The sequence below is a fragment of the Dactylosporangium sp. NBC_01737 genome (genome assembly GCF_035963215.1).
Lineage (GTDB): Bacteria > Actinomycetota > Actinomycetes > Mycobacteriales > Micromonosporaceae > Dactylosporangium.
The window spans coordinates 8490449-8548119 of record NZ_CP109153.1; the positions used below are offsets into that span (position 1 = coordinate 8490449).

A 57671-nucleotide genomic window follows, 5' to 3' on the forward strand; every position below is an offset into this window, starting at 1 on the left:
CGACATCCGGCAGCCGCTAGGTCAGATCTAGCGGCCGCGCGCCCGTTCCGGCAGCAGCGCCACCGCAACGCCCGCCGCCGCCAGCCGATCCGCCAGGACCGACATCTCCGCCGGCGTGCCGGTGAGCCCGTCTCCGGCGAAGTCCGCGTACGCGCGGGCGGTCTCGGCGATCGTCACGCCCCGCTTGCGGAACACGGTGAGCGCCCGCAGCCGCGGCCGGCCGGGCCGCCGCCGCGTTTCGGGCGGCGGCGGACGGCGTGACGGGGTATCCGCAGGACGGCAACCGGCCCGGGTGAGGCCGCCCGATGCGCGGACCTTTCCTAAACCCTGGCGACCTGGACGCGCTGGATCTCGTCGCCGAGCGCTTCGACGGCGGATCGCAGCACCTCGGGACCGGCCAGGTTCATCAGCTTGAGCCCGAGCGCGAGCGACTTCTGCCGGTCGCTCATCGGACTCTGCACCAGCGAGTTGATGTCCTCGGCGAGGGCCTGCTGGTCGTCCGGGTCGAGATTCTGCAGCAGGGCGAGGCACAGCGTCGGCAACGCGATGCTCGCGGCCATGAAGTCGACGTTCTTCATCAGGTCGACGACCTCCTTGGAGCGGCTCGCCGCGCGCTTGCGGTCCACCGACCGGTCGGCGGCGTTGAGCAGCGTGGTCAGCACCGAGCTCGGCCCGATGCCGACGTCGGCGTCGCCCACCCGCACGATGAACAGGCTCGTGCGCAGGAACGCGATCGCGCCGAGGCTGGCGACCAGCAGCTGGACCGTTTCGGCGCTCGCCCCCTGCGCACCGAAGGTCACGTTGAAGGTGCGGGCCATCCAGAGCGCGCAAACTCCCGCCACACCGTTCAGGGCGAGATACACGAACGCCCCGGGCGTCTTGAGCGCGGCGACCGGCCGGTCCCGGTATCGCGAGATGACCTCGCCCAGCGAGACGAGGCCACCGAGTGCGAAGCTAATCAGGTAACTCCGCACCAGGCTCATCAAGGCCGCCCGGTCTCGCCGCGACCGAGACTGTTGAGAAACACATTGAACGCGCCCGTGGTGACGGGGCCGGAAACGATTTCCGGCGTGATCGGCCGTTCCTCGGAAATGGTGACGGCCGGCTTTTCCGTCTGCAACATCCCGGAGATCTCGGTCAGCAGCGCCGGGTCATTCTGCAGCATCCTGCGGATCTGCAGCCGCAATGCGGCCAGGACATCCTCGTCGCCGGGAAATTCGGCCACGTCAAGGATCGAGACCTCGAGGGCGGCCCGGGTCTCCGGCGCCTGCAGGAGAGCCTGGAGGATGCGGCTCCCGAGCTTGACGGACTCATCTGCCTGGTCGGGTGCACCCTCGAGCACCCGCTCGACGACTGCCGACCCATATGCGCCCGTTGTCGCCGCGATGTACGGCGACGCCGCGGCGACCACCGAAACTTCGTCCATCAGCTGACCTTGCTCCTCGGTTCACGAAGCGATGACTGGTGACAGGACGCGCCATGCTACCACCGGACGATGTTCGATGGATCTCGCCGTGAGATCGGGATACCACCGATGTATGAGGCCCGAAGCGGTCTCTGGAGCGTCCTGAGTGGCGCCAATTGCCCGAGTTGGCCGCCATTCATCCGATGAAAGTGTTGACAACCCGGCAGGCTCCTTGCAACAGTCGTCGTCACAGTAGGTGCGTCGGCGCGCTCCTCCAGCGATGTGAAGGAGTCCGCCGATGCCCGGGCGTCGCTTGCGTTCGCCGCCGGCCGCCTCGCCGTCCGTGTGACGCCGTGTTGTCCCGCCACCATTGCCGTTCGCCCATCGGCGCGGTCCTGGTCCGCAATCCCTGACCGACCGTCACCGCCACGACGGTCGGCGACCTCGGCCGCCTCCCACCCCCTCCGCCGCACGTCACCGGACCGTCCAGGTCCGGGAAGGAGCGCCGCATGCCCGCCGTGGACCAGTCCCCGAGACATCGAAGAATGTCCAGAAATCGATGGATATACGCCACCGTGCTGCCGTTGGTCGGGTGGGCGGCGACCGTTGTGGTCAACGCGCCGCCGGCCGGGGCGCACACCGCCATCAACGCGGCCGACTGGCAGCAGGTCGAGCTGGCGCGCGGCGTCGCCGAGGTCGGCGAACCCATGACGCTCGCGGTGCTGCCCGACCGCTCGGTGCTGCACACGGCCCGCAACGGCACGCTGCGCCGTACCGACGTCAACGGCACCACGTCGGTCGTCGCGAACATCCCGGTGTACACGCACGACGAGGAGGGGTTGCAGGGCGTCGCCGTCGACCCCAACTTCGCCAGCAACCGGTACGTCTACCTGTACTACGCCCCGCCGCTGTCGACCCCGGGCGGCGACGCGCCGGCCACCGGCACCGCCGCGACCTGGAACACCTGGCGCGGCGTCAACCGGCTGTCCCGGTTCACCTTGAGCACCAGCTGGGCGCTCAGCGGTGAGGCGATGATCATCGAGGTGGCGACGGACCGGGGCATGTGCTGCCACGTCGGTGGTGACATCGACTTCGACGCGGCCGGCAACCTGTTCCTGACGACCGGCGACGACACGAACCCGTTCGACTCCGCCGGGTACGCGCCGATCGACGAGCGGACCGACCGCAACCCGGCGTACGACGCGCAGCGCTCCGCCGGCAACACCAACGACCTGCGCGGCAAGATCCTGCGGATCAAGCCGAACGCGACCGGTGGCGGGTACACCGTGCCGGCCGGCAACCTGTTCGCGCCCGGCACGGCCAACACCCGGCCGGAGATCTACGCGATGGGCTTCCGCAACCCGTTCCGGATGAACGTCGACAAGGCCACCGGCGTCGTCTACGTCGGTGACTACGGGCCGGACGCCGGCAGCACCAGCGCCACCCGTGGCCCGAGCGGCCAGGTCGAGTTCGACCGGGTGCCGTCGCCCGGCAACTACGGCTGGCCGTACTGCACCGGCACGAACACCACCAACGAGACCTACAACGAGTGGAACTTCGCCACCAACGCCACCGGGGCGAAGTACAACTGCACGGGCGGGCCGACCAACAACTCGTTCCGCAACACCGGCCTGCAGACGCTGCCGGCCGCCCGCACGTCGTGGATCCGCTACGCCGGTGACGCCGGTTCGCCGCCGGAGTTCGGCAGCGGGTCCGAGTCGCCGATGGGCGGGCCGGTGTACCGGTACGACGCCGCGAACCCGTCGACGGTGAAGTTCCCCGCCGACTTCGACGGGCACTACTTCGCCGGTGAGTTCGGCCGGCGCTGGATCAAGACCGTGCACGTCAACGGCGACGGTTCGCCGGGCAGCATCATCGGCTTCCCGTGGACCGGAACCCAGGTGATGGACATGGCGTTCGGGCCCGACGGCGCGCTGTACGTGCTGGACTACGGCACCGGCTTCGGCAGCCCCGACTCGTTCTCGGCGCTGTACCGCATCGAGTACATCGGCCAGGGCAGCAACCGTGCGCCGATCGCCCGCGCGGCGGGGAATCCGACGTCCGGCCCCGCGCCGCTGACGGTCAACTTCTCCTCCTCCGAATCCAGCGACCCGGACGGCAACCCGATCACGTTCTCGTGGGCGTTCGGCGACGGCACGACGTCGACGGCGGCCAACCCGACGAAGACGTACAGCACCGCCGGCACCTACACGGCGACGCTGACCGTCCGGGACAACGCCAGCCCACCGGCGTCGGCGACGGCGAGCGTGCAGATCAGCGTCGGCAACACGGCGCCGACGGTCACCATCGTCACCCCGGTCAACGGCCAGCTGTTCAGCTTCGGCGACACCGTGCCGTACCAGATCCAGGTCACCGACCCCGAGGACGGCACGATCAACTGCAGCCGGGTCCGGATGACGTACCTGCTCGGCCATGACAGCCACGCGCACCAGATCACCTCGCAGACCGGCTGCTCGGGCACGATCACGGTGCCGGTCGACGGTGAGCACGACGCCGCCGCGAACGTGTTCGGGGTGTGGGACGCCGAGTACACCGACAACGGCGGCATCACCACGCACAAGCAGAGCATCACCCAGCCGCGGCACCGCCAGGCCGAGCACTACGGTGCGATGTCCGGCGTCGGGCTGTTCAACAAGACCACCGCCGAGGGCGGGCGGACCGTCGGCGACATCCAGAACGGCGAGTGGATCAGCTTCACGCCGTACGCGCTGAGCGGCGCGACCTCGTTCACCGCGCGCGTCTCGTCGGGCGGTCCGGGCGGCACCCTGTCGCTGCGCGCCGGCTCGGCGACGGGCACGCTGCTCGGCAGCGCGGCCGTACCGAACACCGGCAGCTTCGAGACGTTCACCAACGTCACCGGCAACCTGTCCAACCTGCCGTCCGGCACCACCACGCTGTTCCTGGTCTTCACCGGCGGCTCCGGCGCACTGTTCGACGTGGACGCGTTCACCATCAACAGCGGCGGCCCGCCGCCGACGAACCTGGCGCTGAACAAGCCGGCGACCGCGGACAGCCAGTGCGCCTCGACGGAGGCACCGGCGAAGGCGGTCAACGGCACGGTCAACGGTGGCAACGCCGACAAGTGGTGCTCCGTGGGTGCCAGCAAGTGGCTGCAGGTCGACCTGGGCAGCAGCCAGCCGGTCAGCCGGGTCGTCGTCCGGCACTCCGGGGCCGGCGGGGAGAACGCCGCGTGGAACACCCGCGACTTCGACATCCAGGTGAGCACCAACGGCACCACCTGGACGACCGTCGCCTCGCCGCGCGGCAACACCGCCAACGTCACCACCCACACGTTCGCGACGACGAACGCCAGGTACGTCCGGATGAACGTCCTGGTGCCGACCAGCAACACCGACGCCGCCGCCCGGATCTACGAGTTCGAGGCATACGCCGGCTGAGGCTCCCGGTGGGCGGGGCTCCGGCTCCGCCCACCGGCCCGCGGAGGACGCTCGTTCCCAACGTCAACGGGACAGCGGGGATCGGCGCGGTTGCCGACCGGCTCCATGTCAGGCCGGGCCGTCAGCCCGACCATGACCATGTGCTGACGCCGGTCCGGCCGCCGCCGCGAGCAGGATCTTGCGCATCGCGTCGGGGACCGGTCGTTTGCCGGAGCCGTCGGGTGCGACCGTGACGTACACGATCTTCGCGGCGCAGGTCTCGTGGCCCGTGCGGCGGACCGAGAAGTGGATGTCGAAGCTGGTGGTGCCGATCCGGCCGGGGCGGACCGCGATCTGCACCGCCTCGCCCCAGCGGACCCCGGAGCGCCAGTCGATCTCCGAACGGACCAGCTGGAAGTCGATGCCCTCACGGTCCAGCGCCTCGGCGTCCAGCCCGTGGTGGATGAGGAAGCCCGACATGGCCTCGTCGAACCACGTCAGGTACCAGGCGTTGAACACGACGCCCTGCTGATCGACCTCGAAGTAGCGTGCCTTCCACGGCATGACGAACTCGTTCGCGTCCAGCACGTGCCGGTTCCCTTCGTCGCGATCAGGTGTTCAGCTGCCCGGCGGTGGTGGCCAGGCGAGGGCCCGCAGCGCCGCCGGGCCGCCGTTGACGACGTCGCGGTCGTGGCTGTGCCGGCGGTCCGGGTCGCCGGGCTGGTACTGCCAGAGCGCGAACGTGCTCCACCCGGCGGGCAGCTTCGGGCTCTTCGCGGTGTACCCGGCGATGTCGAGAGGATAGCCGCCGAACGACGCGTCGTTGCCGGTGCACGGGTTCCACCAGTTGGTGTTCGTGTAGATCATCGGCCTGCGGCCGATGCCGGTCTCGATGCGGCCGATGAACGCGCGGATCCAGGTGCGCATCTCGGCGGGGGTGAGGTCGTAGCAGTCGTCGGTGCGCACGCCGGCGTACGGCCACTCCAGGTCGACGAACGGCACCAGGGTTCGTGCGTCGCGGGTGAAGCGGGCGTGCCGCAGGAAGTGCTCGGCCTGGCCGACGGGGTCGCCGCGGTCAGGCCGTGCGTACACGTAGGCGCCGACGTACCGCCCGGCCCGGCGCGCCGCCGTGTAGTCCGCGGCGAAGTGCGGGTTGACGTACGTGGTGCCCTCGGTGGCCTTGACGTACACGAACTCGCTGCCGGCGGCGACCTCGGTCGGCCAGTGGATCCCGAAGCGCCGGTGGTCGTGACTGGACACGTCGATCCCGCCGATCGGATACCCTGCCGGGCGCTGCGCCGCGATCACGGCCACGGCCTCCAGCACCGGCGGTTCGACGGGCACGGTCACCTCCGGCGGTACCGCGGACGCCACACCCCACACCGGGGTCGTCACGATCAGCAACCCGAACGCGACCGTCCGTCGCTGCCCGGTGGTGAGGTCGGCGGCGACCCGCCGCGTCCACCGCGCCGCCGCCACCAGGCCGGCGGCGACGTCACGGGCCCGACGCCACGCCGTCACCGCAGGCCTCGACACCAGTCCAGTGTGCCCCGCCACCGCCCAACCGGCACGTCGCGGGCGAAGCTGTCGGGTTTCGGCCGGACACCGCTGGATCAACGGCGACAGCCAGCTGCTCGTCCTGTCGCCGCCTGACCGGCATCACGCACGGCGGACCCGGCTGTGCGACGCGTGGGTCGGTGCGGCAACCAGTTACAGGCGGTCGACCCGTCAGCGCCAGAACCACTTCTGGTTGTCCTGGCCGTTGCACCAGTACAGCTTCACGGCGCTGCCGTTGGTGGTGCGCTGGTCGATGACGTCGGCGCACTTGTCGGCGTTGACGCTGACGAGGTCGTTGGAGGTGTTGAGGCGCCACTGCTGGGCCCGGTTGCCGGAGCAGTAGGCGACCTGCACGACGGTGAAGACGTCGGTGCCGGCCCAGGCGGCGTCCATGCACAGGCCGACGGAGCGGATCGTGCCGTCGGACAGGGCCTCCCAGTGCTGGACGGCGGAGCCGTTGCAGGTGGCGATGACGAGGGCGACGCCGTCCTTGCCGGCGGCGGCGCTGAGGCACAGGCGGGACTGGACGCCGACGATCGCGCGGCCGGGGATCATCGGTGCGGCGGCCTTCGCGGTGGTCTTGACCGGCGCCGGGGGCGCCACCGCCGCGGTCGTGCCACCGCCCGCGGGCGCGGTCACACCGGAGCCACCAGACCCCGCCGCACCACCCGCCGAGCCACCCGAGCCGCCGGTCGCGGCATTCCGGGGCGCCGGCCACCGCGGAGCCCGCGCCGCCGGGGACGGCCGACGCCGAGGAGCCGGACGGAGCCGGTGTGGGGCTGGAGGTCGGGGAAGGCGCGGCGGAGGTCACCGCCGCGGGGCGCGGGGCGCCGGCGGGGTCCGTCGCGGCGGTCCGGTCGGCGTCCGCCGGTGAGGCCGCGGGCAGGACGAACGGCAGGACGGCAGCCGCCAGGACGACACCCAGCACCACGAACACGCGGGGCGCCGGCATGAACCCGCGGCGGGGCACGGCGGGGCGCCGGGTGAAGGCGTCGGCGAACGGGGACATGGCTGCTCCAGTCGGCTATCGGGTGGGGAGGTCTTCGGGGGCGAGCAGGACGAGGTCGTCGCCGGTCGCGTCGGGCAGTTCGGCGACGCGCTGGGCCTGCCGTTCGGTCATCTCCTGGAAGACCTGGCGGGCGAGCCGGCCGTTGCCGAACCCTTCGCCGCGGGGCAGGGCGGTGAAGTAGTCGACGAGGCCGGCGCGGGAGACGTCGGTGAGTTCGTACCGGTGACCGGCGGCCTGGTGCTCGACGATGGACACCAGCTCGGCGGTGTCGTAGTCGTCGAAGTGCAGGGTCCGGGTGAAGCGGGAGGCGAGGCCGGGGTTGGCGCCGATGAACCGATCCATCTCGCCCGGGTAGCCGGCGACGATGATGACGACGTCGTCGCGGTGGTCCTCCATCATCTTGACAAGGGTGGCGATGGCCTCCTGACCGAAGTCGTTGCCGCCGAAGCGGGGCACCAGGGAGTAGGCCTCGTCGATGAACAGGACACCGCCGAGGGCGCTGGTGACGGCGGCGGCGGTCTTCGGCCCGGTGTGGCCGACGTACTCGCCGACCAGCGCGCTGCGGTCGACCTCGACGAGGTGGCCGCGGCGCAGCAGCCCGAGCGCCTTGAGCAGCCTGCCGTACAGGCGGGCGACGGTCGTCTTGCCGGTGCCGGGGTTGCCGGCGAAGACCAGGTGCCGGCTCAGCGGCGGGGCGGGCAGGCCGGCCTCCTCGCGGCGGCGGACGGTCTGCATGAGCTTGACCAGGGTGCTGACGTCGCGTTTGACCCGGTCCAGGCCGACGAGCTCGGCGAGCTCGCCGAGGAGGTCGTCGAGCGACTCGTCGGGGATGTCCACCCCATCGACGGCGCCGGGAGACGGCAGGGCCGGCGAGAGCAGGGCGTCGCCGATGGTGCACTGCGAGAACGTGGCCCGGGAGCCGGGTTCGGTGCTGGTGTCCGGGATGCGGCAGTGCTCGAAGGTGGGGTCGGCGTCGGCGCCGACGTGCAGGCCGGCGAACTTCGTGCCGGTCACGTCGCAGCGGGTGTACTGCCCGCCGGCGCCGGGCGCGACGTAGATGCCGTTCTTCGCGACCCCGTCCACGCGCAGGCCCTCCACCTGAGGCCGGGCGCCGGTCCACGCCACGAGGCCGGAGCCGGCGCCGCCGGTGATGTCGGTGGCGCTCACCCGTACCGCGGCCGCCGTGTCGATGACGATGCCCGCCGCCGCGGCGTCGGTGACGCGACCGCCGGCCAGGGTGAGCGCGCCGCCGGTGACGACCTCGACGCCGACCTCCCTGGGCCGCAGCACGGCGCACCGCCGCACCTCGGCGGGCTCGGACGAGGCGACCCTGATGCCGGTGGCGACGTCGGTGATCGTGCAGCCGTCGGCGGTGAGGGTGGCGCGGTCGCCGGCGTGCACGCCGGTCATGGTGAGGTCGCGCAGGTCGCAGTCGGTGAGCGTGACCCGGGACTGCTCGACGGCGTGGACGCCGTGCTCGGCGCCGCGCAGGACCCGGCAGCCGGTGAGGTGGACCTCGGCGGTGCCGGCGGTGTGCACGGCGCTGAACCCGGCGGCGGTGAGCAGGCAGCCGTCCAGCACGGCGTGGGCGGCGCCGACGGCGAGCAGCGCGTTGGCGGCGGTGTCGCGCACGGTGCAGCCGGTCGCGGTGAGCTCGGCGTCGTCGGCGACGACGAGGCCGCTGGCGCAGGGTCCGGTGATCCGGCAGTCGGTGAGCCGGACCCGGGCGGCGCCGGAGGCCTGGACGGCGGCGGCGCCGGACGTGTCGATGCGGGTCTCCTCGGCGACCGCGGCGGCGGCGTCCTCGACGAGGAGACCGTTGCGGCCGGCCCGGTCGATCCGGCAGTCGATGAGGGTGAGCCGGGCGGTGCCACGGACCCGGATCCCGGAGCCGTCGGTGGCGCGGACGAGCAGCCGGACCGCGGCGAGCTGGGCGGCGCCGGACAGCACGATCCCGACCCCGGCGACGGTGTCGAGGCGCACGTCGAACGCTTCGGCCTTCACGTCGCCGGCGAGGTGCAGGGCGGTGCCGGCGGCACCGTGCACGGCGACGTCGCGCAGGACCACGGCGGCGACGGCGTCGACGGCGCGGGCCTCGATCCGTCCGTTGTGGACCTCGACGTGGTCCAGGACGACGCCGGCGCCGTCGAGGACCGACACCGCGGGCCGGGACGGGTCCAGGCCGCGCACGACGAGCCCGGTGACGGTGGCCGCCGCCGCGGTGACCACCAGCGCCGCGGTGAGCTCGACGCTGCCGGTGCCGTGCTCGGGGCGCAGGTGCACGTCCTTGTCGAGGCGGACCTCCTCGGCGTAGCGGCCCGGGGCGATCGTGACGGTGTCGCCGGGCGCGGCGGCGCGCACCGCCTCGGCGATGGTGCGGTGGGTGCCGCGGCCGCGCGCCCCGCCGACGGTGAGGGCCCTGGTCATTTGGTGTAGTACCAGGGGTTGTCGTGCATGCGGAACTCCTTGAGGAGCTGTGACGTGACCGTCTTCTCGATGATCTTCCAGGGCAGCTGGAACGCGAACTCGGCGAGGCCCTGGCGGTGGAACGCCCGGCCGCCGAGCCCGGAGTTGAACAGCGTCTTGGCGATGCTGGTGGTGACGGCGCCGGTGACGCCGGCCGCGGCGGACAGCAACCCGTCGAAGGCGGCGGCGCCGCCGATGAGGTAGACGGTCTCGCCGTTGGCGTTGGTGATGCCGAAGACGGCGGCGTTCATGCTGCCGTTGACGAACCCGGTGAGCCCTGCGACCGGCACGTTGAACGCGAAGTCGTAGGTGCCGCCGCGCCAGCGGGTCGCGGTCTCGTTGCCGGCCCACTCGTTGGACCAGTGCTTGTCGTGGTTGAGCGGCTTGCGGTGCCAGCCCTTGCCGCCGTCGATGTTGGCCAGGCCCGCCTTCCAGTCGCCGGAGCGTTGCATGGCGCCGAACTTGTTGTCGTGCACCAGCGAGCCGACGGCCTGTTTGACGGACGCGCCGACCGCGGCGTTCGCGAACGCCTTGAGCACGTCCTTGCCGTTGAACTGGGTGCCGGCGATCGCGTCGACGATGCCGTTGACGGCGATGTTCGCGGCGAACTCCAGCAGGAACTCCTGCGTGAACTCCAGCGCGGCCTTCTGCAGGGCGAGCTTCCAGTACGGTTCGTACAGCGCCTCGGTGTGGGTGCCGAGGCGCAGTTCGCCGCCCCATTCCATGCGGTTGGCCTCGCGGATGCGCCGGTTCCAGCCGCGGACCTCGGTGACGCCGCCGCGGTAGTCCAGTTCGCGGCCGACCCGCTCCCAGGCGCCGTTGGCGCGTTCGAAGACGTAACCGTCGTCGGTGCGGCGGGCGATGGTGAGGCCGGCGTTGTCGTACTGGCGCCACTGTCCGCGCCAGGCGTCGCGTTCGAGGAACCCGCCGGTGATCTGCGAGCGTTCCCGGACGGTGGCGCCCATGTCGAACTCGCGCCACGCGCCGGGGGTGGTGAGGTTGTATTCGCGGATCCGGCCGATCTCCGCGCCGGCCGGGATCTCCCGGACGGTGACGGCCGCGCCGGCGCCGTCGGTGACCTCGTCGCGGAAGCGGGTGGCGCCGCCGAACCAGTCGGCGACCCAGCCACCGGCACCGTTGTTCGCGTTGGTGTCCCACCAGCGGCGCAGCGGGTTCGCGCCGGGCGCGGCGGCGACGTTGCCGTACCTGTCGATCTTCCGCCAGTGCCACTCGTGGCCGCCGCCGGGCAGGTCGACCCGCCACGAGTCGACGTAGCCGCCGCTGTCGAGCATGCGCCGTTCGCGGATGAGGACCTGGTGGCCGTCGGCGCCGCGGATGGTGTCGCGGAACGAGTCGTCGTAGGTGGCGTGCGGGCCGTTGAAGCCGCGCCCGTACTCGCGGGTGCCGGTCTGCCCGGCGCCGTCACGCCACTGCCAGGTGCGGCTGTCGCTGCGGGCGTCGTAGCCGGACCAGCTCCACTTCCCGGGGCCGTCCGGGGCGTTGGCCTCGATGCGGTGGACACCGCCGGCCGGGTCGGGCCAGTCGTCGGCGCGGCCGACGATGACGCCGTGCGGGTCCTTGCGCACCCAGACGCCGGTGCCTTCGTGGGCGGCGCCGCGGCCGGCGATGCCGCCGTCGGCGGCGCCGGGCGCGGGCGGGCGGTGGAACTCCTTGATCGAGCCGTCGGCGTAGCCGGCCCGAGCCACGGAGTGCTGCTGGCCGCCGAACTCGTACCAGTTGCCGTGCTGCTGCCCGGCGACGAACCGGTCCTCCCAGATCCGGCCGTCGGGGTGCGGGCCGACGTTGACGCGGTGCCCGGAGAGCTTGCCGTTGCCCTCGCTCCACGGGATGCGGTTGGCGTCGCGGACCGCGGTCGGCGGGAGGTCGACGACGTCGTGGCCGACCTTGAGGGTGTTGCCGTGGTCGAGCTTGGCGCTGGAGCGCACGAACCGGCCGGTGTTGGTGAAGTCGTAGGTGCTGTCGTTCATGCTCACGAACCGGAAGCCCTGCGTCTGCAGGTTGCCGTGCTGGTCGAGGCGGCGCCACTCGAAGAGCTGGAAGCGGGTGTCGGTGCGCAGGTGCGGGTTGGCGCGGAACACGTCGGAGTCGACGCCGGCAAGGAACGTGCGGGCCCACTGCGGCGGCCGCTGCTCCGACCAGCGGCGGGTCTCGAGGCGGTCGCCGGTCGGCAGTGTCTCGAGTTTGCCGGCGTCCTTGCCGTGCGGGGACTGCGCCTGCCAGGTGTCGCGGCGCACGCCGCCGGCGCCGAGGTCGAACTGCTGGTACATGCCGGCGTTGGCGGGTGCGTGGGCGGTGCCCCACTGCCGTTGCACGACGGGGCCCGGGTTGCCGCCGGCCGGTGGGAGGCGGTCGGTCCAGCCGCCGTCGCGGTCCATGGTGCGGGGGCCGTGACCGAGCCGGTTGCCGGCGGTGTCGAAGCGGTGCCAGGTCCAGTCGCCGAGCGGGCCGCGCAGCCCGGCGACGTCGCCGCCGCCGATGCCCTGGCGGAACTCGTGGACGAGCCGGCCGTTGTGGTTGACGTCGCGCCACCCGACGGCGTTGGTGTCGAAGCGCCGCACGCCGTGATCGACGACCCGGCCGTCGGCGGTGAGCTGTACCCACTGCGGGCGTTGCGAGGTGCGGCCGAAGTCGCCGTCGATGCGGCGGAACACGTCGAGGCTGGTGCCGCCGGGGATGGGGCGCCGGTCGAAGACCTCGGCGCCGGCCCGGTTGAGCAGCCGCACCCGGCCGGTGCCGGCGGCGGCCGCGTCGAGGGTCCCGGTGTGGAACGCGCCGGCGGCCGGCAGCGGCAGGCCGTTGTCGGTGAGGCGCCAGGTGCGGCCCGCGGCGTCGACGACGAGCTGCCGGGTCGTGGCGGCCGCGTCGCGCAGCACGTTGAAGGACTGTTCGAGGAGGTTGCCGGCGGCGTCGTACCGCCGGAACTCCCCGGTGTGCAGGCCGAGCTGGTCGGTGATGCGGTAGCCGGTGCCGTCGGCGGCGACCTGCCAGCCGTGGATCCGCACGCCGGTGAGGCTCTCCACGTGCCCGGCACCGCCGGCGGCCGGGTTGACCACGACCCGGTCGGCCTGCCCGGCGAGGTTGCGCACCGGCGTTCCGGTCTGGATGTGCGCGCCGGTACCGTCGAAGCGCTGGAACGCGTTGCCCGCGGCGGTGTCCGTGACCTGGGTCCCGCCGCCGTGCGGAGCGACGGCGTAGCGCGCGTCGGTCACCTCGATCGCGCCGCCGGCGCCGTGCGCGTCGGTGACGAAGAACCGGTTGCCGAGGACCCCGCCGCCCGCGTCGGTCAGCGGGCGCCCGGTCGCGGTGAGGGTCCCGGCGTTGTCGAAGCGCTGGAACGCCTGGTGCGCAACGGTGTCGGTGACCTGGAACCCGCCTGCGCCGTGCGGCGCGACCGTGTAGCGGGGGTCGGTCACCTCGATGCGACTGCCCGCGCCGGTGACGAAGAAGCGGTCGCCGAGCACGCCGCCGCCCGCGTCGCGCAGCGGCCGTCCCGTCTCGGTCAGCGCCCCGGTGTTGTCGAAGCGCTGGAACGCGTTGTGCGCGGCGGTGTCGGTGATCTGGAACCCGGCGCCGTGGACCGCCACCGTGAACCTGGCGTCGGTCACCTCGATGCGGGCGGGGGCGCCGCCCGTCGGCGTGACCACGAACCGGTCGCCGAGCACCCCGCCGCCGGCATCGCGCAGCGGGCGTCCGGTCTCCGTCAGCGTGCCGGTGTTGTCGAAGCGCTGGAACGCGTTGTGCGCCGCGGTGTCGGTGACCTGGAACCCTCCGCCGTGCGCGACCACGGTGAACCGGGGGTCGGCGACCTCGACGACGGTGCCGCCCGCGCCGTGGGTGACGACGAACTGCCCGCCGATCGGGGCGCCGGTCGCGTCCCGCAGCGGGCGGCCGGTGGCGGTCGCGGTGCCGGTGGCGTCGAACCGGTGGAACCCGGCGCCGTCGGCGACCTGGAACCCGGTGCCGTGCTGGGTGATCGCGTGCCCGCCGGTGCTCTCGATCCGGACGCCGCCGGCCGCGTACCCGCCGGTGGGCTCCACGACGAACCGGCCGTCGAGGTTGTGCCCGTCCAGTCCTCGCAGGACCGTGCCGATCTCGGTGAGGTCGCCGTCGGCGTCGAAGCGCTGGAACCCGGCGCCGTCGCCGACCTGGTAGCCGCCGTCGTGCTCGGTGACGGTGCGGTTGACGACCACGGCGCCGTCGTCGTCCAGCAGGCGCAGCTGCACCGCGCCGGCCGCGTCGACGTGCTCCTCGACCCGCAGGCCGAGGCCGCCGCCGTCGGCGCCGCGCAGCAGCACGTGCCCCTCGATCGGGGCGCCGGCCCACAGGTCGTGCAGCATCGCCGACACCGTCTGGCCGCCGCCGGGCAGCCGCGGCCGGTCCCGCAGCGACCGGGCGGTCAGCTCCGAGATCCGGGCGTCCATGGCGGCCGGGTTGACACCGAGCCCGCGCAGGTCGGCCTCCAGCCGGGTCACCTTCGCCAGCGCCGCCTGGTGGGTGCGTTCGGCGTGCACGTGGGCGAGGCCCGGGCCGCTGGAGGACTGGCCGGGCCGGGCCCGGATGTCGTCCCACATCGCCTCGACCCGGCCGAGCTCGGTGCGGGCGCCGGCGTACGCGCCCCACGCGTCGAGGCGTTGCCGGCGCAGCGGGTCGTCGAGGGCACCGAACAGCCCGGCGATGCGGTCGCTGTCGCGCTGCCAGGCGGCGTCGAGCTGGGCGCCGGTCGGCCGTCCGCTCGCCGGCGGTGGTGGTGTGGCGGCGACGTCGCGGACCGCGGCGCCGCCGGCGTGCGGGGCGCCCCGGCTGATCTGGGTCTGCAGCAGGCCGAGCGCGAGGGTCACGGTGACCGGGTCGACCCCGGCACCGGCCGCACCGCCGGGTGGCGGGGTGGCGCCGGCGTCGGTGTCGTCGCCGGCGCGACCGACCGGTCCCGGTGCCGGCGTGGGCGCGGCGCGGCGGGCGGTGTCGGCGAGACTCGTGTGGTCGGCGACCCGCGCGCCCGAGCCGCTGAGGGACCGGGTATCGGGCATGTGCACGGTGATCGGCGCGAGCAGCTCGTCGGGCATGGGGTTGCGTGGGGTACCGAGGTGCGTGCCGGCCGTCGCACCCCCACCGCCCGGGGAGCCGGCGAGATGCGCCGGGTTGGTGGAGACGCCCGGCGGTTGCATCGCGGCGCCCGGCCCGCCCGGCGGGGTGTCGAGGCCGCGGCCCAGCGGTCCGCCCGCGCCGGTGAGACCGGTCGGCTCCGGTGCACCCCGCCGTGCGGCATCGGGGTCGGGGTCGCGTGCAGGGCCTGGCCGGTGGCGCCGTGCAGGGCCGGCGGGGCGCCGGCGAGGTGGGCGGGCGTCGCCCCGGGTCCGGTCGGCCCGCGTGGGCGGAGACGCCGTCGAGGCGGGTGACGACGAGCTGCGACACCGGTGGGGTGTCGACGTTGCGGCCCAGGGCGCCGAGATCCTGGGTCACGTGCTGGGCGCCGACCGCGAGGCCGGCGTGGTCGCCGATGCGGGCCCCGGCGCCGTTGACCGCGCCGCCCGGGGTGCCGATCAGCGTGTGGGCCGCCGGCGCCGCACCCGGGTGCTGGGCGAGCAGGTCCATCGCCCCGGTGTGCACCGACGGCGGCGGCGTGCCGAGGTGCGTCGCCGTGGTGAATCCATTGTGGACGGCGGGCGGGGCGGCATGGGTCAGCGTGCCGGACGTGACGGCGTCACCGAGAGCGACCGGTGCCGGAGCGCCGTGGTGCAGGCCCACCGGCGAGGCACCCACATGGGTCGCCGCGGTCGGCGGGGGCACGGCGTTGGCCAGGACGCTCGCCGGCGGGACTGCGGCGTGCGTGACGGCACCCGGCGGCGTCAGGTGGACCGCGCCGGCCATCGAGCCGGTCTCGCCCAGATGGACCCCGCCGAGCAGCGCGCCCGGCGGCGGGGCGGTGACCGCGGAGACGGCCGGCAGGTGCAGGTTGCTCCCGGCGCCCGCGTGCTGGGCGGGGGACACCGGCTGCAGGTGCACGCCCGCGCTGACGCCGGTGCCCGCGTCGACGGTGTGCAGGACCGGCGCGCCGTTCGTCAGGCCTTCCAGGCGCAGCCGGGACAGCGTGTCGATCGGCGACAGCATGATGGCGTCGATGCTGCGCACGGCGTCGGCGCTGAAGTGGATGCCGTCGCCGATGGTGGAGTGCAGCTGCAGCGTCGGCGGGGTCGGGGTGATCCGGCCGGCGCCCTCGAACGAGCCGACGTTGACGTGCTCGATCCGCGGCGGGACGGCGAGGTTGCCGGTGCGCACGTCGTTGAGGTCGAGGTGCACGCCGCCGCCACCGCCCTCGGGGAGGAAGACGTGCGGGCGGGGCAGGCCGTACAGGTGATGGCCCATGATGCCGCGGTCCACGACGGCGAGCTTCATCGCCTTCCACACCCCGAGGTGCAGCTCGTCGGCCTCGGCGGGCAGGAACAGCCGCAGCCAGCGGTTGCCGCCGAACTCGGTCTTCAGGAACTGCCAGGTGCTGCTGCCGAACTTCGCGACCATCGACGGGATGCCGGTGGCGAACGCCTGGATGCCCTTGACCCCGTTGACGATGAACAGGCCGGTCTTGGACAGGGCGATGCCGGTCAGCGCGGGCAGGTCGGTGATGCCGGTGCGCAACCAGAGGGCGCCGTTGCGGATCCAGGTGCCGGCCACGGTCGCGATGTCGTGCAGGCCGGGGAAGATGACGAACGGGTGGCTGATGATGCCGCGCAACGCGTTGCCGAAGAACTTGAACACGGCGAACGCGCCCGCCTTGAGCCCGTTCCAGGCGAACTTCGCGCCGGCCGCGAGCAGCTGGAAGATCGGCACGGCCCGGGTGGTCGGGGCGAGGATGCCCAGGGCGGAGAGGAAGAACTCCAGGGCACTGGCCTTGCCGTGGGCGAAGTCGACCGCGGTCTTGATGAACAGCGCCAGGTTGACGCCGATGGCCACCAGCGCGATCGGGCCGCCGAAGACCAGCGCCGGCAGGATCAGTGCGATCGCGATCCACTTGAAGATCTCCCAGAACTCCTCGCAGCCGGACACGGGCTGCTTGATGTTCTGGTACGCCTCGACGATCCGGTTCGACGCGCTGTCGGCCGTGGTGCGCTGGCTCTCCCCGGCGGTGCGGGCGGTGTCGGTGAGCGCCTGCCGGCCCGGGTCGTCCTCGGCCATGCCGCGCGCCTGGGTGAGCGCCTGGTCGGCGCGCCACTGCTCGTCGCGCATCACCGCCACGTACGTGGTGAGCGCCGTCGTGGACCACTCGAACGCCTCGGCGAGGCTCTGCACGAACCCGCGCAGCCGGCCGCTGATCTTCTCCCGGAGCGCCTCGGCGGTCTTGCCGGCGAACGCCTCGGGTCCGGCGGTGTCCAGGACGGCGGCGAGCGCGGTGTCGACCTCCCGGGCGACGGTGCCGAGATTGCGCAGCGAGGTGATGACCTCGTCGATGCGGGCCGGGTCGCCGGGGGTCGGGTCGGCGCCGAGGCCGACCTTGTCCCAGTCGGTGGGTCGTGGCACGCGGACAACCCCCTCTCGACGGATCTGCATGACCACGTGTGAACCTGCCGGACGGTTCACACGTGGTCGAGGCGGAACCACGAGAGGAGGCCGCGTTGCCCGACTTCGCCATCGACTACGGACTGCTGCACGAGGCCAAGAAGGACCTGCACGATCTGGCCGACCGGATCGGGCCGAAGCTCGGCGACACGGCGTTCTCGCAGGTCGGCAGCATCGAGTACGAGGACTCCGACGCCGTGTTCGGCAACGACGGGCTGGCTGGGTCGTTCCGCAGCCTGTACCGGATGGCCCAGCACCCGATGAGCAAGGCCGAGTCCGACCTGCGGGAGCTCGGCGACATCTTCGGCGCGGTGGCCGACGGCTACTTCGACGTCGACGCCCAGATCGCCAACGGGATGGGCATGATGGGCGCCAGCCTGGACCTGGACCAGTGGAAGGACGACAAGGCCGCCTGGGACTACCTGCAGGCGCACCGGGGCGACTGCGTGCCCGGCCCGGACGGGGCGATGCCCGGGTTCTGCTCCGCGACCGACCCCGGGCCGCCGCCGACGGACCTGACGATCACCACCGACACCGGGTCGGTGCACACCCACCTCACGCTCGACGAGAACAACAACGTGGTCAAGGAGGAGACCACGGTCGTCAACGGCGACCAGCGGTACACCTCGACGACGACGTACACGCCGGATCACACGTCGTACACGACGGATACGATCTACAGCGACGGCAGTACGACACACTCGGTGACGACGACGGGGGAGCACGGCTCGTCGGTGACCGACACGACGTCCGGCGACGGCTCGACCACGCACACGGTGATCGCCCTGAACGAGGGCGGCGGCGGCACCATGACCGTGACCGAGAGCGATGGCACGGTGACGAAGTACACGCGCGGGGACCAGTACGCGCGGTGGGACGAGGTCGAGAAGACCACCCCCCAGGACGACACGGATTACTCCAGCTACCCGACCGCCGTCTGACCTCCGACTGCTGACCTGACTGAAGGAGCCCGCGATGCCCAACATCTCACTCGACTACGACAAGATCGAGGCGACCTCGACCCGCCTTGACGGCGCCGTCCGCGACATCCTGCCGATGCTGGAGTCGCTGCGCAGCGACGTGGCCAACCTCCTCGAGGACGGCCTGGTGTTCCAGCAGTCCAGCCCGGCGATGAAGGAGTCGTACGAGAAGTTCAACACCAGCCTGCTGGCCGCGATGAAAGGCATCAACGACTTCGCGAAGCAGTTCCGCGACATCCGCACCTCCATGGAGGAGATGGACGTCGACATGGCCGGCAAGATCCGCTCCGCCGGCTCCTGACCCGCCGCACCCGGCCCCCGTCCTGGTCCTGCATGACCAGCCAGAACCCTTCCTCGCTGAACCACGCGCTCGACCCTGATGCGGATTTTGTGCGGGGGCACGGGCAACCGATCGCTGCGATGGCGCCGCCCTATAGGGGAAGGAGGCGCCATGCCGAGTGTTGAGGACTCCAGCGCGGGGGAGTTCGAGGAGTACTTCGTCGCCCGCCGGGACGCTGTCCGCCGCGCCGCGTACCTGCTGTGCGGCGACTGGTACTGGGCCGATGATCTCACCCAGACAGCGTTCGTCCGGCTGGCCTCCGGCTGGCATCGCGTACGGGACAGGGCGGCGCTGGACGCGTTCGTGCGCACCTGCCTCGTGCGTGCGTACCTGGACGAGACCCGGCGCGTGTGGCGGCGCCGCGAACGCACCCAGGCCGAGCTGCCTGACGTGGCCGCGGCGGACGACAACGCGGAAACCACCACGCGCCGGGTCATGTTCGCCGCGGCGCTGCGCCAGCTTGCCCCGCGCCAGCGGGCCGTGCTCGTCTGCCGCTTCTACCAGGGGCTCGACGTCGCCGAGGCCGCTGAGGCGCTCGGCTGCTCGGCGGGAACGGTCAAGAGCCAGACCGCGAAGGCCCTGGCCAGGATGCGGGCGCTGCTGGACGACCCGCTCCACGAGTCCGGGATGCGCCCACTCATCGCGCTGGAGGGAACGCCGTGACCGACATGTCCGAAGTGCTGGATGAACTCGCCCGGACTCCCGCGCCGCCGAGCCGCCTGCGGCCCGCGGACATCTACAGCCAGGGCCGGCGGCGGCACCGCAGGCTGGTCACCGCGGCGCTGACATCCGCGAGCGCGGTCGTGGTCACGCTGGTCGCCGGTGTCGCGCTCGCCACCGCCGGCGGCCACGGGGACCCGGCACGGCCCGAACCGCAGTCCGGCCAGACGAGCCGGCCCGTCCAGCCCAGCCCGGTGGTGCGGTCGTACGACGGGACGGTCGCCGCCACGGCGTCCGGTGACGCCAAGCACCTGTACGCGGTCGTCCTGGACTGCGCGACACCGACCACGGACTGGTACGAATGCACGCGGGACCTGGTCCGCTCCGACGACGCGGGCCGGACCTGGCAGATGCGCAGCCGTGACATCGGCTCCTTCGACTCGATCCGGCTGACCGCGCTGACCACCGACATCCTCGTGGCGCACGCCGAGAAGCTGATCTCGCCGGGGGCGCTCAATGAGTCCGGTTACTATGTCAGCCTCGACGGCGGGCGGACCTGGAAGCCGGTCGAGCAGCAGAACACGCCGACGCCGGCGGTGACCGCCGAAGGGTGGATCGAATGGATGTATCTGCCGGACGGCGGCGGGCTGCGGGCCGGTGACCCGCGGCTCGCGCGATCCGCACCGTTGGCGAATCCGCCGGCGCTCAAGGACGCCCAGCCGTTCCTGCGGACCGCGACGGGCAGCCTGTGGATCGCCGGCAACGACCCCGGGACCGGCCTGCCGGCCGTGGCCGTCAGCAACGACGCCGGGCGGAGCTGGTCGACCCACGTGTTCACCGACATTCCGGTCTCTGCCACCTCGGGCTACAGCGAGGGGACGGCGACCTTCGACGGTCACACGGGATACATGGTCTCGGTGACCGGCCACGGCATCGACGGCGGCGGGAAGGTGTGGGTGCACCGCACCACCGACGGCGGACAGACCTGGCAGCAGGTCGATCCCGGCGGCACCGCACCCTGGTCGTACGGCGGCGGCGCCTCGTACGTCACACCGGACGGCGCGCACGTGATCCTGGACCAGGGCCGCGACGACAAACAGTCGTTCTGGATCAGCCGGGACGGCGGCGCCCGCTACACGAAGGTGACCCTCACCGGCCTGCCGGAGGACCGCATCGGTATGGGCATGCCGAGGGCGATCCCCGGCGGCGGCTACCTCGCCAACGCCGACGACGCGGTCTACGTCTCCACCGACGGCCTGCAGTGGCGCCGCGCCGTGCCGCAGGTGTCCTAGTCGCGCAGCACCGTCAGGGGTACCTGCACCGCGAGCGCCGTGCCGGCCGGGCCGGACGTGTAGGCCCGGCCGACCGGCGCGGCGCCGCGGACCTGGCTGGACGTGAGGCGGGCGCCGATCGCGTCGCCCTCCGTGACGGACCGGGGGGCGAGCAGCAGGCCCCGGCGGGCCCGGCGGGCCGCGGTGAGCCAGGCGCCGAGGCCGATCGACAGGGCGTCGGCCGCGCCGGCGTAGACGACGCTCTGCCCGTGGTCGCGGCCGGACGTCGCCACGGCCCGCAGCACTTTGTCGGCGGCGGGGGTGGTGAGCAGGTCGGCGTCGTCGACCAGCACCACCGCCGGGCCCCGCAGCTCGGCGAGCGCCTCCTGCACGGCGTCGTTGCCCGGGTCCGGGTCGGTGAACAGCCGGACCTGGGCATGCCGGGCGAGGGCCCGCAGCGGTGACTCCCGAGGGGTGAACACGACCAGGCCGGTGCCGCCGGCGAGCAGCGACACGGCGAGGGTGGCCAGGACGTTGCTGCGGCCGGTGCCGGGCGGGCCGCCGACGTAGAACGCCGACGTGGTGGCGAGGTCGACGCCGACCGCGGTGCCGTCGTCGCCGCCGACGCCGAGCAGCCCCCACATCGGGCGGCGCAGCGCCGCCGGGACCTGCTCGTAGGCGTCGGTGAACGCGACGCTCGACGGCAGCCCGGCGACCGTGAACGGCCCGCCGTCGGCGGAGGCCGGGGAGGCGGCGGTGCCGATCCTGCGCAGGGCGGCGGCCTGGGCCTGGCCGCTGTCGTCGGGGTCCAGGAGCGCGACCTGCGTCTCGGTGCGCGACAGTACGTGCCAGCCGCGGCCGGCCGCGATCGTCGCCGGGACCTTGCTCGGCAGGATGCCGACGAGCTGGTAGTCGTTGCGGTCGGCCTGGCGCAGCAGCAGCTTGTGGTCGTTGTGCGCGGCGAGCCGCCCGCCGAGCAGGGCCCGCTCGGAGGTGGCGATCACGTGGATGCCGGCGGCGGCGCCCTCCCGCACGATGCGGGTGATGTCGCCGAGCAGGCGGCCCTGGTCGTGCTCGTCGAGGACCGGGGCGAGGGCGTCCCAGCCGTCGACGAACAGCAGGATGTGCGGTGGCCGCTGCGCCGCGGGTACCCGGCGGCGCAGCTCGACGAGCCCGGCGCAGCTGAGCGCGGCGCAGCGTTCCTGCCGGTCGGTCAGCTCGCGGCCGAGCCGGCGCAGGAGCCGTTCGAGGCGTTCCATGTCGTGCCGGGACACGACCCCGCCGCAGTGCGGCAACGCCTCCAGGGCGGTGAGGCCACCGCCGGCGGCGTCGATGCCGTACAGGTGGACGTCGCGGACCTTGGTGCGCTGCGCGGCGGCACCGGCGATGGTGCGCAGGACCTGGGTGCGGCCGGAGCGCGGCGCCCCGATCACGTACAGGTGGCCGAACGTGCCGAGGTCGACGGTCGCGACGCGGCGCTGCTGCAGCTGCGGGACGTCCTCCAGGGCGTACGGGATCAGCGGCGGCACGCTCTCGTGCACCGGGCCTTCCCGTTGCACCGTCAGTTCGGGCAGCAGCACCCGGTCCTGCAGCGCCGGCAGCCACGGGCTCGGCTGCGCGGCGAGGTCGGCGAGGCCGCCGGCGGCGGCGACCACCGCGGCGACGAACACCTGCAGGTCCGTCGGCACGATCGCGGCCGGGGCGTGCGGGTCGATGTCGGGGGAGGGCAGGTCGACGGGGCGGCCGAGGCGCTGCCAGGACAGCTCGGCGCTGCGCAGCGGCGCGGCCGCGGCGGGTGCGCCGTCGTCGGGGTGCCGCCCGGCGCCGACCCAGGCCGCCTGGAACGGCACGGTCGTGCGGTGCCCGGCGCGGACCAGGGCGCGGCCCGGGTTGCCGGGGGAGATGGTGACGGCCTCGCCGGTGTCGATGATGTCCTGGCTCTCCACGGTGTCGGTGACCCGCAACGCGATCCGCAGGTTGGTGTTGGCCTTGATGTCGGGGGTGACCGCCCCGGCGGGCCGCTGCGTGGCGAGGATCAGGTGGATGCCGAGGGACCGGCCGCGCTGCGCGATGCCGATCAGGCCGGGCACGAAGTCCGGGACCTCCCGCACGAGGGTGGCGAACTCGTCGATGACCAGCAGCAGCCGCGGCAGCCGCGGCAGCGACGGGTCCACGGCCCGCTTCGCGCGGTACGCGGGCAGGTCCTTGCTCTGCGCGTCGGCCAGGATCCGTTCCCGGCGGCGCAGTTCGGCGCCGAGGGACTCCATCGCCCGCCGGACCAGGTGCGCGTCGAGGTCGGTGACCATGCCGAGGGTGTGCGGCAGCTCGGCGCACTCCCGGAACGCGCTGCCGCCCTTGTAGTCGACCAGGACGAACGTCAGCTCGTCGGGGCGGTTCGCGGCGGCGAGCGACGCCACGAACGCCTGCAACAGCTCCGACTTGCCCGAACCCGTGGTGCCGGCGACCAGCCCGTGCGGGCCGTCCCGGACCAGATCCAGGGCCAGGGGGCCGTCGTAGCCGCGGCCGAGCATGAACGTGGTGCTCGCCGGGCGCCGCTCCCACCGCCGCAGCAGCTCCGCCGGGTCGGGTGGCTCCAGGTCCAGCAGGTCCAGCAGCCGCACCTCGCGGGGCAGCCCCGCGTCGTGCTCGGGGCTGACGTCCCGCAGCGGGGCGAGCGCGCGGGCCAGCCACTCGCACCAGTCGACGGCGACGAGGTCGGCGCGGATGCCGGTGAGGTCGGCGTTGCCGGTGCGGCGCAGCGTCACCGTCGCCGCGGCCGCCACCACGACCGCGGTGCACTCCTCCGGCAGCAGCCGCTCCTGCTCGTCGAGGCAGATGCTGAACAGCCGTACCCGCGGCCCGTCGGTGAGCAGCTGCACCACCCCCGGCACGTCCCGCAGCTGCCGCGCGCCGTCGAGGATGACCAGCACGTCCGGGTCGGTGAACATGGCCTTGCCCAGCGACGAGCCGAGCGCCCGCTGCCGCGCCTGCAACTGGGCGACCAGCTCCGCGACGCGGTTGGCGACGCTTTCGGGGTCGTTGCCGACACTGACCATCGGCCCGCCCCCGCCGCCGGCCGGGCGCAGGTGCGGCAGCCACCGGACCCAGCCCCAGCCGTCGCTGCGCTGCGGTTCGGTGAGCACCACGACCCGCAGGTCCCGGGGGCTGTGCAGCACGGCGCTCTGCGCGACGAACCACCGCGCCAGGGCCTGCACCGGCGCGGTCGGGCCGGCGACACCGACGACGCCGTACTCGGCGAGCTCGAGGCCGACCGGTACGTCACGGATGTTCCAGCGCACCGACCGGTGGTTCTCGTCGCGGCCCGGGTCGTCGATCTCCTTCACCGACGGCAGGTCCGCGGTGCCGAGCCGCACCAGCAGGTGGTCGGGGTCGCGGCGGCGCCGCTCCCACAGCCGCACCCCGGGCCCGGTCGCGACGAGGCCGAGGGTCGCCGGGTCGGGCCCGGTCACGCACCGCACGTGCCGCTCCTGCCGCACCGCGTCGTGGACCTCGCGCTGCAGGGAGTCCATCCGCAGCCGGTACCGCCGCCACTGCTCCTCGTGCTGTTTGCGGTTGCCGCGCCGCCCCACCATCCAGTTGGTGATCGCCATGACCGGGGTGAACAGGATGAACACCAGGTAGAAGTAGGACTTGAACACCCCGACGAGGACGAGGCCGAGCACGATGGGCGCGACGAGCATCAGCGCCGGGAACGGTTGCCGCGGCGGCCGGGTCGGCGGGTTCGGCAGCCGCACCCGCTCCGCGTCCAGGTGCGGCGCGATCCGCGGCGGCCGATTGTAGTCCAGCCCGATCCCGTCGGCCGCGTCCGTGACCGCCGCGTCGGCGACCACGGGCTCGGCGAGCCGCAGCAGCACCGGACCGACGGCCAGGTCCGTGCCCGGCTCCCAGCGCCTGCCGTGCTCGTCGTCGTCCTGCGCATCCGGTACGGGTGGCCGCTCGGCACCCTCCAGGGTCAACCCGGTGTCGGGGTCGAACGCGTACGGCCGCTCGACGACGGCGGGGCGGACGTCGCCCTCCCCGCCGGGATCCTGGTGCCAGGTCGTGGTGCCCCGGGTCGACACGGTCACCCAGAGCCCACCGGCCGGGGCGTCGGGCCCGTCGACGCGGATCGCGCAGTGCCCGGCGGTGCCGACCTCCCAGCTGCCCGCGGTCAGCAGGAAGCTGCGCCCGGACGCCGGGCCGGACACGACGTGGACCTCGGCGAGGACGGGCCCGGCGTCGGGTGACGCGACCCGGACCCGGTCCCCGCGCCGGATGGGCCGGCCGAGGCCGAGGACCGCCCCGGACCTGATGCCGGAGCCGTGCACGGCGGCGGTGAGCGGCACCTCGGCGCCGTCGAGGTACACCTTCCTCGCGGGACCGGCACCGGCAAGGAACCTGCCGGGCCCGCCGTCGTCGGCGGGCCGGTCGAGCGCGGCGCCGAGCTCGGCGACGGTGCACCCGCCGGGCAGGTCGACGAGATGGTCCCGGCGGGTGCCGTCGATCCCGTCGACGGTGCTGAGGGTGAGGTTCACGACGGCTCGCCTCTCGTGCCGGCCGGGGTGGTCTCCCGGGCACCGGCGGAAACCCCGAGCGCGGCGGGTTCCGGCTCGTCGAACTCGTCCTCGCCGCGCCCGCCGGCCGGTGGCGCACCTGCGTGGGCGGCTTCGGTGGCCGTTGCCGACGTGGCCGTTGCAGATGTGGCCGTTGCCGGGATCGGTGCCGTTGCCGGGATCGGGGCCGGCGCCGGCGCGGCGGTCGGCGCTGTGGCCGTCGTGGTCGGAGGCGCGGGCGTGGCGGGAGCGGTGGCGGCCCGGCGGGGTGGCAGGTCGTCGAGCGAGGCGACGAAGGCGTCCTCGTCGAGGGCCGGACCGGTGGCCGGCAGGCGGGGCGCCGGCGGGATCGTGCCCAGGGTGCGGGCAACCGACCGCGGCAGCGGCGTGACGTCGAGGACGAGCGGGGTGCCGAGCGGGCGCACGAGACCCGTGCGGTCCGCGACGAGCAGCCTGGCGTGGCCGCGGGCGCCACCCAGCTGGACGGTGCGCAGATCCGGGCGGGCGGCGTCCGGTACACCGGCGCAGATGAGGAACTCGGTGGCCGCCGTCATCGTCGCGCCCTCGAACCGGGGATGGACGCCGGGGCCGATGGTGACCGTGCCGTCCGGCTGGCGGGCCTCGAGCTGGGCGGCGACGGACTGCACGAGGGCGAGGGCGGTGCGTTCGTCACCGGTGGTGGCGTGGGTCGCGGGCCCCGCGGCCAGGTCGAGGAAGACGGCACCGCCGCGGGCGTCCTCCACGCCGGCCGCGACGAGCACCGCGCCGGCGCCACCGGCCGCCGCCGGGTCGGACGGCGTCCACCACAGCAGCGGATCGTCCTCGTCGACCGTCCAGGCCGGGTCGTCCGGCGCCGCGCCCGGCGTGCCGGTCAGGTACACGCCGACCGAAGCACCCGCGACGATCGCCGCGTAGGGCTGCCGGCCGGGTGCCGGGACCGCACGCATCGCGGTCTCGACCGCCGCCCAGGTCCGCGGGTCGGCGAGGAGGCGGCGCAGGAGCCGGAGCCGCCGGCGGTACCGCCACCACCTGCGCACCGGACGGGCGAACGCCGCCGCGGTCTGGCGGACCTCACGGGCGAAGCGGCGTCGCACGACCCGCCAGCCACCGACGCGGCGCACCGAGCGCTGCAGCAGTACCAGGGCGAGCACCAGCAGGCCGAGACCGCCGAGCAGCGCGCTGATCGGGCCGCGGTGCGCGGCGAGGAACGACATCATGCGGCCTCCCCGAGCGCGACGCGCATGGCCCGCAGGGCGTGATGGGTGCGGGACTTCACGGTGCCGCGGGGGATGCCGAGGGCGTGCGCGGTGTCGTCGCCGCCACGCCCGAGCAGGTGGACGTGGAACAGCACCTCCCGGTGCTGCGCAGGCAGCTGCCGCAGGCCTTGGAGCAGCAGGTGCCGGTCGGCGACGGCCTCGGCCAGGTCGCTGCGGTCGGCGCGCTCGGGGAACAGGTCGGCGGCGATGCCGATCGGCACGCTGCGGTCCTTGCGCCACGCGTCCACGACGAGGTTGCGCGCGATCCGGAACAGCCACTGCCGGATCGGGCGCTCGGCCCAGTCGAGCTGGTCGGCGTGCTGCCACGCGCGCAGCAGGGTCTCCTGGACGATGTCCTCGGCCTGGTGCAGGTCGGGGGCGACGAGCCGGATCACGTAACGGTGCAGGGCGGCGCGCTGGTCGCCGAGGTCGCGGGCGGCATCGGCAGAGCTCACGTTGTGCGCAGCCTCTCGGGTGCATCGTGCGGAACACCCGGTCGTCGTTCCGTGGGCGCTCCCGCGCCTCACACTGGCAGCGCTGGGTTGCCTGCAGGTAGCGCACGGTGAACACAGCATGTCCGTTCACCAACTGAGAGGGCGGTTTGCGGGGCTTTCGCGGATCGTCGCCGCTCGATGCCGTGACCCGGGGCGGCGCGGCGCCGGTGGTCCCGGCCGCCGCTGGATCGCGGTCGATCCGGGTCGCCGCGCCGCCGACCTCGGCGGCGTCGACGTCGCGTCGGCGCAGGCAGGCCTCGACGAGCTCGTCCACGCCGGCCTGCGCCCACCACCCGACGCCACCGGCCGGCACCGGTTCGACGACCTCGTGCGGATCTACGCGACGACCTCGACGCCGATCGGCGCGCCGCTGTCCAGGTAGCTGCGGGCGGCACGCGGCGGCCGCAGGATGCGATGGGCGGCCTTCACGCGGTACATGTCGGCGTCGGCGGCGCGCAGGAGGTCGTCCAGATCGCCGTCGCGTGCGGTGGCCGCCCCGATGCTCGCGTCGATCCGGATGGTCCGCGGCGGCTGGTCCTCGCCGGCCGCGAGTGCGATCGGGGCCGTCAGCGCGGCGCGGAGCCGCTCGGCGGTCTGGTGGGCCGTGCGCGCGTCGGTGCCGTGCAGCATCACCACGAACTCGTCGCCGCCGAGCCGGGCGACCAGGTTGCGGTCGCCGGTGTGGGCGAGCAACCGGCGGGCGACCACGCGCAGCAGCTCGTCGCCGGCGGCGTGCCCGAGCGAGTCGTTGACGGCCTTGAAGCCGTCGAGGTCCAGCACCAGCACCGACACCGTCTCGCCGGCCCCCAACCGGCCGCGGGCGTGCTCGTGCAGCAGGTTGCGGTTGCCCAGACCGGTGAGCGGGTCGTGCAGGGCCTGCCGCCGCAGCATCTCCCGGGCGGTGGCCAGCTGGCCGAGATGGTTGCGGTGCGCCAGGGACAGCAGCCCGGTCAGCAGGGCGACCAGCAGCTCCAGGCTCGGCGCGACCGTGACCAGGTCACGGCCCACCTGGCGGCCGGCTATGAGCCGCCCCTGCCAGTACAGCAGGACCCCGGCGGCGCTGGTCGCGAGCCAGGTCAGCAGCGCGCCGGTGAGCTGGTGCCGGTAGGCGGCCACGATGATCGGGATGATGAGCAGCGGCCAGAGCACCAGCTCGGGGGCCGGAGCTGCTGGCGTAGACGATCGCGATGATGGTGGCGGTGTCCGCGGCGACCAGGGTCGCGCTCAGCCTCGGATAGCGACGGTTGGCCACGTTGCGCAGCGCGTACACGGCCACCACGTTGATCAGCACCTCGGGCAGCGCCATCGCGGCGCCCAGGAGCCACTTCGGGCCGGGCAGCGCCAGGCCGGCCGCCCGGGGCAGGGCCAGGAACGAGGTGAGGATCCACACGACGGCGACGGACCGGCTGATCAGGCCGGCCCGTTCGATGTTCCGGCGCATGCGCAGCAGCGCCTCGTCTACGACCACGGCTGTGAGTTCGGCAGGGGCGTCCCCGGCTTGAGGGGGAGCGTCGCCGCGGTGACGCGGGTCGCGCCGGGTCCGGCAGGTGCCCGGAACCCGGCGCGACCGGTCGGTCAGCTGCAGGCCGCGCCGTTGAGCGTGAAGCCGCTCGGCGCGCCGGTGTTGCCGCTGTGGTTGGCCTGGAAGCCGATCGTCGTCGAGGCGCCCGGTGGCAGGGAGCCGTTGTAGCTGGCGTTGGTCGCGGTCACCTGGCCGCTGCTCGGCGAGTACGTGGCGTTCCAGCCGGAGGTGATCGTCTGCCCGGAGGCGAGGTTGAAGCGCAGCGACCAGCCGTTGATGGCCGTCGTGCCGGTGTTCTTGATGGTGATGTTGTCCGTGAGCCCGGTGTTCCAGGGGTTGACGGTGTTGGTCACCTGGCACGCGGACGTGCCGCCGTTCGGCGGCGGGCTCGACACGCCCGGCGAGCTGGGCCGCGGCGACGACGACGTGGGCCCGACGACCGGGCCCTCGCTGACCGTGATGCTGGAGCTGCCGCTGCTCTGGTAGCCCTCGGTGGCCATGACCTGGTAGTCGTGCGAGCCGAGGTTCAGCCCGAGGCTCGCCCAGGCGTTGAAGTGGTTGGCGGTGGTGATGGTGCCGCCGGTCCGCTTCTGCTGCCGGACGCTCCAGTACTGGTAGAACGTCGCGTTGCCGATGATGGAGGGCTGGTTGACGCGCTGGGTGCGGTAGATGTCGTACGTGCTGCCGTCGGTGTTCACCGAACCCAGCCGCTGCGCGCTGGTGCTGGGGTTGTAGCTGCCGAAATTCTCCACCACGTAGTACTCGATGAGCGGGTTGGTGGTCCAGCCGTACAGCGCCAGGTAGCCGTTGCCGTTGACGTTGAACGTGCCGGAGTAGTTCACGGTGTGGTTGGAGCCGGGCTTCCAGCCCTTGCCGACGACGGTGTTGTTGGTGCCGCTGGCCCACTGGACGCTGTACGAGCCGCCGGCGCCCAGCGTCATGGTGACGTTGCCGTTGTCCTTCCAGTACGTGAAGAAGTAGCCGTTGTGCGTGCCGGTCGTGTTCGACGTGATGGTCCGGTCGGCCTCGGCATTGGCGGTGCCGGTCAGCGCGACCACCGACGCCGCGGCGGCGACGACGGCGCACGCGGCGCCGATGAGCAGCCTCCCGCGGTGGCGGCCGCGGCCCGTGGAATGTGTTGCAACGTTGTTCATGCGAACTTCCCTTCACGAAGTCAGGCCAACTTTCGGGCATGACGGCAGAGTGATCCGCGCGTTGCAGCGTCCAATTTTTTCGAAACTGGGCAAGCGTACTGACCAGGGAATTCGTGCGGAATGCCCGACGTGGTTCACCGGCACCCGCGGCACAGCCGTGAAACTTTCGCCGTTGTGAGAATTCCGCGTGCCGGGCCGGACGGTCCGGGCTACCAGGTCGCGGCGGGCAGGCGCAGCTGCTGGCGCGTCGTGTCCGCACTCGACCGCAGCGTGCGGATCGCGGCGGCGGTGGCCGGGGTGTCCCGGTGGACGCTGTGACCGGGTCGCTGCAACGGCTGGTCCCGGTTCACGCCGTACACGGCATCCGGCCAGCTTGAACCGAGTTCCCGTGCACTGCCGTTCCTGGCCGCCTCCGCACCCGCGAGGTAGCCGTTCCAGGAGAAGCTTGAACATGTCATTGATCCCGCAAAGCACGGCCTTCATCCGCGCGAAGTTCCCTGGAGCGTGATGACGAACATGGAAGCATCGACTGATCGGGGCGGTGACCTGCCCCGCCCCCTGACTCCACTCGAGCGCCAGGTCATCGAGGCGGTCCTGACCGACGACTGTCCAGGTTCGACCCGAACCGGGCGGCATGCAGGTTCGACTCCTGTCAGGGGTACGCAGTCGGGTCGTGGCGCAGCTGAGTCAACACGCTTCGTCGGGACCGAACCAGGGTTATCCCTCTGTCGACGACGCCTTTACGGCTCGCACAATGATTACGACGACGATTGCGCCGTCGCGTGCAGCCGGGGACAAATCGGAGGCGTTTCATGCCCGCCAGTGATGATCACCATGCCGCGATCGATCGACAGACGGGGCCCTTCGACACACTGACCGGGGCGCTCGGGGGCATGTTTGTCGGGCACTGTCTGGCCTCCGTGGCCAGGTTCAGCGTCGCCGACGCACTCGACGACACGCCGCGGACGGCCGAGGAGCTGGCCGAAGCCACCGGGGCGAATCCCGGGGCCCTCGGCCGTGTGCTTCGCCTCCTCGCTGCCCATGGCGTCTTCGCGGCCAGCGACGACCGCTTCACCCACACCGGCGCGTCGCGAATGCTCCGTTCCGACCATCCCCAGTCTTGGCGTGACTTCGTGGCAACATTCGGAACCGAACGTACTGCAAAGCAACTGGGTTACTTCGACTACTCACTCCAGACTGGACTCCCGGCCGCGAACAAGCTGAATCCGGACGGGTTCTTCGCCATCATTCAGAGTGATCCCGAGGTGGGCCGGGTCTTCGACGCCGCGATGGTCTCAAAGGCGCGTATCCAGGTCGCGAGTGCCCTGGCCGCCTACGACTTCTCGGACTGCGGAACGATCGCCGACATCGGCGGCGGCCGAGGACACCTACTGCAGGCGGTGGTGGACGCGGCCGAGCGAACCACGGGCATCCTTTTCGACCTGCCCCCGGTGATCGAGCGTGCCGCGGAGATCGCCTCCGATCGGCTCACGCTGCAAGCTGGCGACTTCTTCAAGGACCCGCTGCCGGTCTGCGACACCTACATGCTCATGGACGTGATCCACGACTGGGACGTCGAGCGGGCCACGGCGATCCTGGCCGCCGTACGGAAGGCCGCTCCGCCACATGCGCGGCTGTTGTTGGTGGAGAGCGTCATCCCCGACGACCCTGGGCCCGACTGGTCCAAAGCCATGGACATCGTGATGCTCATCCACACCGGGGGCAGGCAACGCACCCGCAGCGAACACGAGTCGCTGTTGCAGACCTGCGGTTTCCGGCTCGAGCGGGTCGTTGCGACGGCATCAGATGTGTCGATCCTCGAGGCGGTGTGTGCCTGACCGGGCACTGATTTCGGGTCCGCGTCGAGCGGGATCTCGGCCGATCCCTTGGGAGGGTCGAAAACAGCCAGATCGGGGTGTTCCTCGGCTACGCCTGCGCGGCCGGTCGGGCGCTGCTGGATGTCCGGTGCGGCGGCGCGACGACCGGCGACATCCTCAACGCCGGCAAGGGAACGCTCGGGCTGCCCGTGCCGGCCCAGGTCAGTGCGGTAACCGCCGCGACGGCGCTGGTCACGATCGGCATCGGCGGCAACGACATCGGCTTCTCCGGCATCGTGTCCGCGTGCGCGCAGGACGGGCTCGGCAACCCCTTCGGCACGCCGTGCCGGGACCGGTACACCGCCGGCGGCACCGACCAACTGCAGGCGCGGATCACCGCGACCGCCCCGAAGGTCGCCGCCGTCGTGCAGGCCGTGCGGGCTGCCGCGCCGAACGCCCGCATCGTCGTGGTCGGCTACCCGGTGATCGTGCCGGACAGCGGCTACGGCTGCTGGCCGGTGGTGCCGTTCGCGTACGGCGACGTGCCGTACCTGCGCACGGTGGCGAAGTCGCTCAACGGGATGCTCGCCCGGACCGCGACGGCGAACGGCGCCGAATACGCCGACGTGTACACGCCGTCGATCGGGCACGACGTGTGCCGGAGCAGGAGCGTGCGCTGGGTCGAGGGGGTCGTGCCGGAGAACACGGCCGCGCCGTTCCACCCGAACGCGGCGGGGGAGCAGGGCATGGCCACGGCCGTGACCGCCCGGCTCGCCGCCTGAACGGGCCTACTCGGACAGGGTGATCCGCAGCAGCACCCGCGGCTTCCGGCGGCGGGCGACGAGCCGCTCGACGAGCATCGTCACGCGGTACTCCAGGCCGTACTTGCGCCGGATGAGCTGCGTCATCCTGGCCGTCTCGGCGGGGTCGGTGACGATCTCCGCCTTGCCCTCCACCGGCCGTTCACCGTCGCGGATTCTGCCGGTACGGCCACACGGCACCAGCCGCACGCGCGCATCCCGCCGGAGGCGTTTGACCTTGTAGCTCCCGGCCGGCGTGGTGACGAGCAGGGCGTCACCGTCCCGCATGACCCACACCGGCGTGGCGACCGGGGAGCCGTCCTGCTTGAACGTGGTGAGCGAGACGAACCGTTGCGCACCGAGCGCGACGGTCGCCGTCGTTTGAGCGTGAGTCATGATCGCGTCGTACCCACGCCGCCCCGGTCGATGCGAATCGACGCAACCGCCCCGGCGCCGAACAAGCTCTCCGAGCGGGTGATCTCCATGCTGGCGGAAGACCTCGCGGGCCAGACATCGCATGTTTCGCTGGAGGGCTGCGGCTGCGTGTCTGCGGTATCGCCTGCTACCAACGGTTCGCTCCGGTCCCTGGACAAGCCAGCGGTGACGGGAGTACAAATACATCAGATGTCTGCGGCCCACCCCTTGCCGTAGCGTCGTTCGACGTTGCCTGCCTGGGTGCTGCCGTGCGGCGCCTCGAACCCCCTCCAGGAGCATCGGTGACCGAGTGTGTCTCGTCCGTGGACACCTGCCCGCTCGACGCGGGCCGGTGCCGCCGGCGCGGTGCAGCGGTCCGGTCCTGGACGTCTGATGTTCGGTTCGGACCGGCCGGTGTGCCGGCATGACCAGCGGGCCCGCCGGCCGCCGGGCCTGCGGCGTCCCGCTACGAGCCGCCGGCGACCGGCGGGGACAGCACCGTGCGCAGCCACGCCTCGGAGGTGTTGACGTGCAGCAGTGCGCTGGCATGGGCGAGCAGCTGGTCCCGCGAACGCAGCGCCAGGTAGATCGCGTGGTGTTCCTCGATCGTCTTGTGGGCCGAGTTGCCCTCGATGAGGCCGCGCCACACCCGGGCCCGCAGGGTGCGGCTGGACAGGCCGTCCAGCAGCGACGTGAGCGTCTCGTTGCCGGTCGCCGCGACCACGGTGCGATGGAACGCCGTGTCGAACCCGATCAGCTTCTCCGCGTCGTCGGCGGCCGAGCGCATGTCGTCGAGGATCCTTGCGAGCTCGTCGAGGGCGTCGTCGGACATGCGCAGCGCCGCCATGCCGGTCGCCACCGGCTCCAGCATGCGGCGCACCTCCATGACCTCCATCAGGGTGTCGTCGCGCAGCAGCTCGACCGCGACGCCGAGGCCCTCCAGCAGCAGCCGGGGCGCCAGGCTCGTCACGTAGGTGCCGTCGCCGCGGCGCACGTCGAGGACGCGGGCCGACTCGAGCACCTTCACCGCTTCCCGCACGCCGCTGCGCGACAGCCCCATCTGCACGGCGAGCTGCTGCTCCGGTGGCAGCCTCGAACCTGGCGGCAGCTCACCGCTCTGGATCATGGCGCGGATCCTGGTGATCGCTTCGTCGGTCAGTGCCACCGAGTCTCCTCCGTACCAGTTCTGGTCCCGCCGTCACAGGGATGTGTCCCGGCGGACCTCCAACTATAGATACATCAGATGTTTGACGCCGTCCTGGCCTCTGCCATGTCGCGGTGCGAACAAAGCTGCACGGACAAAGCTGCACGGACAAAGCTGCGCGGACAAAGCTGTGCGGACAACGAGGAGGACCCGTGACCCCCAGTGCCAGATACGTGGGTGACCGCACGTTCGTCGTGGAGGACACCGACACGGTGCCGCCCGGACCGGGGGAGGTGCGCATCGACGTCGCGTACACCGGCATCTGCGGCACCGATCTGCACATCCTGCACGGCGCGATGGACCACCGGGTGCACCTGCCGGCGGTCATCGGGCACGAGATGTCCGGCCGGATCGCAGCCCTCGGCGACGGCGTCACCGGGCACGCCGTCGGCGATCCGGTGACGGTCATGCCACTGAACTGGTGCGGGGAATGCCCCGCCTGCGCCGCCGGGCACACCCACATCTGCCACCGGCTCGACTTCGTCGGTATCGACTCGGCCGGGTCGATGCAACGCAGCTGGACCGTCCCCGCCCGGATCCTCGTGCCGCTGCCGGCGGACCTGCCGCTGCGGCATGCCGCGCTGATCGAGCCGACCGCGGTGGCCGTGCACGACGTGCGGCGGTCCAGGCTCCGCGCGCACGAGCACGCGGTCGTCATCGGCGCCGGCCCGGTCGGCCTGCTCATCGCGAAGGTCGCCCAGACCACCGGCGCCGCGGTCACCGTCATCGAGCTCGACCCGCACCGCCGCGCCGTTGCCGCGGATCTCGGCCTGACGACCGTGGACCCTGTGCAGCTCGACCCAGCGGCGCACGTGCGGGACCACACCGGCGGTGCCGGCGCCGACGTGGTGTTCGAGGTCTCCGGCTCGGCGGCCGGCGTGCGGACGGCCACCGACCTGCTCGCCGTGCGGGGTCGCCTCGTCGTGGTGGCGATCCATCCCGCCCCGCGCGAGGTCGACCTGCACCGCGTCTTCTGGCGGGAGCTGGAGATGATCGGTGTGCGGGTGTACCAGCGCGACGACTACGACGAAGCCGTCCGCCTGATGTGGCGGTTCTTCGCCCCCGACCTGCGCAGACGCCTGTCCGACCTGCAGTCGGCCGCGAGCGTCGCCGAGCGCGTCCGCGCCGCCCTGCACGAGACCCTCCCGGCCGGTGATCCGTCCATGACCGCCGTGACAGCGCATCTGGCCGTCAGCCCCCGCACCCTGCAACGACAGCTGCGCCTGGAGGGCACCACCTTCCAGGCGGTCCTCGCCGGCACCCGCGAGGACCTGGCCCGTCACTACCTGGGTCACAGCACCATGCGCACCGCCGAGATCGCCTACCTGCTCGGCTACGACGACACCAACTCCTTCTACCGGGCGTTCCGGAGCTGGACCGGAACCACCCCGGAGTCGCTGCGCGGCACCGCCGTCAGCACCGGCTGAGCCGGCGGGTCAGCCGGCCGCCGCCGCGGCGGTCACGGCCGCCCACTCGGGTCCGTCCGGAAAGCGGAACGCGGCCAGGGACGCGTCCACGATCTGCGCGCTCATGCCGGGCGCCGTGGGGGCCAGGTACCGCCCGGCGCGGATGCGGACCGGGTCGGCGAAGTGCTCGTGGAGGTGGTCGACGTATTCGATGGCGCGGTCCGCGGACGTGCCGCTGACGGCCACGAAGTCGAACATCGCCAGGTGCTGCACCAGCTCGCACAGGCCCACGCCGCCGGCGTGCGGGCACACCGGCACGCCGAACTTGGCCGCCAGCAACAGGATCGCGAGGTTCTCGTTGACGCCGCCGACCCGGCACGCGTCGATCTGGACCACGTCCACGGCGCCGGCCTGCAGCAGCTGCTTGAACATGACGGCGTTGTGCACGTGCTCGCCCGTCGCCACCTTGATCGGCGCGAGGGCCTGACGGACCGCGGCGTGGCCGAGGACGTCGTCGGGGGAGGTCGGCTCCTCGATCCAGTACGGGTCGAACTCGCTGAGCTCCCGCATCCAGGCGATCGCGTCTGGCACGCCCCAGATCTGGTTGGCGTCCACGGCGATGCGGGTCTGCGGTCCGACCGCCTGCCGGGCGATCCTCATCCTGCGCACGTCGTCGGCGAGGTTGCCGCCGACCTTGAGCTTGATGAGGTCGTAGCCGTCCTGGACGGCCTCCCTGCACAGGCGGTCGAGCTTCTCGTCGTCGTACCCCAGCCAGCCGGGCGTGGTGGTGTAGGCCGGGTAGCCCTCGGCGAGCAGCAGCCGCTCCCGCTCGGCCCGGCCGGCCGACACGGAGCGCAACAGGGCGAGGGCCTCGTCCTCGGTGAGCGCGTCGCGCAGGTAGCGGAAGTCGACCTGGGCGACGATCTGCTCCGGGGTCAGCTCGGCGAGCAGCTGCCACAGCGGCTTGCCGCGGCGGCGGGCGGCGAGGTCCCACACCGCGTTGACCAGTCCGCCGGCGGCCATGTGCACGACGCCCTTCTCGGGGCCCAGCCAGCGGATCTGGCTGTCGCCGATCATGCGCCGGGCGAGGGCGCCGGGGTCGGCCAGCAGCTCCTCGACCGGCAGCCCCACGACCATCCCGGCCAGCGACCGCATCGCGGCGACCTCGATCTCGGTGCCGCGGCCGACGGTGAAGACGAGACCGTGTCCTTCGGCGCCGGCGGTGGTGCGCAGCACCACGTAGGCGGCGGAGTAGTCCGGAAACGGGTTCATCGCGTCGGAGCCGTCGCGGTGGCGGGACGTGGGGAACCGCACGTCGCAGGTGTCCACGGACGAGATGCGTTCAGTCACCGGTGCTCCTGGGGGTCTGGTCGGCGCCGCTCGGCTTCCCGGCGAACATCTGATGTATTTGTACGCTCGCCTCTGCGCTTCGTCCAGAGCCGCTCCGGGAATACCTGCAAGACAGGCATTCTACGCGTTGGGCCAAGCGTTGATCACCTCTCATGGGCCGCAGAAGTCAGATGTCTGCGCGACTGTGCCCCATGCGGAACCTTGTTGCCAGGTTGTTCCACATCGCGTCAGCTATTGTCAAGTCTGTCCGGCGGGGACGAGGGCCGCATCAATTGATCTGATGTCTGACGCGCCCATATCTGGGAGCGGCGCAATAGAAAAGTGGACAAAAGCCGATATAAAAACCACATCCAGTGCCAGTTCTTGACGACGGCCCCGGGCGCGGGTATCAAGACATCTCATCACTTCCATGCAAGTTCTGTCAGCGGCATCCGCCAGGACGAAGGAGGGGCCGATGACGCTCGGCATCAGACAACCGGACGCCGCCGTGACCGGGCCGTCACCCGGCAGGCGCCCCGGCGGTCCGCGGCTCGCCCTCCGCCTCATCAGGACGGGGCCGGTGTTCATGCTGGTCCTGATCGTCGTGGCGGCGAGCGTGCTGTCGCCCGTGTTCTTCACGACCCGCAACCTGGGCAACGTGCTCGCCCAGACCGCGGTCATCGCGGTCCTGGCGATCGCCCAGCTGCTGGTCATCGTCACGCGCGGCATCGACCTGTCGGTCGGCTCGACGGTCGCCCTCGCGGCGGTGGTCGGTGCGCTGGTGTTCGAGGCGGTGCCGTCCGCGACGGTCGTCGTGCTCGCCATGCTGGGCACCGGCCTGGCCGTCGGGGCCGTCAACGGCGTGGCCCTGGTGTGGGGACGGCTGCCGCACCCGTTCATCGTCACCCTCGCGACGCTGAGCGTCGCGCACGGCCTGGCGCTGTGGCTGGCGGGCGGGCAGCCGCACCGCGGGATGCCCGGCGTCATCCAGGTGCTCGGCGGCGAGTCGATCGGCTGGCTGCCGTACTCGACGCTGCTGGTCGCGGCGCTGGCCCTGCTCGTGCTGCTGCTGACCACGCGCCTGGTGTGGGGGCGCTGGATCTACGCCGTGGGCGGCAATCCCGACGCCGCCCGCCGGGCCGCCATCCCGGTCAACGCGGTGCTCGTCTCCGTGTACGTCATGAGCGGGCTCGCGGCCGGCATCGCCGCGTTCATCACCGCCGGGCGGCTCAACGCGGGTTCCCCGACCTTCGGCGAACTGGCCGAACTCGACGCGATCGCCGCCGTCGTCATCGGCGGTGCGAGCTTCCTCGGCGGCCGCGGCACCGTCACGAACGCACTCGTCGGAGCGCTGATGATCGGCGTCATCCGCAACGCCATGAACCTGCTCAACGTGGACGCGTTCATCCAGCCGATCGTCATCGGCGTGGTGATCCTGATCGCCGTGGAGCTCGACGTCATCCGCGGCGCACTGGAGCGCCGCTTCCAGGTGATGCAGGCGGTGACGGCATGACCGGGCCTGCCCGCGAACCAGGCAACGTCAACGGCGGGGCGCCGGACCGGGTGCCGGCCCTGCGGATCACCGGCGCCACCAAACGGTTCGGCGCCGTGGTCGCCCTGGACTCGGTCGACGTCGCCGTCTCCCACGGCGAGGTGCTCGCGCTGCTCGGCGACAACGGCGCCGGCAAGTCGACGCTGATCAAATGCATCAGCGGCGTGCACCGCTTCGACGCCGGCACCGTCGAGCTCGACGGCACCGTCGTGGAGCTCGGCTCGCCGGCCGCCGCCCGGGCCGCCGGGATCGAGACGGTCTACCAGGACCTGGCGCTGTTCGACAACCTCGACCCCGCGGCGAATTTCTACGCCGGCCGCGAGGACGCCGGACCCGCCTGGCTGCCGCGCGGCCTGCGGTTCCTGCGCCGCCGCGCGATGGCCGACGCGACCACCGAGGTCCTCGGCCGGTTGCAGGTGGGGCTGCCCGACCAGCGCGCCGGCGTCGGGCTGCTCTCCGGCGGGCAGCGCCAGGCCATCGCCGTCGCCCGCGCCGCGGCGTTCGCGTCGAGCATCGTCATCCTCGACGAGCCGACCGCCGCGCTGGGACTGCGCGAGTCGCGGCAGGTGCTCGACCTCATCCTGCGCCTGCGCGACGAGGGCCGCGCGGTCATCGTCGTCTCGCACGCCATGGACCACGTCATGGAGATCGCCGACCGTGCCGTCATCATGCGCCGCGGCCGGAAGGTCGGCGAGGTCGTGCCGACGCCGGAGCACCAGCAGACGATCGTCTCCCTGATCATCGGCGGGGCCTGACCCCGGCGCCTCGTCACCGTTCGCGCAACCCGCACACCCCCGTACACCCAATCCCACGTCCAGCGAAGGGACGAACACCCCCATGCATCGTGCTCGAAGATTTGCCGTGCTGGCGTTGGCGCTGGCCATTGCCCTGGCCGGCTGCGGCGACGCCAAGTCCGATACCCCCTCCGGCGCCGCCGGATCCATCAAGGTCGGGTTGATCACGAAGTTCCCGGTCGACTTCTACGACACGATGGTCGACGCGGTGAAGCAGTACGACGCCGCGCACAGCGACGTCGAGGTGGTGTACGGGCAGGGCAAGAGCGGCACCGACGACGAGGGCGAGATCGCCATCATCGAGAACATGATCACTCAGGGCGTCAAGGCGATCGCGATCACGCCGACCAGTCCGAACGTCCAGGGCGCGCTGGACAAGGCGGTCAAGGCCGGCATCAAGGTGGTGCTGATCGACAACGACATCCCCGGATGGTCGGGCAAGTCGTCCGTCGTGGCCACGGACAACCTTGCCGGTGGGAAGCTGGCGGGGCAGTGGCTGGCCAAGCAGCTGCCTGCGGGCGCGACGATCGCGATCCTGCAGGGACGCCTCGGCAACCCGTCGCTGGACGACCGGGTGAAGGGCCTGAAGGACGGGCTCGGCGGTGCCGCGAAGGTCGTCGCGGAGCCGGCGACGGACTGCGACGAGACCAAGGGCCTCAACGCGGCGCAGGACATCCTGACCGCGAACCCGGACGTGACGGCGATCTACGGCGCCTGCGGGCCGCCGATCACCGGCGCGCTCCAGGCGGTCAAGGCCACCGGCAAGAAGCCCATCGTGGTCGGCTTCGACGCCTCCCCGGATGAGATCAAGGCGATCGAGGCCGGTACGCAGGCCGCGTCGGTGGCGCAGTTCCCGGCGAAGATGGGCTCGCTGGGCATCGAGACGGCGGTGGCCGCGGCGAAGGGCCAGACGGTGCAGCCCAGCGTGGACACCGGCACCGAGATGGTCACCAAGGACAACGTCGCGAAGTTCAAGTAGCCCGCGCGGGTCCCTGCAGGACGGCGGTTCGGGGTGGACCGGGCAGGGGACCGCGCAGCGGCGGACCGGCCGCACATCGGCGGAGGGGCCGGTCCGGCGGGTGAAGGGCGGCGCCGCGAAAGGCACTCGCGGCGCCGCCCGGCGCCCCGCCCGCCCCGAGGTCGCGGGGCGGGCGGGCCTGACTGGTGCGATGGTGCGGCGGTCAGGCCGGGAAGACGACCTGCGCCGGGGTCGACCGCTGGGTGGTGGTGCCGTCGCCGAGCTGGGAGTTGGCGTTGTTGCCCCAGCACCACAGGTTGGCGTCGGTGCGGATCGAGCAGGTGTGGTAGCCGGTGACGAGGCCGGTCGTCCAGGTGGTCGCGGTGCCGACCTGGACCGGGGCGCTCCGGTTCGTCGTCGTGCCGTCGCCGAGCTGGCCGGTCATGTTGTTGCCCCAGCACCACAGGGTGCCGTCGGTGCGGGACGCGCATGAGGTGTCGTAGCCGGCGTCGGCCCTGCTCCAGGCGCTGCTGCCGACGATCTGCTGGGGTGTCGTCTGGTACGTCGTGCCGGCGCCGAGCTGCCCGTAGCCGTTGTTGCCCCAGCACCACAGGGTGCCGTCGGTGCGGGTCGCGCAGGTGTGCACGAGGCCGGCCGCCGCGGCGCGCCACGTGGTCGCCGTGCCCACCTGCGCCGGGGTCGTCGAGTAGCTCAGCGAGCCCACGCCGAGCTGCCCGCTGGAGCTGTCGCCCCAGCACCACAGGGTGCCGTCGGTGCGGGACGCGCAGGTGTGTGCGAAGCCGGCCGTGACGGTCGCCCAGTTGCTTGCCGTGCCGACCCGGGTCGGCGTGGTCACGGTCCAGGCGTCCGAGCCGAGACCCAGCTGCCCGAGCCGGTTGAAGCCCCAGCACCACAGCGTGCCGTCGGTCCGCACGCCACAGGTGTGCGCGTCGCCGGCGCTGATGTTCGCCCAGGTGGTGGCGGTGCCGACCTGGACCGGAGCGTTGCGGTTGGTGGTGGTGCCGTCACCGAGCTGGCCCCTTTTGTTGGCGCCCCAGCACCACAGCGTCCGGTCGGTCCGCGTCGCGCAGGCGAAGTTGCTGCCGGCGTCGATGCCGGCCCAGGTGGTGGCGCTGCCGACCTGCACCGGCGTGGTCCGGCTGGTGTTGGTGCCGTCGCCGACCTCGCCGCTCCAGTTGCTGCCCCAGCACCACAGCGTCGCGTCGGCGCGGACCGCGCAGGTGTGTGCGTAACCGGAGGCGACGGCGGCGATCGCTGGGGCGGCCAACGCGACGTTCGCCGGGCCGCGGGTGGCCGGGCCGGCGGCGGCGGCCGGGCCGGTCACGGTTGCCAGGGCGAGCGCGGCGCCCGCGATGCACGCCGCGGCGGCGACCATCGTGCCCGCCGGACGCCGCCATCGAGCCCGCAGCCAACCATTTTGAGGTTCACTCATGTGCTGTTCTCCCAACGACGTTGATGCCTGAACAGTGGGGGCCGTCGTCGTGGAGGGCAACGCCGCCGGGGGCACGCCGCCCCCGGCCTGGACCGGGCCAGGAAAGTTACAACGGCCAAATTAGTTGTGCCGGGCGGTCAATCGCCGCCCGGTGCCGGACCGGGTCAGGATCCGAGCAGGGAAAGGCGGTGCAGTCGATCGTCCTGCGGATCTGCGCGGCGCTCGTCGCGGCCGGCCATCCCGGCGAGACGCTCGACCTCCGGCAGGAGCCGCACCGCCAGGGCGACCTCGCCGAGACCCACGCACGCGGCGGCGACGACGAGCCCGGTCGCCGGCGCGACGGCGACCGCCATCGCGGCGACCAGCGCGCACGCGGCCCGCAACCACAGGCAGCCGCGCGCCAGCCTCGGGAACTGCCCCGCCGCCCCGGCGTCGCCGGCCGCCGCGACACCCAGCGCCAGGCTGGCCGCGGCCACGCCGGCGGCCGGGTCGAACTCGGGCAGCCGGATCACCACCACACCGGCCAGCGCCACCACGGCGGCACCGGCCTGCAGGACGAGGGACCCGCCGTACCGGGCGCGGAGCACCTGCCCGCCACCGAACCGGCCGAACGCGACGAACAGCAGCCACGAGCCGACAAGGGCGCCGCCGAACGCCCGCACCGACGACGGCCAGAGCACCATCAGCACCGCGAGCAGCAGGCTCAGCATCCCGAAGCTGGTCACCGCCCACCAGCCGAGCGCGCCGTGCAGCGGCCCGGCGTGGCGGCCCGCGGTGCGCAGCCCGTCCCGCGTGTCACGCCCGGCCGTGCGCAGGCGCGCACGGGCCAGCCGCCGCGCCGCACGCAGGCCGGCCCGTACCCGGTGGGCGTCCGAGGACGCGAGGGCGAGGACGTGCACGGGCCGCCTCCTCCGGTCGGGGGTCGGCTGTCCCGTACCCCTCGCCCCGGCCGGTCGAACGCGGTGCGCGTGCCATTACCGCCACGGAGGTCTACACCTGGTATGCCGGCACGCCCAGCAGCTCGTCCACCGTCACGAACCGGTACCCCCGCGCCAGCAGCCCCTCGATCGTCTCCCGCACCGCGACGACCGTCTCGGCCCGGTTCCCGCCGCGGCCGTCGAAGCCGTCGTGGAAGATGAGGATCGAGCCGGGGCGCGCCTTCGCGACGGCGCGGCGGGCCATGCGTACACCGGACGGCTGGAACACCTCCAGCGCGTGGCCGAACTCGCCGGCGACCGGGTGCAGGCCGCCGCGGCGCAACATCCGCAGCAGCGCCGGCCGGCGCCACAGCCAGGGCGTGCGGGCCAGCGCCGGGGTCCGCCCCGTGACCCGGGCCAGGATGCGCTGCGTCTGCCCGACCTCCCGCTCGAACGCCCGCGGCCGCAGGTACGTGCCGAAGCGGTGGCTCAGCGAATGGTTGCCCAGCACGTGACCGGCCTCGGCCGCGCGCCGGGCCACCTCGGGGTGCCGCTCGACGCACTGCCCGACGTGGAAGAAGGTGGCGCGGATGTCGTACACCGCGAGGATGTCGAGTATCTGCGAGGTGTAGGGCTCGTTCGGGCCGTCGTCGAACGTCAGCGCCACCAGCCGCCCGCCGCCCGGGCCGCGGTAGGGGTAGTCCCGCGCGGACGGGGCGAACGGCGACATCAGCAGCCAGTACGCCACGCCGATCGCGGCGAGGGACAACAGTCCGATGAGGACGATCACCGGGCCGCCTCCGCCTCGAACTGCGGGGTGGTCTCGCGGAACGCCGGGGCCGACCCCAGCACCCGCCGCCCGGCGACCCGGTTGACGGCGTAGGTCAGCAGGTAGTGCACGGGCAGGGTCACGAAGAGGTTGTACGCGAGCCCGCGGTCGAGCCGCCGGCCCGAGGTGTAGGTCGGGTTGCCGTGGTCGTAGACGACCCGGCCCTTCCCGCGCAGCCGGCGCAGCTGGTCGAGCTCGTCGCCGCCCTGCGTGAGCCTGGTGTCGTAGCCGGTCCAGGCGTCGCGGCGGAACGCGATGTTCGTCGCGCTGGCGTACACGGCGCGGCCGGTCAGCCGGTACACGCCGTGCACCGCGCCGAACAGCATCCGGCCGTAGTGCCGTCCCCACCGGGGGCCGTCGGCGTATCGGCAGGGGCCGACGACCGCGACGACGCTCGCGTCACGCCGGAAGCCCTCGTCGATGCGGCTGAGCCAGTCCCGGTCGTACACGGTGTCGGCGTCGGCGGACACCACGATCGCACCGCGCGCCGTCTCGGTGCCGCGCTGGCGGGCGTTGCACACGCCGGCCACCGGCTCGGTCACGACCCGCGCGCCGAGCTCGAGGGCGATGGCCGCGGTCTCGTCCGTGCAGTTGTTGTCGACCACGATGACCTCGTACAGCCCGTCGAAGTCCTGCTTCTGCAGCGAGAGCAGCGCGTCGGCGAGGTATCGCGCCTCGTTGAAACACGGGATGACGACGCTGAACCTGGGCTTTTCCGTCATGTGCTGGATTATTCGGCTGCCGGGCGCGTCGAAACGATCCGGAGATCCCCCGACTTCGACCTAGGGCGAACCCCCACGGCGACCCTGATGCCAGCCTCAGGTCCGTCGCCGGCGCGGGTGTCGAATCAAGGACTCCGTCCCGCGGTGGGTAAACCGGCCCAGGGGGTCGGGCGTCTGGGTCGTGTCATCGGTCTCGAACCCCTGGAAGGCCAACGCCATGTGGATGACCAAGCTCCGAATCCTGCCCGCCCTCCTCATCGTCGCCCCGGTCCTCGCCGTGCCGGGCGCCGCGGCCGCGACGGGTGACCTGCCCGCCCCGACGAGCGTCATACCCGTCACCGGTACCGCGACCGTGCCGCCGTCCGACCCGCACCCTCCGACCCTCGTGGGCGTCCGCACCGGGCTGCACGAGCAGTACGACCGGACCGTCTTCGACTTCACCGGCGGGACCCCCGGGTTCCGGGTCGAGTACGGTCCGCTCGTCGCCGAGGGCTCCGGCAGCACCATCCCGCTGTCCGGCGCCGCCACCCTGCGCGTGGTGTTCGACGGGGCGTACCCGTACGACGTCGCCACCGGCGCGTCCACCATCGACCTCGGCCGGGTCTACGACCCGCGGCTGCCGACCCTGCGCCAGATCAAGTCCGGCGGGGCGTCGGAGGGGTACATCACCTTCGGCCTCGGGCTCGTCGACGGCGTCGGCTTCCGGGTGCTGCGGCTGACCGGCCCGCCGCGGATCGCCGTGGACGTCGCGCACCAGCCGACCCAGCCGTTCACCGCCGACCGGTTCCTGGGCGGGGCCGGCACCGCGGCGCAGGTCCAGATCAGTGGCGTGCGGGCGGCGGCGCATCCCGGCTACGACCGGGTGGTCTTCGACCTGGGCACGGCAACCACGCCGCTGATCAGCGTCAGCTACACCGTGCCCACGCCGACGACCATCCACGTCGGCTTCACCGCCGCCACGACCACCCGCGGGATCGTGGCCGGGCCGAACCCCGTGCCGATCGGGCTCATCCAGGCGCAGTCGGTCTCGTTGACCGTCTACGACAACGGCACGGTGTCGGCCTTCATCGCCACGCACCACCGCACCGGGTACCGGGTGATGCTCCTGTCCGACCCGGCCCGCGTCGTGGTGGACGTCGCCACCGGCTAACCGGCGGAGACCCGCCAGCCCATCGGGGTCACCGCGGCGGCCGGGTGGAAGTAGGTGGTGGTGCCGCCGGAACCGCTGGCGACGATCATCCCGCCCACTTTCAGCCCGGCCGCGTCGTAGGTGAACACGTTGCCGCCGCTGTCGCCCAGGCGGGTCATGACGGCGCCGCCGCTGACCATCCGGTCGAGGCTGCAGGTGGTGATGCCGTCGGTCATCAGCACGCACAGGTTGGTGGCGTTGACCGTGCCCGAGCACACCTCGCCGCCGAACGCGCCGTTGGTGCAGAACGTCTGGCCGACGACGGACGCCTTCGTGCCGCGGATGAAGTCACCGTAGTCGCTGGTCGACGGGCCCTTGTAGGTCCACGGCGTGAAGGTCCCCAGGACGTACTCGACGTCCTTGCCGTTGTCGGTGAGGTTCCGGCCGCTCACGGTGCCGATGGCCGCACCGTTGTTGGTGACGACCGCGCCGTTGGCGAAGCAGTGACCCGACGTGACCATCCTGCGGGTGGCGGGCGTGCCGGGCACCTCGATGAAGAACCCGGCGGTGCACGCCGTGCCGCCGGAGGTGATCCGGATGCCGGCACCCCAGGGTTTCCAGTCGGCGGTCCTGCTCAGCCGGGTGGCCCGCGCGGCCTCGTGGACGCTGACCCGGTCGCCGAACTCCGCGCGGGCGGCGGCCACCACCTTCGGGGTCACCTTCGTCACGCCGACCGCGACCCGGTTGCCGGCGATGTCGATGTACCACTCGCTCAGCGCCGCGCCGTCGAGCTGCCAGCGGGCGGAGCTGATTCGCTGGCGTACCGCTTCCAGCTCGGCGAGGCTCCGGCTCACCGGGACGAGCTTCACCCGCAGTCCCTGCGTGCCTGACGCGGCAACGGCACCGACCTTGGACCTGGCCGTGGTCAGCCGCCCCGTCGCGTACCGGACGGTCAGGGTGCCGCCGGCCTCGTCGACGCTGACGCCGCCGAAGGTCGCCTGGTCGGCGCCCGCGAGGGAGATGAGCTCGTCGGCCCGTGCCTGATCGACGGTGAGCACCACCGGCGCGGCACCGGCCGGACCGGCACCCGCCGCACCACCGGCGCCGGCGAGCACCGCCACGACGAACACTTTCGACAGCAAACGCATTGGTGAACCGCCTCCCGAGTCAGCGGCCACCCATCGACGATCATCGTGGCCACGTGCCTTCGATGCCACCACCCCGGGCGCGCCCACCGGTAGGCCAATCACCGATACCAGTGGCGATACAAGCGTCGATACACGTCTGACTCGGGCTCACTGCGGCGCGAAAGCCGCACGGCGTCTTACCTCCGGGTGAGGATCGCGTTCGGCGCGATCGCGAACGGCTGCCGCGGCCTCCGGCACGTCGCTCCAGCCGACCTGCAGCACCTCGACGGCTGCGAGCCGGACCTCATGGTGCAGGTCCTGGACGGCGCGGGCGACGAGCCACGCCCCGACGTCCGGATCGTGGCGCCAGGCGGCGGCGATGTGCTGCAGCACCTCCCGCCGGACGTCGGGGTCCGGCGCGGTGACCGCGATGTCCTGCAGGAGCGGCAGCGGCGCCTGATTGCATGGCTGGGCGAGGTGATTCGCGATCGCGGTCCGGACTCTGACATCGCGTTCGTCGTCGGCGCGTTCCAGCAGGAACGGCATGGTCTCGGGGTGATCGTGCCAGCCGATGCCCAACGCTTGAACGGCCGACGTCCGGACGGCTGGATGCGGATCGGCCGCCGCCAGCCGGCGGAGCTGGTCCGGCAGGTCGGCATCGCCGGCGAAGGCCGCGACCACCGCCCGCATGGCTGCCTGCCGCACGTCAGAGTCGGCGTCGCTGCCCATGACTTCGCGCAGGAGCGGCCCGACCCGCGGATCCGGTGCCCCGCCGACGGTCAGGGCATTGACCAGATGTTCCCGTACATCGGGGTCAGGGTCGATCCGGATCCGTTCGCACAGCAGCGCCAGCGCGTCGGTCTCGTCCGGTCCGCCGATGGCGAGTGCGCGCAGCGCGGCTGCCCGGACCTGACCCGCGCCGTCGCGGACCGATCGCTCGCGCAGCAACGGCTCCACGCCGGGCCCGCGAGGCCAGCCGACGGCGAGCGTGTGGATCGCGGCGGTCCGGACGTTCTCGTCGGGGTCGTCCGTCGCACGCGCACGGACGAACGGCAGCCACCGGTCGTCCGGCGGCCACCGAACCGTGACCGCGGACAGGACTGTTGCTCGCACCTCGGCACGCAGGTCGATTTCGGCAAGCTCCTGCAGCCATGAGGTTGTCGCCGCGTCGTGAGACCAGCCCGCGATGAGAGCCTGAACGACCGCGAGCTGCGTCGCCGGGTCCGGCTCGGCGAGCAGCCGCGCCCGCAACCACGACCCGAGGTCCGCGTCCCGGGCGCGACCGTTGAGCGCGCCCGCGGTTGCGGCCTGCCGCACCTCCGGGTCGAGGTCGGCGGCGGCCCGCTCGCGCAGCCACGCCTGGACGCCCGGCTTGTCGTCGCGGACGGTTGCCAGCGCGATGACAGCGCTGCGTCGAACCTCCGCATCGGGATCGGTGCCGAACAGCATCAGCAGGGCTGCCGCGCCGTCAGCCCGGTGTGATCGTTCGATGAGTTTGTGTATTGCGACCCTGCGAACGTCGGGCTCGCGATCCTTGCTGGCATGATCCAGCACGACCTGCGTTGCGGGGTCGGTCGCCCAGCCGTCGGCGAGGGCCTCGATCGCGGCCGCGCGGACGATCGGATCGTCCTTCCTCGTCAGGTCGACGAGCCAGGCGAGAGCGTCGGCATCCTCGTTCCCCATCGACGCGGCGGCACCGACGGCAGCTTGCCGGACGAGCGGGTCAGGATCGTCGACCACGCCACGCAGGTGTTGCCGGAACGCTGGATCACGTGCGGTGGCCAATGCCTCGACGGCTGCGGCTCGCACCGCAGGGTGTGGATCCCCGAGGCGCTCGCGGAGCCATGCGCCGCCGGCCGCCACGGCACCGGTAGTGAACGCCCGGACGTCCGGGTGCACGTCGTTGATCGCCGAGTCGTGCAGCAGCGCCACGACATCGGGGTCGTCGGCCCACCCGTCATACAGCGACTCCAGCGCTGCCTTGCGGACGTAGGGGTCAGCGCTGCGCGCCATCGTGCTCAGGAGTTGCCGGGTTGCCGGATCCTCGCGAGCGACAGTCAGGACCGCCCGAATCACGGCGGCGATGGTGTCTTCGTCGCCCTCAGCGTCGGCACGGGCTTGCAGCAGCGAAAGTGTGGCGGGATCGGCAGCATGGTTCGCGGCGAGAGCGTCGATCGCCAGCACCCGCACGAACGCGTCGGGATCGCCGGAGGCGAGACGATGCAACGCCGAGACTGCTGTGGCATCGCGCCAGGCGGTCGGCAACGCCGCTGCGGCGGCCGAGCGGGTGCCCTCGTCGTCGTCGAGCGTCAAGGAGGTCAAGTGGTCTCGCACGCCGGGCTCGCCGGCTCCCAGCACCGCGGCCAGCAGGATCGGCTCCGAGGTGTACCCGAGCAGGGGAGGACGTGAAAAGCGTTCTCGTCGCGCCATGGCGCATCGCAGCCAGGATGAGTACCGATGGCGTCCAGGCCAGCGGCCCCCGGCTCCCGCTACGACCGGCAGCATGGCCCGACTGACCGAGTCGGCGACGGTGCCCTTGGTCCCGAAGTCACTCAGTCTCCACCATCGTTCCCGTAGGACCTCCCAGATCGAGATCACCGCGTCGGTGACCGCGACGCACTGCGGCTCCAGGGCGTGGATTTTGCGGACCTCGCCGAGGCATCGGATCGCCAGCAGAATGTGCGCGGGTCCCTCGTCGTTCACGAACCAGAGCGGATGGGCTGACAGCAGGTGGTCGATGGCCGCCGCCGCCAGTCGCTCGGGGACCATGCCGGCGACCAGCAGGAGCACCTCGTGCCATGCGGAGTCGGCCCAGTGCGCGCCGAAGACGTCGGTGACGAACTGGGCGGCGGGCCAGTGCTCCGGCGCGTCCCGGAGCCGGTGGACGATCTCGGCGGCGCTGAAGTACTCGAGGAAGGCGCGGTGGACGAATCCGTAGACGTCGGATCCGAAATGGCTCAGGATGAAGTTGCGCTCGTGCAGCTGTTTGATCATCGCGCGTGCGACCGGCCGGGACTCGGCGGGGGTGTGGCCGAACCGTTCCCGGAGGTAGGCGTCGAACTCGGCGACCAGGTCGTCTCCGGAGATGTGGTTGCCGGTGCCAGCCGACCGGGTCTCCTGCATGCGGCGCGCGATCCGCTGCAGCAGTTCGATCTTGTCCTCCCATTCGATGAAGCTCGTATCGATCCGGGAGTCGCGCAGGTACCGCTCCACGTCCCAACGCTCCACCAGCACCTTGGCGGCGTGCTCGTACACCCGGCGGCGGTCGCGGGGCAGTTCCTGGCGGCGTCCGATGATGACCAGGATGGTGAGCAGCAGCGGATTGCCGGCCAGTTCGCGCAGCGACGGCGAGGCGGCGACGGCCTCCACCACCCGCTTGCGGCGGCGCTCGGCCTCTGCCGCGTCGTCCGGGCAGGCAAGGCGATACCAGGCCCGGGTGAACTGCTCGATCTGATCCTCATCGAGGTCATCGATGGTGAAGTGCGCGAATCCGGCCTGGGCGAGCAGCGATTTGCGGTAGCCGATCACCCGAGAGGTGACCACCACGCGAACCATGCCGTATGCGGCGGCGAAGCCGGCGATCTGGCGTGTCACGTTCTCGCGGAACGCCGGGTCGAACAGTTCATCCAACCCGTCGAACACCACGACTGCTCTGCCGTCGTCGCGCAGATAGGCCTCCAGCGATGCCTTGGGCAGCCCTGGAAGGTTAATGCCGTGCTGATGGTCGATGAAGTCCAGGAACGTTCGTTCCCGCCACGGCGGCTCCGCATATTCTCGCAACTCGACCAGCAACGGCAGCCAGCCGGCGAGGCCGACCACGCTGTCGCCGTCGCTCTCGTCGGCCATGGCCAGGGCCAGATACTGCGCGAGCGTCGATTTTCCGGATCCGGGATTTCCGAGGATCGCGGTCAGCCGGTTCCCGGGATCGCTGAGCACACGCAGGACCGGCTCCGGTGACGCGCGGGTGAAACGGGTGGTCAGCTTCGCCTGCCGAACGTCGGCCGTGCTCGCAGCGTCGTCGTCACCCGGCTCGGCGAGCCGGCGCGCGATATCCCTTGGCAGATCCACGGACGGCGTCTCCGCGCGCACGGACTGCGGGACGAAGACCGACCGCAGCAGCAAGGGCCGGTCTTCTTCCTGCTCGTTGGGGGTCAGCAGGTCCAGACGCAGGTGCCGGTACCGCATGATGAGCCGGCGGCGATGGTCGGCGAGCAGCGCGTCGAAGAGGCCGGTGTCGTCCTGCCGTGCCGCGCCGGTCCGGCGCCGAGCCGAGCGGCGACCCTGCAGTGCCACCTTCATGACGTCGTGCCTGATGCGCCAGGCGCCGAGGTCGCGTTCCTCGACCGTAAGCAGCCGGCTGACGCGGTCGGCGCGGGCGATGCAGGCGAGCACGAACGCCTCGACGAACGGCCAGTCCGGGGGTGTCTGCCCCTTGAGTTTCTGATGGATGGTGGAGCGGGGCAGCCGGTTGCCGTTCTTGCCGCTGAAGCTCGTGATGTATTCGATTGTTGCGCCCGACTTTGCTTTGAGTTCGGACAATTCCTGCGCGAAGACCGTCAGTGGGTCGACCTCGGTGTCCGTCATGGAACGCTGTCCTCCGTCCATTCGGACCAGCAGATGATCAAGAACGTGAATACCCTCGACGGTACGGCTCGGGCCGGATCCGGGAAAGTGGACCGCGGACAAATTCATGCGGACGCTGGTCGGTATCAGCAGACCGGAAGGGCAGCATGAGCATGAGGGTCGTCCGTAGGTCCGTTCCCGCTGTCGTCGCCATGAGTGCGACGGCAGGTGCCGCCGTCGTGAACATTCCCCCGCCAGTGCTGCTCGCGCTTGCCGGCCTGACGGTCGTGGCTTTCTGGAGCATTGTGCTTCCGGCAGTCTGGTCCGCCCGCGCAGCCCGGCGCCGGGACGCACGACTGGTGCTGCAACAACTGCTGGACGCGTTGCGACCGCCGCACCCGTCGGTTGAGCGCCGGCGCCCGCGCGGGTCGCGGTGATGGGTGTTGGCCGGCCATGGGTCGATAAGTCCGCACCAGTGTCGTCCCCATCAGGTGAGGCCGTCCGCCGCTCGTCTGCCGGACTGTTGGCTCAGGTGTACCCCGATCGGGATCGTGTGAGAGGCAGGCCCTCGATGTTGCCGGAGAGTTCCGCGGTTGCGGCGGCCATGTCCGTGGCGGAGCGCTACTTCTCGCCCGCGTTCCTCAACCACTCCGTGCGCTCCTACGTCTGGGGGACGATGTACGGGCAGGCGCACAGCATCCGCTGCGACGACGAGCTGCTGTGCGTGGCGGCGTTGCTGCACGACATCGCGCTGTCGCCGTCGTTCGACAGCCACACGGTGCCGTTCGAGGAGGCCGGGGGAGACGTGGCCCGGGTGTTCGGCCTCGCCGCGGGCTGGCCGGCCGATCGCGTCGACAGGGTCGGGGAGATCATCGTGCTGCACATGCGCGACGACGTGGGCCCGGACGTGGACCCGGAGGCCCACCTGTTGCAGGTCGCGACGAGCTGGGACGTGGTGGGACGGTGGCAGGACGAGTTCCCGGCCGGCGCGAGGGCGGAGATCCTCGGCCGTTACCCGCGGCTGGGGTTCGGCGAGGAGTTCCTGGCCGCCTTCCAGGACCAGGCGCGGCGCAAGCCCGGCAGCGCCGCCGCCGCGTCGATCGGCAGGAATCTGGCCGGGCGGATCGCCGTGCATCCCCTCGACGGTCATCCGGCCGGCGTCAGGGGCCTGTGATCACCGGTCTGGATCCACGGCGTGGATCAGGACGGCGCCGCCGATCAGCGTGGGACCCGGCAGGGCGGCACACGCGCCGCCGGGCATGAACGCGACGAACGTGACGTGCTCGACGGGGCCGCCCCGTGGCTCCCGGTCGATCGGCCGGTGCGCCATGGCCGCGGTCTGGAGCCCCCTGTCGCCGCTCCTCCTGCAATAGACTGCCGCCTGTATGCAGCGGCGATGCCAGGACGGGGGCGGCGATGAGCGCCGAAGCACGGATCGAGCGCGCCAGGACAATCTACGAGCGCGCCGTGTACAGCGGCGACGTCAGCGCGCTGGCCGACGCCGAGCGCGACCTGGACGCCGTGGAGGCCGACACCGCGCTGGCCCGCGGGCGGCTCCTGCACGCGCGGTTCCAGACGGCCTCGTCACCGCAGGAGGATCCGGCGCAACTGCCGCTGTTCGAGCGCGCGGCCGAGGCGTACCGGGCGTTGGGTGACACACGCGGCGAGGCGGAGGCGCTGTTCTGGATCGGCTGCCTCCATCAGTTCATCCGGCGGGACAACGAGACCGCGGTGCCGGTGCTGGAGCGGTCCCACCTGCTCGCGGCGCAGGCCGGCGACAAGCCCACCCAGTCCGAGGCGCTGCGGCACCTGGGCATCGCGGCGCACATGGCCGGCCGGCTGGACGAGGCGCGGGAGCGGCTGGAGGAGTCGTCGCGGCTGCGCCGGGAGGTCGGGAACCTGGCCGGCGTGGCCTCCAACATGGTCGGGCTGGCGTACGTCGCCGCCGCCCAGGACCGCGGTTCGGACGCGGTCGCGATCCTGGACGAGGCGCACGCGATCGCCCAGGCGCATGACGCTCATGCCGTCGTGGTGCACATCGAGGAGGCGAGGACGGCGGTCAGCGTCAGCCGGTCGTGACGGGCAGTTCGGTGAGCAGCTGCTCGACGCGTGCCTTGATGGCGTCGCGGATCGGGCGGACGGCTTCGATGTCCTGCCCGGCGGGGTCGTCGAGCTTCCAGTCGACATACCGCTTGCCGGGGAACACGGGGCAGACGTCGCCGCAGCCCATCGTGATGAGGACGTCCGAGGCCTCGGCGGTCTGATAGTCGAGCTTGCGCGGGGTGCTGGCAGTGATGTCGATGCCGACCTCCCGCATCGCCTCGACGACGACCGGGTTGAGCTGCGATGCGGGTTCCGAGCCGGCGGAGCGGACCTCGACGGTGTCGCCGGCGAGGTGGCGCAGCCAGCCCGCGGCCATCTGGGAGCGGCCGGCGTTGTGGACGCACACGAACAGGACGCTGGGCTTCTCGGTCATGGGTGCTGGGCTCCTTCGTGTTCGAGGGGCAGGCGGTCCGGGGTACAACGCCAGCAGCAGCCCGACGCCGACGGCCAGGCCGAGGAGCTGCGCGACGACGAAGCCGGGCACCGAGGCGGGTGCGATGCCGGCGAACGTGTCGGTGAACGCGCGGCCGGCCGTGACGGCGGGGTTGGCGAAGCTGGTGGAGGACGTGAACCAGTACGCCGCGCCGATGTAGGCGCCGACCGCGGCGGGTGCGGCCGCGGCGCGGCCTGAGCGGGCGAGGGCGAAGACGAGCAGGACCAGTCCGGCGGTGGCGACGACCTCGCCGAGCCACAGGTGCCCGGCGGAGCGGTCCTTGCCCGACAGCTCGACGGCGGGCAGGTCGAACATCAGGTTGGCGAGGACCGCCCCGCCGATCGCGCCGACGGTCTGCGCGACGACGTACCCGCACAGGTCGCGCGCGGGCAGCCCCGTACCGGTGCGGCGGCCGAGGAACCAGTCCGCCGCGGACACGACCGGGTTGAGGTGGGCGCCCGAGACCGGGCCGAACGTCAGGATCAGCGCACCGAGCGCGAACGCCGTCGCGACCGAGTTCTGCAGCAGCTGCAGCCCGACGTCGCCGGGGGACAGCGTGGTGGCCATGACGCCGGAGCCGACGACGGCCGTGACGAGCAGCGCCGTGCCGACGAATTCGGCAAGGAACCGCCGCCACGGCACACCACTGTCCGAGGAAAGCTCAGTGTTCATTGACTCAATGATGAGTGAGCTTCCGGCGGGCCGTCAAGTGAACAGCGGGCGGTCAGCCCCGCAGCGTGGCGATGGCCTGCTCGATGCGCCGCCGGCGCGTCTCGGGCTTCCTGGCGCTCTCGACGGCCCGCACGTGCTCACGCTTGTGGCTGTACGCGAGGTTGTCGTATGCGGCGCGGGCGACCGGGTCGTCGTCCAGGGCGCGGGCGAAGTCCGGGGGCTCCACGACGACGCGCGGCTCGGCGTCGAGCTCCAGCTCGACCTCGATCTCGTGGCCGACCGCGACACCGGCGGCACGCCGGTTGGCGTTGCTCAGGCCGAGCAGGTGGCGGCCTCGCATGATGGCGACCCGGCTCTTCCAGGAGTGCCCGTTGACCGTGATCGTCACCGGCGGCCGCGCACCCCCGCCGAGCGCCTCCACGACCTCGGGCGGAACCTCCAGCCCGCGCATGGGCTCGGGCGGCTCGACGAGGGTACGGAACTTCACGATGTGCTCCTTGTCGATCGGTGTGGGATCAGGACGCGTAGGTGGTGACCTTCCACAGGTGGCCGTCCGGGTCGCTGAAGTAGCCGAAGTACCCGCCCCACTGGGCGGCGGCCGGCTCCCTGACCACGCTGCCGCCGGCGGCCACCGCGTTGCGGATGGTCTCGTCCACCGCGGCCCTGGAGTCGGGGTTGAGGTGGAACGAGGCGCCCCGGAAACCGGAGCCCTCCGCGGGGACGCCGGCGTCCTGTGCCGCCGCCTCCCACTCGTACAGGGCCAGCTGCTGGGATCCCTCGCCCAGGCTGAATGAGACGAAGTGGCGGGTATCCTTGTCGATCTTGAGACCCAGTGCTTCGGCGTAGAACGCCTTGGCGCGGTTCAGGTCCTTGACGCCGAGCATGACGGCGCTGATGGGCAGTGACACGGTTGCTCTCCTCGGTCTGTCACACCGGCTCCGGTTCGCCGGTCAGTTGGTATGACAGGCCGCGACGAAGGAATGTGACAGATGAACGAGCACGACTGGCTGAGTGACCGGTTCGCCGAGCACCACGACCGCCTGCACGCGGTGGCGTACCGGATGCTCCGCTCGCCCAGCGACGCCGAGGACGCGGTGCAGGAGGCGTGGCTGCGGGTCAGCCGCGCCGACACCGCCCAGGTGGAGAACCCGGGCGGCTGGCTGACCACGATCGTCGCCCGGGTGTGCCTGAACATGCTCGAGGCGCGCCGGGTCAGGCGCGAGGAGCCGGCCGGCGCGCTGCCACCCGAGCCGGCCGCACCGGACGCCCGCGTCCGGCCCGCAGGCCCCGAGGACGAGGCACTGCTGGCCGATTCCGTCGGCGTCGCGCTGATGGTGGTGCTGGACACGCTGACGCCGGCCGAGCGGCTCGCGTTCGTCCTGCACGACGTGTTCGATGTGTCGTTCGCCGAGATCGGCGAGATCATCGACCGCTCGCCGGCGGCGGCCCGGCAGCTGGCCAGCCGCGCCCGCCGGCGGGTGCAGGGAGCGGCCGCCGAGACCGAGGCGACGCGATCCCGCAAGCGGGACGTCATCACCGCGTTCCTGGCCGCCTCCCGCAGCGGTGACTTCGACGCCCTGCTCGCGCTGCTCGACCCCGACGCGGTGACCGGCGAGGCCCGCGGCGCCCGGGCGGTCGCGGCGTTCTTCTCCGGCCGCGCCCAGGCGGCCCGGCCGGCACTGGTCGACGGCGTTCCCGCGGCCGTGTACGCGTACCGCGGCCTGGCGAAGGCGGTCTTCACGTTCACCATCAGCAACGGGAAGATCACCAGCATCATCGTCGACGCCGACCCGGCCCGCCTCCGCGACCTCGACATCGTCTTCCTCAGCACCGGCACCGGGGCGCGGCGATGACGGACGTCAGGCTCGCCGTCCATGACCTGGACGAGGCGCTGCGCTTCTACCGCGACGTGCTCGGCTTCCAGGTCCGCGACGACGCCGGGCCCGGGGAGGTCGGTGTCAGCCCGCCGTCACAGCCGGACCTGCGGATCATCCTGGAAGACCCCGGCGCGCACCGCGGCGTCGCGCCGGGCCGGCTCGTCGTGGTGACCGGCGACTGCGACGCCACCTTCGAGCGCCTCGAGGCCGCGGGCGCCGACGTGATGCAGGAACCGATCAGCCGGCCCTCCGGCGTGCGCGACTGCGCCTTCAGCGACCCCTCCGGAAACCTGCTGCGCTTCACCCAGCCGCGTCGACCGTGAGCAGGGCGGCGAGCTGGCGCATGATGCCCGGGCGCGCCCGGTAGTAGACCCACGTGCCGCGCCGGTCGGAGTCCACCAGGCCGGCCTCGCGCAGGGTCTTGAGGTGGTGGGAGATCGTCGGCCCGGACAGCTCGAACGCCGGGGTGAGATCGCAGACGCAGATCTCCCCGCCGGGCGCGGACGCGATCATCGACATCAGCTGGAGCCGGACCGGGTCGCCGAGCGCCTTGAACGCCGGGGCGAGCACGGTGGCGGTCTCCGCCGGGATGCGGTGCTGCGCGATCGGGGGGCAGCACGCGGTCTCGGCATTGAGGTCCGTGAGGGTGAGCACCGGTGCTTGTTTCGACATGCCTCTAGGTTGACAGATCTCGAAACAGCGTGCAACTGTTTGATTCGACAGACGTCAAGACAGTCGCACCTTGTACGACGAGGAGATCGCCATGTTCCGTTTCCCCCGCCGCCCGGCCGCCCCGGCCGGCGCGCAGTTCTGTGACGAATGCGCCGAGGTCAGCACCGCCGCCGAGCGCGCTCAGCGCCGGGTCGAGCGCACTCGCGCCGACCTCGCCGCGATGGCCGGCCCCCGATAGCCGGCGCCGATCCATCCACCGACCGACCGACGAAGGAGCATGACATGACCGACATCCAGACCCAGGGCGGATTTGCCGGCGACCCGGCCGCGGCCCTCACTGTCGCCGGCACGGGCGGCTGCTGCGGCAACCCGCCCCAGGCGACCCTCACCCTGCCCGACCCGGGTGCGTCGGCGGCCGGCACGTCGCCGTGCTGCGGCACCGCGGCCGAAGCGACCCAGGCCGGCGCCTGCTGCGGTACCTCGGCGAAGGTCGAGGCGGTCGCCTCCGGCGCGGGCTGCTGCGGATGAGCACCACCCTCGGCGAGGCGCTCGACGCGGTCTCCGGCGAGCGGATGGCCGCCTCGGTCGCCACCCTCGCCGGCGCGGCGTTCACCGGGCGCAGGGTCGGCTCGGCCGGTGGCGCCGCGGCCCGCGCCTGGCTCGCCCGGCACCTCGCCGACCTCGGCGCCACCGTCACCCTCGAACCGTTCGCGGTCCGGTCCGTCCCCGAGGTGTACGCCGCGCCGGACGTGCAGTGGCACGACGGTCGGACCACCCGGCGCCTCACCTTCGGCCGGGACGTCGCGGTCCACCTCGCCTCCGCCGACCGGCCCCTCGTCCGGCGCGGCGACCTGGCCGTCGCCGGGGCCGCGGACCCGACCGGCCGGTGGCTGGTCGTGCCGCCCGGGACGGCGCCGTCCGGCGCGCCCGGCGCGGCCGGGCTGCTGGTCGGCCGCGGGGTCGACGCCGACGGCTGGCACTACACGATGCTCGCCGGACCGGACCCCGGAGCGCTGCCGATCCTCACCGTCGACACCGCGACCCACGCCACCCTGCACGCGGCGGCGGAGGCGGGCGGCGGATGGCTGGCCGCGAACGCGCCGATCCGCCGGCTCGACGTGTCCGGCACCAACGTGCACGGCGCCTGGCCGGGCGATGCGGCGGCGGAGGTGCTGCTGACCGCGCACTACGACGGCGTCGGCGACCATCCGGGCCTGCGGCAGCCGGCGGCGGCGGACAACGGCAGCGGCGTCGCCGTCGTCC

General features: G+C 72.4%; 50 protein-coding genes (1 of these 50 cut by a window edge). 21 read left to right on the plus strand and 29 right to left on the minus strand.

Translation table 11 applies throughout. From position 1 onward, the window contains the following. Positions 1–27 precede the first annotated feature (27 nt). The 3 genes from OHA72_RS38450 to OHA72_RS38460 form a co-directional block, all read right to left on the minus strand. Entirely contained in the window at positions 28–195 is a 168-nt protein-coding gene (locus OHA72_RS38450) for a hypothetical protein (protein ID WP_327000985.1), read from the minus strand. 125 nt (positions 196–320) lie between these two features. Then, positions 321–974, minus strand: a complete 654-nt coding sequence (locus OHA72_RS38455) for a hypothetical protein (protein ID WP_327000986.1) — start codon at positions 972–974, stop codon at positions 321–323. A gap of 8 nt (positions 975–982) precedes the next feature. Continuing rightward, positions 983–1426: a hypothetical protein gene (locus tag OHA72_RS38460; RefSeq protein WP_327000987.1), complete on the minus strand. Its 444-nt coding sequence runs from the start codon at positions 1424–1426 to the stop codon at positions 983–985. 524 nt (positions 1427–1950) lie between these two features. On the opposite strand from OHA72_RS38460, the gene OHA72_RS38465 reads away from it, so the two are divergent. Further along, entirely contained in the window at positions 1951–4824 is a 2874-nt protein-coding gene (locus OHA72_RS38465) for a PQQ-dependent sugar dehydrogenase (protein WP_442788378.1), read from the plus strand. Between the two features lie 108 nt (positions 4825–4932). Here OHA72_RS38465 and OHA72_RS38470 read toward each other — a convergent pair whose 3' ends face one another. The 5 genes from OHA72_RS38470 to OHA72_RS38490 form a co-directional block, all read right to left on the minus strand. Then, positions 4933–5391 carry an acyl-CoA thioesterase gene (locus OHA72_RS38470; protein ID WP_327000989.1) on the minus strand — a complete coding sequence of 153 codons (459 nt, stop codon included), beginning with the start codon at positions 5389–5391 and terminating at the stop codon, positions 4933–4935. A gap of 30 nt (positions 5392–5421) precedes the next feature. Then, the gene (locus tag OHA72_RS38475) at positions 5422–6339 is read right to left on the minus strand and encodes a GH25 family lysozyme (protein WP_327000990.1); all 918 of its coding nucleotides are present in this window, start codon (positions 6337–6339) and stop codon (positions 5422–5424) included. A 192-nt stretch (positions 6340–6531) separates the two neighbouring features. Next, complete coding sequence (locus tag OHA72_RS38480; protein WP_327000991.1) at positions 6532–6999, minus strand: ricin-type beta-trefoil lectin domain protein; 468 nt, start codon at positions 6997–6999, stop codon at positions 6532–6534. 385 nt (positions 7000–7384) lie between these two features. Then, entirely contained in the window at positions 7385–9796 is a 2412-nt protein-coding gene (locus tag OHA72_RS38485; RefSeq protein WP_327000992.1) for a right-handed parallel beta-helix repeat-containing protein, read from the minus strand. Continuing rightward, entirely contained in the window at positions 9793–15021 is a 5229-nt protein-coding gene (locus tag OHA72_RS38490) for a hypothetical protein (protein ID WP_327000993.1), read from the minus strand. The genes OHA72_RS38485 and OHA72_RS38490 overlap by 4 nt, the downstream gene beginning before the upstream one ends. Before the next feature lie 202 nt (positions 15022–15223). On the opposite strand from OHA72_RS38490, the gene OHA72_RS38495 reads away from it, so the two are divergent. The 5 genes from OHA72_RS38495 (at position 15224) to OHA72_RS38515 (ending at position 20679) form a co-directional block, all read left to right on the plus strand. Further along, a complete protein-coding gene (locus tag OHA72_RS38495; protein ID WP_327000994.1) occupies positions 15224–17410 on the plus strand; it encodes a hypothetical protein in 2187 nt (728 codons plus the stop codon). Positions 17411–17430: 20 nt separating this feature from the next. After that, positions 17431–18348 (plus strand): hypothetical protein, encoded by a 918-nt coding sequence (locus OHA72_RS38500; RefSeq protein WP_327000995.1) that lies wholly within the window; start codon positions 17431–17433, stop codon positions 18346–18348. 34 nt (positions 18349–18382) lie between these two features. Then, positions 18383–18688: a WXG100 family type VII secretion target gene (locus OHA72_RS38505; RefSeq protein ID WP_327000996.1), complete on the plus strand. Its 306-nt coding sequence runs from the start codon at positions 18383–18385 to the stop codon at positions 18686–18688. A gap of 150 nt (positions 18689–18838) precedes the next feature. After that, positions 18839–19390 carry a SigE family RNA polymerase sigma factor gene (locus OHA72_RS38510; protein WP_327000997.1) on the plus strand — a complete coding sequence of 184 codons (552 nt, stop codon included), beginning with the start codon at positions 18839–18841 and terminating at the stop codon, positions 19388–19390. 5 nt (positions 19391–19395) lie between these two features. Then, positions 19396–20679, plus strand: a complete 1284-nt coding sequence (locus tag OHA72_RS38515) for a hypothetical protein (protein WP_327000998.1) — start codon at positions 19396–19398, stop codon at positions 20677–20679. Here OHA72_RS38515 and OHA72_RS38520 read toward each other — a convergent pair. From OHA72_RS38520 to OHA72_RS38530, 3 genes are read right to left on the minus strand one after another with little or no spacing between them, the layout of a single operon-like run. Then, on the minus strand, positions 20676–25193 hold the full coding sequence (locus OHA72_RS38520; RefSeq protein ID WP_327000999.1) for an FtsK/SpoIIIE domain-containing protein: 4518 nt from the start codon (positions 25191–25193) through the stop codon (positions 20676–20678). The genes OHA72_RS38515 and OHA72_RS38520 overlap by 4 nt on opposite strands. Continuing rightward, the gene (locus OHA72_RS38525; RefSeq protein WP_327001000.1) at positions 25190–26428 is read right to left on the minus strand and encodes a hypothetical protein; all 1239 of its coding nucleotides are present in this window, start codon (positions 26426–26428) and stop codon (positions 25190–25192) included. Before OHA72_RS38525 ends, OHA72_RS38520 begins: the two co-directional genes overlap by 4 nt. Further along, the gene (locus OHA72_RS38530) at positions 26425–26922 is read right to left on the minus strand and encodes a sigma-70 family RNA polymerase sigma factor (RefSeq protein WP_327001001.1); all 498 of its coding nucleotides are present in this window, start codon (positions 26920–26922) and stop codon (positions 26425–26427) included. Before OHA72_RS38530 ends, OHA72_RS38525 begins: the two co-directional genes overlap by 4 nt. A gap of 118 nt (positions 26923–27040) precedes the next feature. On the opposite strand from OHA72_RS38530, the gene OHA72_RS38535 reads away from it, so the two are divergent. Further along, a complete protein-coding gene (locus tag OHA72_RS38535) occupies positions 27041–27343 on the plus strand; it encodes a hypothetical protein (RefSeq protein ID WP_327001002.1) in 303 nt (100 codons plus the stop codon). Here OHA72_RS38535 and OHA72_RS38540 read toward each other — a convergent pair. The 4 genes from OHA72_RS38540 to OHA72_RS38555 form a co-directional block, all read right to left on the minus strand. Continuing rightward, entirely contained in the window at positions 27298–28077 is a 780-nt protein-coding gene (locus OHA72_RS38540) for a diguanylate cyclase (protein WP_327001003.1), read from the minus strand. The two genes, OHA72_RS38535 and OHA72_RS38540, sit on opposite strands and share 46 nt — an antisense overlap. Continuing rightward, positions 27959–28429, minus strand: a complete 471-nt coding sequence (locus OHA72_RS38545; protein WP_327001004.1) for a hypothetical protein — start codon at positions 28427–28429, stop codon at positions 27959–27961. The genes OHA72_RS38540 and OHA72_RS38545 overlap by 119 nt, the downstream gene beginning before the upstream one ends. 107 nt (positions 28430–28536) lie before the next feature. Further along, the gene (locus OHA72_RS38550) at positions 28537–29637 is read right to left on the minus strand and encodes a glycoside hydrolase family 11 protein (protein ID WP_327001005.1); all 1101 of its coding nucleotides are present in this window, start codon (positions 29635–29637) and stop codon (positions 28537–28539) included. A 209-nt stretch (positions 29638–29846) separates the two neighbouring features. Beyond that, the gene (locus OHA72_RS38555) at positions 29847–29987 is read right to left on the minus strand and encodes a hypothetical protein (protein ID WP_327001006.1); all 141 of its coding nucleotides are present in this window, start codon (positions 29985–29987) and stop codon (positions 29847–29849) included. Between the two features lie 462 nt (positions 29988–30449). Here OHA72_RS38555 and OHA72_RS38560 point away from each other — a divergent pair, with 462 nt between their 5' ends. Then, positions 30450–31475, plus strand: a complete 1026-nt coding sequence (locus tag OHA72_RS38560; protein ID WP_327001007.1) for a methyltransferase — start codon at positions 30450–30452, stop codon at positions 31473–31475. Between the two features lie 77 nt (positions 31476–31552). Further along, complete coding sequence (locus OHA72_RS38565; RefSeq protein WP_327001008.1) at positions 31553–32236, plus strand: SGNH/GDSL hydrolase family protein; 684 nt, start codon at positions 31553–31555, stop codon at positions 32234–32236. Between the two features lie 6 nt (positions 32237–32242). On the opposite strand, the gene OHA72_RS38570 is transcribed toward OHA72_RS38565, so the two are convergent. Continuing rightward, on the minus strand, positions 32243–32650 hold the full coding sequence (locus tag OHA72_RS38570; RefSeq protein ID WP_327001009.1) for a PPOX class F420-dependent oxidoreductase: 408 nt from the start codon (positions 32648–32650) through the stop codon (positions 32243–32245). A 484-nt stretch (positions 32651–33134) separates the two neighbouring features. Continuing rightward, complete coding sequence (locus tag OHA72_RS38575) at positions 33135–33833, minus strand: FadR/GntR family transcriptional regulator (RefSeq protein ID WP_327001010.1); 699 nt, start codon at positions 33831–33833, stop codon at positions 33135–33137. Positions 33834–34024: 191 nt separating this feature from the next. Between OHA72_RS38575 and OHA72_RS38580 the strand changes: the two genes are divergently transcribed. Further along, complete coding sequence (locus OHA72_RS38580; protein ID WP_327001011.1) at positions 34025–35299, plus strand: alcohol dehydrogenase catalytic domain-containing protein; 1275 nt, start codon at positions 34025–34027, stop codon at positions 35297–35299. 9 nt (positions 35300–35308) lie between these two features. Here the strand turns inward: OHA72_RS38580 and OHA72_RS38585 are convergent, their stop codons facing one another. Further along, positions 35309–36628, minus strand: coding sequence for an enolase C-terminal domain-like protein (locus OHA72_RS38585; RefSeq protein ID WP_327001012.1), 1320 nt, complete (start codon positions 36626–36628; stop codon positions 35309–35311). A gap of 454 nt (positions 36629–37082) precedes the next feature. Between OHA72_RS38585 and OHA72_RS38590 the strand changes: the two genes are divergently transcribed. From OHA72_RS38590 to OHA72_RS38600, 3 genes are all read left to right on the plus strand, one after another. After that, positions 37083–38120, plus strand: a complete 1038-nt coding sequence (locus OHA72_RS38590) for an ABC transporter permease (RefSeq protein WP_327001013.1) — start codon at positions 37083–37085, stop codon at positions 38118–38120. After that, entirely contained in the window at positions 38117–38914 is a 798-nt protein-coding gene (locus OHA72_RS38595; RefSeq protein ID WP_327001014.1) for an ATP-binding cassette domain-containing protein, read from the plus strand. Before OHA72_RS38590 ends, OHA72_RS38595 begins: the two co-directional genes overlap by 4 nt. Positions 38915–39020: 106 nt before the next feature. Next, positions 39021–39932 (plus strand): sugar ABC transporter substrate-binding protein, encoded by a 912-nt coding sequence (locus OHA72_RS38600; protein ID WP_327001015.1) that lies wholly within the window; start codon positions 39021–39023, stop codon positions 39930–39932. Between the two features lie 202 nt (positions 39933–40134). On the opposite strand, the gene OHA72_RS38605 is transcribed toward OHA72_RS38600, so the two are convergent. The 4 genes from OHA72_RS38605 to OHA72_RS38620 form a co-directional block, all read right to left on the minus strand. After that, positions 40135–41364: an RCC1 domain-containing protein gene (locus OHA72_RS38605; RefSeq protein WP_327001016.1), complete on the minus strand. Its 1230-nt coding sequence runs from the start codon at positions 41362–41364 to the stop codon at positions 40135–40137. Between the two features lie 164 nt (positions 41365–41528). Beyond that, positions 41529–42263 carry a hypothetical protein gene (locus tag OHA72_RS38610; RefSeq protein WP_327001017.1) on the minus strand — a complete coding sequence of 245 codons (735 nt, stop codon included), beginning with the start codon at positions 42261–42263 and terminating at the stop codon, positions 41529–41531. Between the two features lie 91 nt (positions 42264–42354). Continuing rightward, the gene (locus tag OHA72_RS38615; RefSeq protein ID WP_327001018.1) at positions 42355–43071 is read right to left on the minus strand and encodes a polysaccharide deacetylase family protein; all 717 of its coding nucleotides are present in this window, start codon (positions 43069–43071) and stop codon (positions 42355–42357) included. Further along, on the minus strand, positions 43068–43832 hold the full coding sequence (locus OHA72_RS38620) for a glycosyltransferase family 2 protein (RefSeq protein ID WP_327001019.1): 765 nt from the start codon (positions 43830–43832) through the stop codon (positions 43068–43070). The genes OHA72_RS38615 and OHA72_RS38620 overlap by 4 nt, the downstream gene beginning before the upstream one ends. A 223-nt stretch (positions 43833–44055) precedes the next feature. Between OHA72_RS38620 and OHA72_RS38625 the strand changes: the two genes are divergently transcribed. Further along, positions 44056–44982: an AMIN-like domain-containing (lipo)protein gene (locus OHA72_RS38625; RefSeq protein ID WP_327001020.1), complete on the plus strand. Its 927-nt coding sequence runs from the start codon at positions 44056–44058 to the stop codon at positions 44980–44982. Here OHA72_RS38625 and OHA72_RS38630 read toward each other — a convergent pair. Next, a complete protein-coding gene (locus tag OHA72_RS38630; RefSeq protein WP_327001021.1) occupies positions 44979–46109 on the minus strand; it encodes an alpha-lytic protease prodomain-containing protein in 1131 nt (376 codons plus the stop codon). The two genes, OHA72_RS38625 and OHA72_RS38630, sit on opposite strands and share 4 nt — an antisense overlap. Before the next feature lie 147 nt (positions 46110–46256). Next, entirely contained in the window at positions 46257–50672 is a 4416-nt protein-coding gene (locus OHA72_RS38635; protein ID WP_327001022.1) for a HEAT repeat domain-containing protein, read from the minus strand. Positions 50673–51222: 550 nt separating this feature from the next. Between OHA72_RS38635 and OHA72_RS38640 the strand changes: the two genes are divergently transcribed. After that, entirely contained in the window at positions 51223–51825 is a 603-nt protein-coding gene (locus tag OHA72_RS38640) for an HD domain-containing protein (RefSeq protein WP_327001023.1), read from the plus strand. Here OHA72_RS38640 and OHA72_RS38645 read toward each other — a convergent pair whose 3' ends face one another. Then, positions 51826–51981: a hypothetical protein gene (locus tag OHA72_RS38645; protein WP_327001024.1), complete on the minus strand. Its 156-nt coding sequence runs from the start codon at positions 51979–51981 to the stop codon at positions 51826–51828. Positions 51982–52067: 86 nt separating this feature from the next. Between OHA72_RS38645 and OHA72_RS38650 the strand changes: the two genes are divergently transcribed. Next, complete coding sequence (locus tag OHA72_RS38650; protein WP_327001025.1) at positions 52068–52730, plus strand: tetratricopeptide repeat protein; 663 nt, start codon at positions 52068–52070, stop codon at positions 52728–52730. Here OHA72_RS38650 and OHA72_RS38655 read toward each other — a convergent pair. From OHA72_RS38655 to OHA72_RS38665, 3 genes are read right to left on the minus strand one after another with little or no spacing between them, the layout of a single operon-like run. After that, positions 52717–53859 (minus strand): aquaporin, encoded by a 1143-nt coding sequence (locus OHA72_RS38655; RefSeq protein ID WP_327001026.1) that lies wholly within the window; start codon positions 53857–53859, stop codon positions 52717–52719. The two genes, OHA72_RS38650 and OHA72_RS38655, sit on opposite strands and share 14 nt — an antisense overlap. A gap of 52 nt (positions 53860–53911) precedes the next feature. Next, positions 53912–54346, minus strand: coding sequence for a YdeI/OmpD-associated family protein (locus OHA72_RS38660; protein WP_327001027.1), 435 nt, complete (start codon positions 54344–54346; stop codon positions 53912–53914). A 28-nt stretch (positions 54347–54374) separates the two neighbouring features. After that, a complete protein-coding gene (locus OHA72_RS38665; RefSeq protein ID WP_327001028.1) occupies positions 54375–54767 on the minus strand; it encodes a VOC family protein in 393 nt (130 codons plus the stop codon). Positions 54768–54848: 81 nt separating this feature from the next. Here OHA72_RS38665 and OHA72_RS38670 point away from each other — a divergent pair, with 81 nt between their 5' ends. After that, complete coding sequence (locus tag OHA72_RS38670) at positions 54849–55712, plus strand: sigma-70 family RNA polymerase sigma factor (protein ID WP_327001029.1); 864 nt, start codon at positions 54849–54851, stop codon at positions 55710–55712. Further along, positions 55709–56059, plus strand: coding sequence for a VOC family protein (locus tag OHA72_RS38675; protein ID WP_327001030.1), 351 nt, complete (start codon positions 55709–55711; stop codon positions 56057–56059). Before OHA72_RS38670 ends, OHA72_RS38675 begins: the two co-directional genes overlap by 4 nt. On the opposite strand, the gene OHA72_RS38680 is transcribed toward OHA72_RS38675, so the two are convergent. After that, a complete protein-coding gene (locus tag OHA72_RS38680; RefSeq protein ID WP_327001031.1) occupies positions 56037–56408 on the minus strand; it encodes an ArsR/SmtB family transcription factor in 372 nt (123 codons plus the stop codon). The two genes, OHA72_RS38675 and OHA72_RS38680, sit on opposite strands and share 23 nt — an antisense overlap. 70 nt (positions 56409–56478) lie before the next feature. Between OHA72_RS38680 and OHA72_RS38685 the strand changes: the two genes are divergently transcribed. The 3 genes in view from OHA72_RS38685 to OHA72_RS38695 are tightly spaced (at most 44 nt apart) and all read left to right on the plus strand, a layout consistent with a single transcriptional unit that may run on beyond the window. After that, entirely contained in the window at positions 56479–56646 is a 168-nt protein-coding gene (locus tag OHA72_RS38685) for a hypothetical protein (RefSeq protein WP_327001032.1), read from the plus strand. A 44-nt stretch (positions 56647–56690) separates the two neighbouring features. Beyond that, positions 56691–56936: a hypothetical protein gene (locus OHA72_RS38690; RefSeq protein ID WP_327001033.1), complete on the plus strand. Its 246-nt coding sequence runs from the start codon at positions 56691–56693 to the stop codon at positions 56934–56936. Continuing rightward, positions 56933–57671 carry the 5' portion of a M28 family metallopeptidase gene (locus tag OHA72_RS38695; protein WP_327001034.1) on the plus strand. It continues 482 nt past the right edge of the window, so only the first 739 of its 1221 coding nucleotides appear in the window; it begins with the start codon at positions 56933–56935; its stop codon lies beyond the right edge, outside the window. Before OHA72_RS38690 ends, OHA72_RS38695 begins: the two co-directional genes overlap by 4 nt.

Coding starts and splice junctions, on each gene's coding strand:
- OHA72_RS38460 (WP_327000987.1), bottom strand. CDS start 1,426: ATGGACGAAGTTTCGGTGGTCGCCGCGGCGTCGCCGTACATCGCGGCG.
- OHA72_RS38465 (WP_442788378.1), top strand. CDS start 1,951: ATGTCCAGAAATCGATGGATATACGCCACCGTGCTGCCGTTGGTCGGG.
- OHA72_RS38485 (WP_327000992.1), bottom strand. CDS start 9,796: ATGACCAGGGCCCTCACCGTCGGCGGGGCGCGCGGCCGCGGCACCCAC.
- OHA72_RS38490 (WP_327000993.1), bottom strand. CDS start 15,021: ATGCAACCGCCGGGCGTCTCCACCAACCCGGCGCATCTCGCCGGCTCC.
- OHA72_RS38505 (WP_327000996.1), top strand. CDS start 18,383: ATGCCCAACATCTCACTCGACTACGACAAGATCGAGGCGACCTCGACC.
- OHA72_RS38510 (WP_327000997.1), top strand. CDS start 18,839: ATGCCGAGTGTTGAGGACTCCAGCGCGGGGGAGTTCGAGGAGTACTTC.
- OHA72_RS38515 (WP_327000998.1), top strand. CDS start 19,396: ATGTCCGAAGTGCTGGATGAACTCGCCCGGACTCCCGCGCCGCCGAGC.
- OHA72_RS38525 (WP_327001000.1), bottom strand. CDS start 26,428: ATGATGTCGTTCCTCGCCGCGCACCGCGGCCCGATCAGCGCGCTGCTC.
- OHA72_RS38535 (WP_327001002.1), top strand. CDS start 27,041: ATGTCCGTTCACCAACTGAGAGGGCGGTTTGCGGGGCTTTCGCGGATC.
- OHA72_RS38550 (WP_327001005.1), bottom strand. CDS start 29,637: ATGAACAACGTTGCAACACATTCCACGGGCCGCGGCCGCCACCGCGGG.
- OHA72_RS38560 (WP_327001007.1), top strand. CDS start 30,450: ATGCCCGCCAGTGATGATCACCATGCCGCGATCGATCGACAGACGGGG.
- OHA72_RS38570 (WP_327001009.1), bottom strand. CDS start 32,650: ATGACTCACGCTCAAACGACGGCGACCGTCGCGCTCGGTGCGCAACGG.
- OHA72_RS38590 (WP_327001013.1), top strand. CDS start 37,083: ATGACGCTCGGCATCAGACAACCGGACGCCGCCGTGACCGGGCCGTCA.
- OHA72_RS38595 (WP_327001014.1), top strand. CDS start 38,117: ATGACCGGGCCTGCCCGCGAACCAGGCAACGTCAACGGCGGGGCGCCG.
- OHA72_RS38605 (WP_327001016.1), bottom strand. CDS start 41,364: ATGAGTGAACCTCAAAATGGTTGGCTGCGGGCTCGATGGCGGCGTCCG.
- OHA72_RS38620 (WP_327001019.1), bottom strand. CDS start 43,832: ATGACGGAAAAGCCCAGGTTCAGCGTCGTCATCCCGTGTTTCAACGAG.
- OHA72_RS38625 (WP_327001020.1), top strand. CDS start 44,056: ATGACCAAGCTCCGAATCCTGCCCGCCCTCCTCATCGTCGCCCCGGTC.
- OHA72_RS38630 (WP_327001021.1), bottom strand. CDS start 46,109: ATGCGTTTGCTGTCGAAAGTGTTCGTCGTGGCGGTGCTCGCCGGCGCC.
- OHA72_RS38635 (WP_327001022.1), bottom strand. CDS start 50,672: ATGACGGACACCGAGGTCGACCCACTGACGGTCTTCGCGCAGGAATTG.
- OHA72_RS38640 (WP_327001023.1), top strand. CDS start 51,223: ATGTTGCCGGAGAGTTCCGCGGTTGCGGCGGCCATGTCCGTGGCGGAG.
- OHA72_RS38645 (WP_327001024.1), bottom strand. CDS start 51,981: ATGGCGCACCGGCCGATCGACCGGGAGCCACGGGGCGGCCCCGTCGAG.
- OHA72_RS38650 (WP_327001025.1), top strand. CDS start 52,068: ATGAGCGCCGAAGCACGGATCGAGCGCGCCAGGACAATCTACGAGCGC.
- OHA72_RS38655 (WP_327001026.1), bottom strand. CDS start 53,859: ATGAACACTGAGCTTTCCTCGGACAGTGGTGTGCCGTGGCGGCGGTTC.
- OHA72_RS38670 (WP_327001029.1), top strand. CDS start 54,849: ATGAACGAGCACGACTGGCTGAGTGACCGGTTCGCCGAGCACCACGAC.
- OHA72_RS38675 (WP_327001030.1), top strand. CDS start 55,709: ATGACGGACGTCAGGCTCGCCGTCCATGACCTGGACGAGGCGCTGCGC.
- OHA72_RS38680 (WP_327001031.1), bottom strand. CDS start 56,408: ATGTCGAAACAAGCACCGGTGCTCACCCTCACGGACCTCAATGCCGAG.
- OHA72_RS38690 (WP_327001033.1), top strand. CDS start 56,691: ATGACCGACATCCAGACCCAGGGCGGATTTGCCGGCGACCCGGCCGCG.